General features: G+C 38.3%; 57 protein-coding genes and 1 riboswitch (1 of these 58 only partly in view). Of the genes, 32 read left to right on the top strand and 25 right to left on the bottom strand.

Annotated features, from left to right (window positions below):
• Nucleotides 1–1,535 carry the 5' end (the start) of a glycosyltransferase gene (locus L1283_RS10350; RefSeq protein WP_429626092.1) on the bottom strand. 1,888 nt of this gene lie to the left of the window's left edge, so only the first 1,535 of its 3,423 coding nucleotides appear in the window; the start codon lies at nucleotides 1,533–1,535; its stop codon lies off the left edge, out of view.
• A gap of 165 nt (nucleotides 1,536–1,700) precedes the next feature.
• Between L1283_RS10350 and L1283_RS10345 the strand changes: the two genes are divergently transcribed.
• From L1283_RS10345 to L1283_RS10335, 3 genes are all read left to right on the top strand, one after another.
• The gene (locus L1283_RS10345) at nucleotides 1,701–2,540 is read left to right on the top strand and encodes a DUF4846 domain-containing protein (RefSeq protein WP_429626091.1); all 840 of its coding nucleotides are present in this window, start codon (nucleotides 1,701–1,703) and stop codon (nucleotides 2,538–2,540) included.
• 254 nt (nucleotides 2,541–2,794) lie between these two features.
• Nucleotides 2,795–3,997 (top strand): NO-inducible flavohemoprotein, encoded by a 1,203-nt coding sequence (gene hmpA / locus L1283_RS10340; protein ID WP_429626090.1) that lies wholly within the window; start codon nucleotides 2,795–2,797, stop codon nucleotides 3,995–3,997.
• A gap of 97 nt (nucleotides 3,998–4,094) precedes the next feature.
• The gene (locus tag L1283_RS10335; protein ID WP_088162157.1) at nucleotides 4,095–4,574 is read left to right on the top strand and encodes an RrF2 family transcriptional regulator; all 480 of its coding nucleotides are present in this window, start codon (nucleotides 4,095–4,097) and stop codon (nucleotides 4,572–4,574) included.
• A 568-nt stretch (nucleotides 4,575–5,142) separates the two neighbouring features.
• Here L1283_RS10335 and L1283_RS10330 read toward each other — a convergent pair.
• On the bottom strand, nucleotides 5,143–5,274 hold the full coding sequence (locus L1283_RS10330) for a hypothetical protein (RefSeq protein ID WP_280176843.1): 132 nt from the start codon (nucleotides 5,272–5,274) through the stop codon (nucleotides 5,143–5,145).
• 736 nt (nucleotides 5,275–6,010) lie between these two features.
• On the opposite strand from L1283_RS10330, the gene L1283_RS10325 reads away from it, so the two are divergent.
• Entirely contained in the window at nucleotides 6,011–6,631 is a 621-nt protein-coding gene (locus L1283_RS10325) for a hypothetical protein (RefSeq protein WP_145327031.1), read from the top strand.
• Between the two features lie 160 nt (nucleotides 6,632–6,791).
• On the opposite strand, the gene L1283_RS10320 is transcribed toward L1283_RS10325, so the two are convergent.
• Nucleotides 6,792–7,271: an SRPBCC family protein gene (locus L1283_RS10320; protein ID WP_145327030.1), complete on the bottom strand. Its 480-nt coding sequence runs from the start codon at nucleotides 7,269–7,271 to the stop codon at nucleotides 6,792–6,794.
• A gap of 115 nt (nucleotides 7,272–7,386) precedes the next feature.
• Here L1283_RS10320 and L1283_RS10315 point away from each other — a divergent pair, with 115 nt between their 5' ends.
• Both L1283_RS10315 and L1283_RS10310 read left to right on the top strand, forming a co-directional pair.
• Entirely contained in the window at nucleotides 7,387–7,887 is a 501-nt protein-coding gene (locus L1283_RS10315) for a GNAT family N-acetyltransferase (protein ID WP_286851146.1), read from the top strand.
• Nucleotides 7,888–8,040: 153 nt separating this feature from the next.
• On the top strand, nucleotides 8,041–8,742 hold the full coding sequence (locus L1283_RS10310) for a metallophosphoesterase (RefSeq protein ID WP_158638781.1): 702 nt from the start codon (nucleotides 8,041–8,043) through the stop codon (nucleotides 8,740–8,742).
• A gap of 34 nt (nucleotides 8,743–8,776) precedes the next feature.
• On the opposite strand, the gene L1283_RS10305 is transcribed toward L1283_RS10310, so the two are convergent.
• On the bottom strand, nucleotides 8,777–9,358 hold the full coding sequence (locus tag L1283_RS10305) for a TetR/AcrR family transcriptional regulator (protein ID WP_286851143.1): 582 nt from the start codon (nucleotides 9,356–9,358) through the stop codon (nucleotides 8,777–8,779).
• A gap of 62 nt (nucleotides 9,359–9,420) precedes the next feature.
• Between L1283_RS10305 and L1283_RS10300 the strand changes: the two genes are divergently transcribed.
• Nucleotides 9,421–9,606, top strand: a complete 186-nt coding sequence (locus L1283_RS10300) for a hypothetical protein (RefSeq protein ID WP_429626089.1) — start codon at nucleotides 9,421–9,423, stop codon at nucleotides 9,604–9,606.
• 827 nt (nucleotides 9,607–10,433) lie between these two features.
• Here the strand turns inward: L1283_RS10300 and L1283_RS10295 are convergent.
• Nucleotides 10,434–10,859 carry a cold-shock protein gene (locus L1283_RS10295; protein ID WP_075993311.1) on the bottom strand — a complete coding sequence of 142 codons (426 nt, stop codon included), beginning with the start codon at nucleotides 10,857–10,859 and terminating at the stop codon, nucleotides 10,434–10,436.
• A 371-nt stretch (nucleotides 10,860–11,230) separates the two neighbouring features.
• On the opposite strand from L1283_RS10295, the gene L1283_RS10290 reads away from it, so the two are divergent.
• Nucleotides 11,231–11,512 carry a GNAT family N-acetyltransferase gene (locus tag L1283_RS10290; protein WP_070565582.1) on the top strand — a complete coding sequence of 94 codons (282 nt, stop codon included), beginning with the start codon at nucleotides 11,231–11,233 and terminating at the stop codon, nucleotides 11,510–11,512.
• Nucleotides 11,513–11,565: 53 nt separating this feature from the next.
• Here the strand turns inward: L1283_RS10290 and leuS are convergent, their stop codons facing one another.
• Entirely contained in the window at nucleotides 11,566–14,349 is a 2,784-nt protein-coding gene (leuS, locus tag L1283_RS10285) for a leucine--tRNA ligase (RefSeq protein WP_429626088.1), read from the bottom strand.
• Between the two features lie 218 nt (nucleotides 14,350–14,567).
• On the opposite strand from leuS, the gene L1283_RS10280 reads away from it, so the two are divergent.
• From L1283_RS10280 to L1283_RS10260, 5 genes are read left to right on the top strand one after another with little or no spacing between them, the layout of a single operon-like run.
• A complete protein-coding gene (locus L1283_RS10280; protein WP_046674489.1) occupies nucleotides 14,568–15,446 on the top strand; it encodes a cell division protein FtsX in 879 nt (292 codons plus the stop codon).
• A 2-nt stretch (nucleotides 15,447–15,448) separates the two neighbouring features.
• Nucleotides 15,449–15,688, top strand: a complete 240-nt coding sequence (locus tag L1283_RS10275) for a DUF3098 domain-containing protein (protein WP_075993313.1) — start codon at nucleotides 15,449–15,451, stop codon at nucleotides 15,686–15,688.
• Nucleotides 15,689–15,710: 22 nt separating this feature from the next.
• The gene (locus L1283_RS10270; protein ID WP_088162167.1) at nucleotides 15,711–16,505 is read left to right on the top strand and encodes an undecaprenyl-diphosphate phosphatase; all 795 of its coding nucleotides are present in this window, start codon (nucleotides 15,711–15,713) and stop codon (nucleotides 16,503–16,505) included.
• Between the two features lie 9 nt (nucleotides 16,506–16,514).
• Nucleotides 16,515–17,237, top strand: coding sequence for a tRNA pseudouridine(55) synthase TruB (gene truB / locus L1283_RS10265; protein WP_286851139.1), 723 nt, complete (start codon nucleotides 16,515–16,517; stop codon nucleotides 17,235–17,237).
• A gap of 55 nt (nucleotides 17,238–17,292) precedes the next feature.
• Nucleotides 17,293–18,267, top strand: coding sequence for a bifunctional riboflavin kinase/FAD synthetase (locus tag L1283_RS10260; protein WP_046674485.1), 975 nt, complete (start codon nucleotides 17,293–17,295; stop codon nucleotides 18,265–18,267).
• An 89-nt stretch (nucleotides 18,268–18,356) separates the two neighbouring features.
• Here the strand turns inward: L1283_RS10260 and aroQ are convergent, their stop codons facing one another.
• Together aroQ and L1283_RS10250 are read right to left on the bottom strand one after the other, a co-directional pair.
• Entirely contained in the window at nucleotides 18,357–18,776 is a 420-nt protein-coding gene (gene aroQ, locus L1283_RS10255) for a type II 3-dehydroquinate dehydratase (RefSeq protein ID WP_286736107.1), read from the bottom strand.
• A gap of 264 nt (nucleotides 18,777–19,040) precedes the next feature.
• Nucleotides 19,041–20,714 (bottom strand): gliding motility protein RemB, encoded by a 1,674-nt coding sequence (locus L1283_RS10250; RefSeq protein ID WP_244294309.1) that lies wholly within the window; start codon nucleotides 20,712–20,714, stop codon nucleotides 19,041–19,043.
• 195 nt (nucleotides 20,715–20,909) lie between these two features.
• Here L1283_RS10250 and L1283_RS10245 point away from each other — a divergent pair, with 195 nt between their 5' ends.
• The 4 genes from L1283_RS10245 to L1283_RS10230 all read left to right on the top strand — a co-directional run bounded on the left by L1283_RS10245 (nucleotide 20,910) and on the right by L1283_RS10230 (nucleotide 24,927).
• The gene (locus L1283_RS10245) at nucleotides 20,910–22,325 is read left to right on the top strand and encodes a glycoside hydrolase family 125 protein (protein ID WP_088162169.1); all 1,416 of its coding nucleotides are present in this window, start codon (nucleotides 20,910–20,912) and stop codon (nucleotides 22,323–22,325) included.
• 53 nt (nucleotides 22,326–22,378) lie between these two features.
• Nucleotides 22,379–23,203, top strand: a complete 825-nt coding sequence (gene murI / locus L1283_RS10240; RefSeq protein ID WP_145327026.1) for a glutamate racemase — start codon at nucleotides 22,379–22,381, stop codon at nucleotides 23,201–23,203.
• A gap of 70 nt (nucleotides 23,204–23,273) precedes the next feature.
• A complete protein-coding gene (locus tag L1283_RS10235) occupies nucleotides 23,274–23,519 on the top strand; it encodes a hypothetical protein (RefSeq protein ID WP_088162171.1) in 246 nt (81 codons plus the stop codon).
• 154 nt (nucleotides 23,520–23,673) lie between these two features.
• Nucleotides 23,674–24,927, top strand: coding sequence for a PQQ-dependent sugar dehydrogenase (locus tag L1283_RS10230; RefSeq protein ID WP_145327025.1), 1,254 nt, complete (start codon nucleotides 23,674–23,676; stop codon nucleotides 24,925–24,927).
• A 605-nt stretch (nucleotides 24,928–25,532) separates the two neighbouring features.
• On the opposite strand, the gene rlmH is transcribed toward L1283_RS10230, so the two are convergent.
• Complete coding sequence (gene rlmH, locus L1283_RS10225) at nucleotides 25,533–26,006, bottom strand: 23S rRNA (pseudouridine(1915)-N(3))-methyltransferase RlmH (RefSeq protein ID WP_145327024.1); 474 nt, start codon at nucleotides 26,004–26,006, stop codon at nucleotides 25,533–25,535.
• A 475-nt stretch (nucleotides 26,007–26,481) separates the two neighbouring features.
• Here rlmH and L1283_RS10220 point away from each other — a divergent pair, with 475 nt between their 5' ends.
• The gene (locus L1283_RS10220; protein ID WP_088162174.1) at nucleotides 26,482–27,375 is read left to right on the top strand and encodes a DUF3078 domain-containing protein; all 894 of its coding nucleotides are present in this window, start codon (nucleotides 26,482–26,484) and stop codon (nucleotides 27,373–27,375) included.
• Nucleotides 27,376–27,504: 129 nt separating this feature from the next.
• On the opposite strand, the gene dnaB is transcribed toward L1283_RS10220, so the two are convergent.
• Complete coding sequence (gene dnaB, locus L1283_RS10215) at nucleotides 27,505–29,115, bottom strand: replicative DNA helicase (protein WP_370445164.1); 1,611 nt, start codon at nucleotides 29,113–29,115, stop codon at nucleotides 27,505–27,507.
• A 385-nt stretch (nucleotides 29,116–29,500) separates the two neighbouring features.
• Between dnaB and ubiE the strand changes: the two genes are divergently transcribed.
• The 6 genes from ubiE (at nucleotide 29,501) to L1283_RS10185 (ending at nucleotide 33,798) form a co-directional block, all read left to right on the top strand.
• A complete protein-coding gene (gene ubiE / locus L1283_RS10210; protein ID WP_145327023.1) occupies nucleotides 29,501–30,241 on the top strand; it encodes a bifunctional demethylmenaquinone methyltransferase/2-methoxy-6-polyprenyl-1,4-benzoquinol methylase UbiE in 741 nt (246 codons plus the stop codon).
• Between the two features lie 64 nt (nucleotides 30,242–30,305).
• Complete coding sequence (locus L1283_RS10205; protein ID WP_088162176.1) at nucleotides 30,306–31,067, top strand: SDR family NAD(P)-dependent oxidoreductase; 762 nt, start codon at nucleotides 30,306–30,308, stop codon at nucleotides 31,065–31,067.
• A 10-nt stretch (nucleotides 31,068–31,077) separates the two neighbouring features.
• Nucleotides 31,078–31,527, top strand: coding sequence for a GatB/YqeY domain-containing protein (locus tag L1283_RS10200; protein WP_286849613.1), 450 nt, complete (start codon nucleotides 31,078–31,080; stop codon nucleotides 31,525–31,527).
• 88 nt (nucleotides 31,528–31,615) lie between these two features.
• On the top strand, nucleotides 31,616–32,068 hold the full coding sequence (locus L1283_RS10195; RefSeq protein WP_088162178.1) for a GNAT family N-acetyltransferase: 453 nt from the start codon (nucleotides 31,616–31,618) through the stop codon (nucleotides 32,066–32,068).
• A gap of 11 nt (nucleotides 32,069–32,079) precedes the next feature.
• On the top strand, nucleotides 32,080–32,454 hold the full coding sequence (locus L1283_RS10190; RefSeq protein WP_088162179.1) for a DUF423 domain-containing protein: 375 nt from the start codon (nucleotides 32,080–32,082) through the stop codon (nucleotides 32,452–32,454).
• A gap of 6 nt (nucleotides 32,455–32,460) precedes the next feature.
• Nucleotides 32,461–32,523, top strand: a riboswitch (Fluoride riboswitch).
• Between the two features lie 36 nt (nucleotides 32,524–32,559).
• On the top strand, nucleotides 32,560–33,798 hold the full coding sequence (locus tag L1283_RS10185; RefSeq protein WP_088162180.1) for a voltage-gated chloride channel family protein: 1,239 nt from the start codon (nucleotides 32,560–32,562) through the stop codon (nucleotides 33,796–33,798).
• A gap of 240 nt (nucleotides 33,799–34,038) precedes the next feature.
• Here L1283_RS10185 and mgtE read toward each other — a convergent pair whose 3' ends face one another.
• The 4 genes from mgtE to L1283_RS10165 all read right to left on the bottom strand — a co-directional run bounded on the left by mgtE (nucleotide 34,039) and on the right by L1283_RS10165 (nucleotide 37,377).
• Nucleotides 34,039–35,355, bottom strand: coding sequence for a magnesium transporter (mgtE, locus tag L1283_RS10180; RefSeq protein WP_088162181.1), 1,317 nt, complete (start codon nucleotides 35,353–35,355; stop codon nucleotides 34,039–34,041).
• A gap of 171 nt (nucleotides 35,356–35,526) precedes the next feature.
• On the bottom strand, nucleotides 35,527–36,237 hold the full coding sequence (gene pepE / locus L1283_RS10175) for a dipeptidase PepE (RefSeq protein WP_088162182.1): 711 nt from the start codon (nucleotides 36,235–36,237) through the stop codon (nucleotides 35,527–35,529).
• A gap of 89 nt (nucleotides 36,238–36,326) precedes the next feature.
• Entirely contained in the window at nucleotides 36,327–36,503 is a 177-nt protein-coding gene (locus L1283_RS10170; protein ID WP_088162183.1) for a ribbon-helix-helix domain-containing protein, read from the bottom strand.
• Nucleotides 36,504–36,513: 10 nt separating this feature from the next.
• The gene (locus L1283_RS10165; RefSeq protein ID WP_088162184.1) at nucleotides 36,514–37,377 is read right to left on the bottom strand and encodes an SPFH domain-containing protein; all 864 of its coding nucleotides are present in this window, start codon (nucleotides 37,375–37,377) and stop codon (nucleotides 36,514–36,516) included.
• 97 nt (nucleotides 37,378–37,474) lie between these two features.
• On the opposite strand from L1283_RS10165, the gene L1283_RS10160 reads away from it, so the two are divergent.
• From L1283_RS10160 to L1283_RS10140, 5 genes are all read left to right on the top strand, one after another.
• The gene (locus L1283_RS10160; protein WP_145327022.1) at nucleotides 37,475–37,957 is read left to right on the top strand and encodes a DNA-deoxyinosine glycosylase; all 483 of its coding nucleotides are present in this window, start codon (nucleotides 37,475–37,477) and stop codon (nucleotides 37,955–37,957) included.
• Nucleotides 37,958–38,010: 53 nt separating this feature from the next.
• Nucleotides 38,011–39,189 carry an AIR synthase related protein gene (locus L1283_RS10155; RefSeq protein ID WP_088162186.1) on the top strand — a complete coding sequence of 393 codons (1,179 nt, stop codon included), beginning with the start codon at nucleotides 38,011–38,013 and terminating at the stop codon, nucleotides 39,187–39,189.
• Between the two features lie 63 nt (nucleotides 39,190–39,252).
• The gene (locus tag L1283_RS10150) at nucleotides 39,253–39,690 is read left to right on the top strand and encodes an ATP-dependent zinc protease family protein (RefSeq protein ID WP_088163625.1); all 438 of its coding nucleotides are present in this window, start codon (nucleotides 39,253–39,255) and stop codon (nucleotides 39,688–39,690) included.
• Between the two features lie 58 nt (nucleotides 39,691–39,748).
• A complete protein-coding gene (gene rimK / locus L1283_RS10145; protein ID WP_046674465.1) occupies nucleotides 39,749–40,684 on the top strand; it encodes a 30S ribosomal protein S6--L-glutamate ligase in 936 nt (311 codons plus the stop codon).
• Between the two features lie 156 nt (nucleotides 40,685–40,840).
• On the top strand, nucleotides 40,841–43,582 hold the full coding sequence (locus L1283_RS10140; RefSeq protein ID WP_145327020.1) for a DUF3857 domain-containing protein: 2,742 nt from the start codon (nucleotides 40,841–40,843) through the stop codon (nucleotides 43,580–43,582).
• A 70-nt stretch (nucleotides 43,583–43,652) separates the two neighbouring features.
• Here L1283_RS10140 and L1283_RS10135 read toward each other — a convergent pair whose 3' ends face one another.
• The 5 genes from L1283_RS10135 to thrS form a co-directional block, all read right to left on the bottom strand.
• Nucleotides 43,653–44,102, bottom strand: coding sequence for a DUF3060 domain-containing protein (locus L1283_RS10135; RefSeq protein ID WP_088162191.1), 450 nt, complete (start codon nucleotides 44,100–44,102; stop codon nucleotides 43,653–43,655).
• A gap of 252 nt (nucleotides 44,103–44,354) precedes the next feature.
• Nucleotides 44,355–44,699: a 50S ribosomal protein L20 gene (gene rplT / locus L1283_RS10130; RefSeq protein WP_046674462.1), complete on the bottom strand. Its 345-nt coding sequence runs from the start codon at nucleotides 44,697–44,699 to the stop codon at nucleotides 44,355–44,357.
• Nucleotides 44,700–44,797: 98 nt separating this feature from the next.
• On the bottom strand, nucleotides 44,798–44,998 hold the full coding sequence (gene rpmI / locus L1283_RS10125; RefSeq protein WP_002993964.1) for a 50S ribosomal protein L35: 201 nt from the start codon (nucleotides 44,996–44,998) through the stop codon (nucleotides 44,798–44,800).
• 39 nt (nucleotides 44,999–45,037) lie between these two features.
• Nucleotides 45,038–45,598 carry a translation initiation factor IF-3 gene (gene infC, locus L1283_RS10120; protein ID WP_075993338.1) on the bottom strand — a complete coding sequence of 187 codons (561 nt, stop codon included), beginning with the start codon at nucleotides 45,596–45,598 and terminating at the stop codon, nucleotides 45,038–45,040.
• An 11-nt stretch (nucleotides 45,599–45,609) separates the two neighbouring features.
• Complete coding sequence (gene thrS / locus L1283_RS10115) at nucleotides 45,610–47,535, bottom strand: threonine--tRNA ligase (RefSeq protein ID WP_112376148.1); 1,926 nt, start codon at nucleotides 47,533–47,535, stop codon at nucleotides 45,610–45,612.
• 647 nt (nucleotides 47,536–48,182) lie between these two features.
• Here thrS and L1283_RS10110 point away from each other — a divergent pair.
• Nucleotides 48,183–48,806 carry a 7-carboxy-7-deazaguanine synthase QueE gene (locus tag L1283_RS10110; protein WP_075993340.1) on the top strand — a complete coding sequence of 208 codons (624 nt, stop codon included), beginning with the start codon at nucleotides 48,183–48,185 and terminating at the stop codon, nucleotides 48,804–48,806.
• 103 nt (nucleotides 48,807–48,909) lie between these two features.
• Here the strand turns inward: L1283_RS10110 and L1283_RS10105 are convergent, their stop codons facing one another.
• The 3 genes from L1283_RS10105 to L1283_RS10095 form a co-directional block, all read right to left on the bottom strand.
• Complete coding sequence (locus tag L1283_RS10105; RefSeq protein WP_088162193.1) at nucleotides 48,910–50,157, bottom strand: hypothetical protein; 1,248 nt, start codon at nucleotides 50,155–50,157, stop codon at nucleotides 48,910–48,912.
• A 135-nt stretch (nucleotides 50,158–50,292) separates the two neighbouring features.
• Nucleotides 50,293–51,369: a Gfo/Idh/MocA family protein gene (locus L1283_RS10100; protein WP_232475557.1), complete on the bottom strand. Its 1,077-nt coding sequence runs from the start codon at nucleotides 51,367–51,369 to the stop codon at nucleotides 50,293–50,295.
• 16 nt (nucleotides 51,370–51,385) lie between these two features.
• Nucleotides 51,386–51,976, bottom strand: a complete 591-nt coding sequence (locus L1283_RS10095; RefSeq protein ID WP_088162194.1) for a phosphatase PAP2 family protein — start codon at nucleotides 51,974–51,976, stop codon at nucleotides 51,386–51,388.
• 581 nt (nucleotides 51,977–52,557) lie between these two features.
• Between L1283_RS10095 and hisG the strand changes: the two genes are divergently transcribed.
• Nucleotides 52,558–53,409 (top strand): ATP phosphoribosyltransferase, encoded by an 852-nt coding sequence (gene hisG / locus L1283_RS10090; protein WP_075993344.1) that lies wholly within the window; start codon nucleotides 52,558–52,560, stop codon nucleotides 53,407–53,409.
• A gap of 21 nt (nucleotides 53,410–53,430) precedes the next feature.
• Nucleotides 53,431–54,717 (top strand): histidinol dehydrogenase, encoded by a 1,287-nt coding sequence (hisD, locus tag L1283_RS10085; protein ID WP_075993345.1) that lies wholly within the window; start codon nucleotides 53,431–53,433, stop codon nucleotides 54,715–54,717.
• A 98-nt stretch (nucleotides 54,718–54,815) separates the two neighbouring features.
• On the opposite strand, the gene L1283_RS10080 is transcribed toward hisD, so the two are convergent.
• From L1283_RS10080 to L1283_RS10070, 3 genes are read right to left on the bottom strand one after another with little or no spacing between them, the layout of a single operon-like run.
• Entirely contained in the window at nucleotides 54,816–55,730 is a 915-nt protein-coding gene (locus tag L1283_RS10080) for a YARHG domain-containing protein (protein ID WP_075993346.1), read from the bottom strand.
• Entirely contained in the window at nucleotides 55,727–56,368 is a 642-nt protein-coding gene (locus L1283_RS10075) for a DUF2306 domain-containing protein (protein WP_286849604.1), read from the bottom strand. The genes L1283_RS10080 and L1283_RS10075 overlap by 4 nt, the downstream gene beginning before the upstream one ends.
• An 8-nt stretch (nucleotides 56,369–56,376) precedes the next feature.
• Nucleotides 56,377–57,621 carry an ABC transporter permease gene (locus L1283_RS10070; RefSeq protein WP_172840710.1) on the bottom strand — a complete coding sequence of 415 codons (1,245 nt, stop codon included), beginning with the start codon at nucleotides 57,619–57,621 and terminating at the stop codon, nucleotides 56,377–56,379.
• Nucleotides 57,622–57,671: the final 50 nt, after the last annotated feature.

Here is a 57,671-nt window from a genome sequence, read left to right as displayed (position 1 = left end):
ACATGTTCCTTTTTTAATATATCCAATACTTGTGGTGTATACGTAGGATCGGGACCGTCGTCAAAGGTCAGGACCACAGTATTATCTCGTTCTCCAAAGCGTTTGATTACATAATTACTTGGCGTCTTTACATACTCCTGATTCTGAACCATAAGCGTTGATGGGTCGTAAGTGAATTTCACTTCCCCCGGAGCAGGACTATTGACCAAGTCCAAAATTTCCCCATCCCCGATATATTGAATACCCCCGACATTGATCTGGCTTATCTTTCCAAAGTCAAAAGGTTCTTTTTTCAGATTTTCTCGGTTCAATGATCTTGAAATAAATGACCATAAACGGGAGTCTTCACTTCCTAAACGCCAAAGTGCAATACCAGCTAGCCCCCAGTCATCTGCTTTGCGGATAAGATTAAAATAGGTTGCAGCGTCTGTAAAATAAACATCATGATGCATCCCTGTCCCATCTTTATAGCTAAAGTTGAGATTTGCAGATTCGGGATCAAAAGTAATCTTAGCATTGTAATTATGCGCCAAAATAACAGCATTATCATATGTCAATGTCTTGCCGACACTGCCTTTTGGCCAATCATATCCATAACAGGCCAAAGCCAGAATCACCTTGTCTGCATCGATCTTATTGCAAAGTTCATCGAGATTTTTTTCGACCCATGCCTGATGTGAAATGGCGCCGGCATTACTTTCAGTGGAATGCTGATCATAAGCCATAAGTATGATGTAATCGTTGTACTTTTGCAAGGCAATGGGATCGTAATCATCATTTTCAGGTGAAATATCCTGCGTGACAAGTAGGCCATCTGTATGAAATACCGTATAGATGTGGGCCATAAAATCATTCAGCGCCTTGTGGTCATCCAACTGTAAATTCTCAAAGTCAATATTTATGCCAGCAAAGCCATTGCGCTTCACTTTAAGAAGGATATCGTCTATAAAACGCTGTTGTTTATCCGGATTAAGTAAAATAGCTTTTACAGTCTGCCCGTCAAAATCGTTACCACTGAAATTGGAAATCTGTGCGATAGCTTTGCGCTTATATTGATGAATGACCTTAAGCGCAGCAGTATCTGCTTTATCCACTACTGTATCTTGATTAGGCACAGTAAAAAAGGATTCCATAGCAACCATATCCAAATGACCAATATTGCGGCGCAGATCCGATAAAGACTGCTCACGAACTTCATTAGACCAAGAACTAACATAAAACCCCATATTGATTCTATCTTTGGTACCAATATGTTTCAAATGCTTCAGCTCCCGGTCACGTTTAATCTTCTCCAATTCGGATTTTACAATGGTAAACTCCTTAAATTGTTTGGATTTTTTTAATCTGGCGGTGGACTTTTCAGTCAATGCTGTGTTGGTATTAATTGTTGGAAAAGGAGGAATCTGAATCTTTCCCAATGTATAAACCACACAGATAACACCAATGATCAAACCTATCACCAATGCTCTGCTCATCCATGAAAAAGCGTACCAGCGCTTTTTGCTTGACGTCTGAAAAATCTGTTTTCCTGACATAATCGTATTCTTATTAACTTCGGCTAAGCTACATCAGAAAATGATCCAAAAAGTAGATGAATAGCTTAAAAATTTCTTAATTTTTTCAAATGATTCACACTTCGAATTATATCTAAATTTAAGTATATTCGATGAAACGCAATACACTAGCTCAGAAACTTTTATATGAGATCAATATATGTACTCATTCCACTCCTCTCGTGTCAGGTTTTCAGTGGATGTGGGCAGCCAAATGTTGCTGCACCTAATAACAAAACTTTGAATCCTGCGACTACTGAGTCAATAGCACCTGACAGGAACCAGTTTATCAACCCCGATGGGATGACGATCAAATCGCGCATTTTGTTACCAGAAGGCTTTAAAAGGCCTACCTACCGGGTCGAAGAATTTGGAAATTTTCTCGAAAATCTTCCATTATACCCCATCGACCAGGAGGTACATTATTATAACGGAAAAATTAAACCTAGAAATAACATCTACAATAGTGTTGTGAAGCTAGACATAGGAAAGCGCGATTTACACCAATGCGCCGATGCTGTAATGCGACTCAGGGCAGATTACTTATACCAACAAAAGCGGTATAAGGATATCAAATTCAACTTCCTTTCCGATAGCAAGCCCCGCGCATATACAAACTATGCAAAAGGAGACTACTCCTACCCAACCTATTGGAAATACCTGGAATATGTGTTTGCCTATGCCAATACGGCTTCGCTACACGATGAGCTGCCCAGCGCAAAAACGACTCAGGAAGTTAAGATTGGAGATACTTTTATCCAGAAAGGATCACCCATTGGCCACGCAATCATTGTAGTTGATCTAGCCAAGGACAATACTGGAAAAACAATCGTGCTGCTCGCGCAAAGTTACATGCCAGCCCAAGAAATACAAATTTTAAACAATTGGAACAACAGCACGCTTAGTCCTTGGTACGATATAGACCAGGATATTATAAAAACCCCTGAATGGACATTTTACCCTAAAAACCTCAAAACATGGGAATAGCCAGGGTTAAAAACTTGTGAATAGCCAGAGCTGATCATAATAATACTTTTTCAATCGATCAGGTGATGACCAAACAACAGGTAAAAAATAATAAAAGATATTTTTGTCTTTTATTATAAATTTCTATTTTTGTACCCGATAGTCACTTGCAAATGAACCCTATCAAGGTTTACCAAATTCCTCGTAGCGAGGTGGATTTTTTTGTTTTTTATTCCGATCAAATAAAAGATAAAAAGGTATTTAAATATTTTATTATGATTACTGAAGCACAAAAAGAGTTAATCAAAGGCACTGTACCGATTTTAAAAGAATATGGTGTAGCGCTGACTAGTTATTTTTATAAACGTATGTTTGCCCACAATCCTGAGCTTAAACATATCTTCAATATGGGAAACCAACAAAATGCGCGACAACAAACGGCGTTGGCTACAGCTGTGTTAGCCTATGCGGAGCATATCGAGAATCCCGCAGTCCTCCTTTCTGCAGTGAAACATATTGGACAAAAACACAGTAGTCTCAATATTCGTCCGGAGCATTATCAGATTGTTGGCAAGCATCTATTGGCCTCCATTCAAGAAGTATTGGGGGATGCAGCAACAGAAGAACTGATTGAAGCCTGGAAAGTTGCCTATTTTCAATTAGCAGATCTGATGATCGGAGTCGAAAAGGATATGTATGATCAAATGATCCAGAACGAGGGCGGATGGACGGGTTGGAAGCCATTCACCATTGTAAAAGTGGTATCTGAGACCGCCGAGATTCAGTCTATTTATCTTAAGCCAACAGATCAAGGAAAACTTCCAAAACATGAGGCAGGCCAGTATGTAAGTGTACGTGTATTTCTTCCCGAATTACACCTGTATCAACCAAGACAATATAGTCTTTCCGATGCGAGCAATGGAGAGTACCTTCGGATTTCGGTAAAAAGAGAAGCTACGGAAGGAAAACCTGAGGGTATGGTGAGTAATTATATACATCAATACTTTGAAGTTGGAAAACAACTGGAACTCACAGCACCTACAGGTTCCTTTCAACTTATCGAAAGTGAAAAACCACATGTATTTATTAGTGGTGGAGTTGGTCAGACCCCATTAATTGCCATGTTAGAGCATTTAGCTGACAAGAAAGAAGACAAACCAATCACTTGGATCCACGGTTGCCGTAACCCTGATTTACATGCGTTTAAAGAAAGATTAATAACATTGGAAAATCAACATCAAAACATAACTAGTTTTTCTTTCTATGACGAAGCTCAAGATGCGGATGCCGACGTACTTGTGGGTTGGGTTGATCTCGCTAAAATAGATGCTTCGCATCTTCCACAGGAGGCAAACTATTACCTCTGTGGCCCATCAGGATTTATCAAAAAGCACTTCCAATATTTAACGAATCAGGGTGTCAACGCTGAGAACATTCATTTCGAAGAATTTGGTCCAGCATCTTTGCAACTAAATTAATTGCACTACCCCACTTCATCAAATAGTCATCCCTAATTTTTAATCATTGGCGGATGGCTATTTTTGATTTTGTACATTTGCAAAAAGCAAAAAGATTATGGGTATTTTTTCTAAAACATGTGAATATGGACTACGGGCAGTTTTTTTTATCGCACAAAGCTCCCAAGAAAATAAACGCGTGAGCATAAAAGAAATAGCAGAGAGCATCCATTCTCCGGAAGCTTTTCTAGGCAAGATACTACAGAATCTAAGCCGTGCAGGTATCATTCGATCCATGAAGGGACCTGGTGGTGGATTTTACCTCGATAGGGAAGACATGTCCACTCCACTATCCGAAGTCGTCAAAGCGATCGATGGTGAAAGTCTATTTGTCGGCTGCGGCATGGGGCTTGAATTCTGCTCCGAACAATATCCCTGTCCCTTGCATCACGAGTTCAAAAGCATACGCAACAACCTCTCGGAAATGCTTCAAAAAACAACGGTCGGCCAATTCAATGATGACCTGATTAAAGGGAAAATCCTGTTAACGAAAAGCCATATCGACCCGAATAAAACCACGGGTAATTCCTTGGATTAACAGGCTAAATCTTCAGCTTTTTCCTTCATTTTTTCTATTGAGTACCGTTTTGAAAATAATTCGGAAGACGTAAAATTCGCTTTTTTTCGTATAAAACTACACGTTCACATAATCCACATAACACAGCTGATTAAAAGCAATATAAAAATTACAAAACATTAGAATGTATCGCATTTAAGCGTCCCGGCATCCAATTATTCAAATCATTGAAATTACGCGAAATAGGATACCCCAAGACCATTTCTAAACTTGTTATCAGGTCGCCACCAAACTCGATATAACTCCCTGAAAGTAACCCTCACTTTTTATTTAATCCGCTCCATGAAACAAGGAAATAGGCTTTTTGTCAGCCTATACCAAGGCAACAATGCTCCTTTTTTGACGTATTTCTTTTGGGTTAAACCCAAAAAACATGAATTATTTTCTGACTATCACACCATTTTCATACAATTTTGCAGCTTTTAATATAAAACCAAAAAAAATACAAATTAACATCTAAACAACAACATATTACATATTTTATATAAATAAATAAAACACATATAAAACGGTTTAAAAAGCTTGATTTTTATAACAGAAAGGGTGTGGATAAAATTTTATCCACACCCTTTCTGTTATTCATGGATAGCGCTAAAGCGGGCATTCCCTCCAGTGCCGGATACAAAAAAATACAGGAGACCACAATCTTTAAATTCTTCATGTGTATTGTACAGTTCGAGGTCACAGTTCCCGCCATTAACGATGATTACCTACGAAAAGAGCATCCATGTAGTAGAGCGCGCACTTGTACTTAACTATAATTTCTCTAGCGCTTCTACCAACATCATGCGAAACGTTTCGACACCCAAAGCAAGTTCATTTGTAAAGACCACTTCATTAAATATAAGCAAACACCGGATTTTACACCATTTTAATTCGATCTAAGACAACATCTCTACACAATTAGTCCTTTACTTACAATTTGAATAAAATTACTTAGAACGAGTAATAACAACCTTTCAGCAAAACTATAGGATGATACAGGACACTTGTCCGCTACATAGACACGCAACTCCCGCCTGAATCGATCTGCGGCGACCGAGACCAACCATCCAAATCACCAGACTTAATTCTAGCCCTCTTTTAATCGATTTAAGACATCTTCTCCGAGTAAAGCACCTTACGGTCACTCAAGAAAAAAAGAAGCAAAAACGAGCTTAAAACAACCTTCACAGCATCGGACCAGCACTGGAATGTGATGAGTTAGACACCCCTTTCGGTATAGCCAATAGCTTCAAAAAACAACAAAATAAATCAATAAGAAGATTTAATACAGCTAAATAAACAGAATAGCCTTAAGTAAAACATTACAACTAAAACTACCCAAATCCATTAAAATCAAATTCACACAGAACAAAACAAACGCTTTTATTATATTTAAGTTTTCCCAACAAACCATGAGTAACACCCCCTCTTTATCGAGATCATTTTTAAAAGCAGAACTTGTAAAAATCAGGAAAACCCGCAATGTAATCATTGGTATATTCCTCGCGATGTTCGTTTTTTGTTACGGATTTTTTCTGCTGTCTTTTTTTCAGAAATGGTCGGACAGTGAAGACAGGCTATCGTTTTTTTACAAATCACTCCCTACCCTATCCTTTCTTTTCGCTTACCTAGGCTTTGCGTTCGGCCTGTTGAGTTGGATAGCTTACATTAAAAACCAAAAATTCATCCATGCACTACAACAACTGAACGACGATGATCTTGATATCTACCAACAATATAGCAGACGGCTGGTCCGCATCTTTTCAGCTATCTCCCCATATCTTTTTTGTGAAAATGAAATTTTATTTTTCCCATTCATTGGAAACAAACAGATCCCAATTAGTCAAATCCATCGCATTGAAACAAAAATCATAAGAAACTACCGGGGGCCCAACAGCTATCGCATCTATTTCTATAATGAATTCAACAAAATCTATCAGGTCACCATGAATCAGAAAGGAGCTTTTGATTTCTTACAGGAGCAACTTCGGAAGGAAAATCCAACGATAGTTGTTGTCGCTAGAAACCATTAAACACATACGAGTTTTCAGATAATTCAGCGAAAAAGCGGAGCATCCCCATATCATCGCTCATTGAACTGCTAAATGTGATCCAGTTAAAAAATTCAGTCCTATGCTTCTCGCGAAAACCAACAGTCGACACCTACAACCTATCGCTTATTCCCAAAGAAAACTAGACTGGAAGATACAGCCGATATTTACCCGACTCAGCAACTTCTTTGATCACCTGGTTTCTTTCTTCCAGAAAGCGCAACATGTATCGGGTTAAAAATAGCCATTCTGCAAGCCTTCCCAGAACCCCGAGAGGAGCCTTAAAATTGAACACATCGCGCATTAATACTTTACCATGTTCCAGTTCCTTGAAAATATGCTGGTGATCCATCGAATGAAACACTCCTTGAGTCATTCGATCTTCGAAAAAATGAGATTTTTCCATCGCTGTTATCTGTACAGTTAATGTTTGCTTTACGCCAAGATGCCTTGCACGCCAACGCACATGCTGACCTACCTCGATTAATCCTGTCGTCACCCCATCAATTGCCTTCTCCCCAGTTTTCTTTGTCGAATACATATGCAGATCAATACTACGTGCCAAGTCAAAAACAACCGATAAAGGAGCTTCTATAATTGTATCTAAAATAAGCTGCGGCATAATACTCTTTTAATATATTTCACACGAATTTCGTAAAATTCAGTAATTTCTTTAGGATCGGGCTCGAGAATTTTCTAAATTGATTTACCTTCAGAACGGCAACTAGACAATAATCATGATAACACTACTTCAATTCGAAAAATCAGATTTTCCGCTTTTTAAGTCATGGATTCGATCAGCAGAGGAACTATTACAGTTCGCAGGACCGTATTTTTCGTTTCCGCTTACCGATTACCAACTTGAAAAATACATTCAAGACCCAAAGCGAAACGCCTTTAAAATAATCGACACAGCAACCAAAGAAATTATCGGCCACTGCGAATTAAGCTTCGAACGGGACATTCCAAGACTTTGCCGCATCCTAATTGCAAAAAGTTCCGAACGAAATAAAGGTTACGGCAAGAGCACTGTGAACACACTCCTCAGGCGGCTTTTTATTGAAGGCAATTATGAAACAGCCGATTTAAACGTTTATGACTGGAATCACAATGCAATCCGATGTTATGAAGCCGTAGGTTTTCGAATTAACGAAAATATGATTTCGGAAGTAACAATTGGCAACGAAACCTGGAAAAGCCTCAATATGAAGATTAGCAAATCTGACTGGAAAAGTTAATTTAGCGCTATGAAAAATAAGCGAAAATTAAAGCATATAGCAATATGTTTATTCGTAATGGGTGCATTGCTCGGTTTTTACAGCTAGAAAATCGAGCCACATTGGGTAAAATACGAGCAGATCAATCTAACTGTAAAACATTTACCAGAAGCATTGGAAGGAAAATCATTGATCCAGATCTCGGACATCCATATCGGCAACTATGTGGATAAAGATTTTATAAAAAGAACCTTTCGGGAAATCGGAGCATTAAAGCCCGATATCGTGGTATACACCGGCGATTTTGTACGTCTTGTTAACAATAAAATCCCCTTAGAACAACTCAATGAAGTCATGCAAGATGCCCCAAAAGGCAAACTTCAAACATTGGCAATTCTAGGCAATCATGACTATGGAAAAAATTTTCAGGACAGTGCGGCAGCAGATTCAATCGTTAGCCTACTCCATGGATATTCGATAAAAGTATTGAGAAATGAAAGCGTAATAACCCAAGGGTTAAGAATATTTGGTATAGATGACTTTTGGGGAACAAACTTTGACCTTGTAAAGGCCATGAAAGACTACGATCAATCTCAAGCCAGTTTAGTATTATGTCATAATCCGGATGCCGCAGACCTCGACGGCTGGAATAGATACAATGGCTGGATCCTGGCAGGACACACACATGCTGGCCAAGTAAGAATTCCTTTTTGGGGCTCCCCGATTATTCCCGTAAAAAATAAAAACTACGATCAAGGAATCAAGAAAATAAGCGGAGACAGAACATTATATATCAACCGCGGACTGGGACACAGCATTCCCATCAGATTCAACGCCCGACCCGAGGTTACCATTTTCACATTAAGGAAAGAATAACAATCCAAGGAGCGATTCAATTTGCCCCGTTCCTTTAAAGAAGATATGGATAAAAGGCCGTATGAATCGTCTGTCTATAATCTTCCAGTGGATTTCCATTTTGGTGTGCAGCCAAAACAGCATAGCTTGAGCTCCAAAAATCTGAAATGATAAAAAGTTGGCGCACGAACCCCTGTAAATTTACCAAGGGTATATCAGAACGAAACATGCCTAACTCAGCGTAATACAAAAATAGAGAGACAAGTTGCTCTTCACGCTGTGTCACCAAATTTCTGTAAGCTTCTGCAATACTGGGGATCCAGTTGCAAATTTCAACAAAATTCTCAAAAATAAACCTGTATTTCGATATCAGCGCATAAGAGCCATCAATAAAACTATCCAGCACCTGGCGAAATGTGCTTGCATCATCTTCAGGCTTCAAAATCATCTTTTCATACTCATTTTGCAATAATTGGAAAAGTTGAAAAATAATATCCTCGGTATGTTTAAAATGATAATGAAGATTACCGGCACTTATATTCAGTTCCTGAGCAATTTGACGCGTTGTTACCGTACGTATACCATCACGATTATAAAGCTTCAACGCGCCCACAATAATTTTTTCTTTCGTATTCATGATGCAAAATTAGAACAGTTGTTCTAATTTTGCATCATAAACTAAAAATAAGATCATAATACATGGAAAAATCAACGGGAAATTGGCTAAAAAGGCAATACATCGAATTAAAACAAACTTTAATCCCAGCTCATCCAAACGACAGTTCTTGGAAGAAATTCGGTAAACAGACTGCTTTCTTTATGTTTTTAACTTTAATGGTATGTGGTGCTATAGCAATGTTAATCGCCGTTTCCTTCGCTCATTAAGTAGGGAGCTGTTTGACGGCTTATTTATCTTCTACTGGTTTTGTTGGTTCTTTATTCGATTTACTCGGGCTAATCATTTCCCTATCCCCTTCCTAAACGACTGGCTGACTGATTTCGTTTTTGTACCGATTATTATCCATTGTTCATCTATAGTAGGTAGTTATGTATTCAACAATGGCAGAGCCCATGGTTATCCGCTTTACCAAATCTGGATAATTTCATTCTTCACCTCCTTACTTTTTGAATGGATCATGCCTCAATGTACCACTTATAATACCGGAGATATTGCTGACGCCGCAGCTTACTTTGCTGGAGGGTTATTTTATTTCTGTTTCCATCAATCCTTCTATATCAAAAAAAATCATCAACTTATCCGAGAGAGGAACAATAAGCAGAAATTTACCTTATAAATTCTTAGAAGACAACGTAGAATCAACAGCATTTAAGGCAAAATATCACAAAACGACAAGGGTAACCTCAGAAGGACAGCATAAAAAGTATACAAATCACGTAAAAAGTAGACAGATCACATCAAAATTAGATCAACGACATATTCACAATAAAGGGGAATTCTAAAAATTGAACTTTTTCTGTAAAGGTAATCGTGAAATTATACCGGTAGGGAAAAACTCTTTTCGCTCTCAAGAGCGATTAATGAAAGCGATTTAAATGCTGAAACTGCAGGAAGCCTCTCTTTATTAAGAATACCATTAGCGGGAAAGCAGGCATTCGAATAAATGTAAAAAACCTTTGTTTGACTCCAAATACCCTGACATCAAACAAAAGGCCTTATAATCATCAATACTCGTTTAAGAGTACTTTTTCAGCTAATACTCGATCAAGACTTCAGTGACTTGAGCACCTTGTTTAGCACTTTTAAATTTAAACTTCACTTTCTGATTCAGGTTCAATTTCTGTCCAGCAAGACGGTCATTGAAATAAATAGATTGCTGAGTTTCGTTGTCTCTAATAAACCCATAGTTGGAGTCGTTATTGTAATGGACAACTTTTCCGAAGGAATACTCGTCATGATGATTTGAGGCCATGCTTGGACTCTCCCCTTCTTTCAATTTTATCGCAGGTCTATCTGAAATATTCCCATGTTCATCAACATAAGCAAACAATTCTTCCAAAGATTTCCCCTTGTCGTTGTTTGTTTTGTTGAATTCTTTTTTCTCAATTTTTTGTTGTTTTTTGAGTAGTTTCTTTTTTTCTCGTTCTTTTTTGTTAAATGTAATTTGGCTTTTGCTCATTCAATATGGATTAAAATAAATGTTCCCGAGGAGGTTACGGACCTTTAGAGCTTCGTTGAAAAGATAAAAATGCGATGTGTTCTAAGGAGATAATTGCAAAGGTACAAAAAATTCTTTAAAAAAGGGATATTGAGCGATCCTGTACAAAGTGATCTTAACCTGGAACCGATTCGTTTCTTCGACTTTAAACACGAATATCCAGTTCATAATTTTTTGTCTAAACCTAGTCGCGTACAATGGACCCTGATAACAGTCAGTTATCTGAAGCCCATCGATCTTTCGATCTTTTTAAACAAGATTTATTTCGATCACAAAATTGAAAAATTCCATAAAACAAAAAGATCATTTGGACGTTATTTTTAAAAAAAACTATGGAAATAAGAAACATCGAAAGGGACGAAAGAGGCAATTTTATTGCAGAAGTTGAAAATAATGAAGCCGGAATTTTAGAGTATACCTGGCAAAACGATCATGAGTTTTCCATTGATCATACAGAAGTCTACGATGAGTATCAGGGAATGAGTGTGGGAAAAAAATTGGTACTGGAGGCTGTTGACTATGCCAGAAAGAATGACGCCAAAATTATCCCAAATTGTCCCTATGCGAAAGCTATCTTCGATAAAACAATAGCTTTTCAAGATGTATTGGCATAAAAAAGCCGTTTTATCCTATCGATAAAACGGCTTTTTATACTGTATTGAGTGGGTTAAATCACGATATTGATTATTTTTCCTTTGACAAAAATAATCTTTTTGATTGCCTTCCCATCTAAATGCCGTTGTACATCAGTATGTGCTCTAATCGTATCTTCTACTGCTTTTTGATCTAAATCAAGCGGTAATGATAAATTGAATTTCATCTTACCATTGAAAGATACCGGATAAGCAAATTCAGATTCAACCAAATATTCTGCCTTGAACACAGGATATGAAGCGTAAGAAAGTGTACCGGCGTCGTTACCCAACAGCGCCCACAACTCTTCCGTAATATGTGGTGCATAAGGCTGAAGAACAATGACGAGCTGTTCCAATATCTGTCTTTTATTGCATTTCAACTCAGTCAATTCATTGACACAGATCATAAATGCTGAAACAGAAGTATTGAATGAGAAACGTTCAATATCATCTTCCACCTTTTTGATAATTTTATGTAAGGCTTTAAACTCTGCTTTGGATGGATCTTCATTGGAAACACTAAAATTACCCTCAGCATCGTGGAACAGTCGCCATACTTTACGTAAGAACTTATAAACCCCTTCAATACCATTTGTATTCCAAGGCTTAGCCTGCTCCAAAGGCCCTAAAAACATTTCGTATAGACGCAATGTATCTGCTCCATAGGATTCGATAATATCATCAGGATTGACCACATTGAATTTGGATTTAGACATTTTCTCCACCTCACTACCGCAGATATACTTCCCATTTTCCAATACAAATTCAGCATTTGCAAAATCCGGCCTGAAGTTTTTGAATTTTTCCAAATCCAGCACATCATTATGAACAATATTCACGTCTACATGTAAAGGAATAGTTTTGTATTCATTTTTTAATCCATAAGACACAAATTGATTTGTACCTCTCCCTTCGTCATCAAGTACACGATACACAAAATTAGAGCGCCCTTGAATCATGCCTTGATTAATCAATTTGCGGAATGGCTCTTCCTCATTTTGGTAACCCAAATCTTTCAAGAACTTGTTCCAAAAACGCGAATACAACAAGTGTCCAGTAGCATGCTCAGAACCACCGATATATAAATCTACGGCTTTCCAATAATCCACAGCCTCTTTGGATGCAAAATTACCTTCATTTTTTGGATCCATATATCTAAACCAATACCATGAGGAGCCTGCCCATCCCGGCATCGTACTCAATTCATACTCATATTGATCTTCATATTTCCAATCTTTGGCCCTTCCCAATGGAGGTTCACCCGATTCCGTTGGTAAATATTTATCAACTTCGGGCAATAAGAGCGGTAATTCTTCTTCTTTAATTAAATAAGGTAATCCATTTTTAAAGTAGACAGGCACGGGTTCTCCCCAATAACGCTGACGCCCAAAAATAGCATCACGCATGCGGAAGTTTATTTTCGCTTTACCTAATTTTAATTCTTCCAATTTAGCAATCAAAGCAGGAACCGCCTCTTGGTAAGTCATACCATTGATAAAATCGGAATTGATGTATTTTCCATCTTTATTTGGATCAGCTACTTCTTCAATATTTTGAGTATCCGAAATAGGAATAATAGGAAGAGTGAAATGTTTAGCAAACACATAGTCACGTTGATCGCCACTAGGAACAGCCATTACAGCACCTGTGCCATAACCAGCAAGTACATAATCCGCGATCCAAATCTGTACATCCTGTCCAAAAATTGGATGTTTAGCGTAAGAACCAGTAAAAGCACCAGAGACTGTTTTTGTATCAGCCATACGATCCAATTCAGATTTTTTCGAAGTTTTCTCGATATAGGCGTCTACTTCTGTTTGCTGCTCAGGGGTAGTCAATGCTGCAACCAATTCATGTTCTGGAGCCAAAACGACAAATGAAACACCATATATAGTATCTACACGCGTCGTAAACACTTCAATTGCTGTATTTAATTGTGGTACGGGAAATTTCACCGAGGCACCTACCGATTTTCCGATCCAGTTACGTTGCATTTCAACCAAAGGTTCTGGCCAATCAATGGTATCCAAACCTTTCAATAAACGATCCGCATAAGCAGTAATACGCATAGACCACTGCATCATCTTCTTTTGCTCCACAGGATAACCACCACGCTCAGAGACACCGTTGATTACCTCGTCATTCGCTAATACCGTACCTAAAGCAGCACACCAGTTTACTGTACTTTCACGCAAATAAGCAATCCGATATTTCAACAATTCCCGCTGCTGTTTTTCTTCATCCAAAGATTTCCATTCGTCAGCGCTGAATTCCAAGACATCTTCATCCGAAACTGCTGAAATGCCAGTTGAACCACTTGCAACAAACCTCGCGATTAACGTTTCGATCGGTTCAGCTTTATCGGATTCCTTATTATACCAAGAATCAAACAATCTCATAAAAATCCATTGTGTCCATTTATAATATGACGGATCAGAAGTACGTACTTCTCTACTCCAATCATAAGAGAACCCAATGTTATCCATTTGCTCACGGTACCGATTGATATTTACCTCAGTCGTCACTGCAGGATGCTGACCAGTTTGAATGGCATATTGCTCTGCAGGAAGTCCAAAAGAATCATATCCCATCGGATGCAATACATTGAAACCTTTCAAACGTTTATATCTTGAAAAGATGTCCGAAGCAATATATCCCAGCGGGTGACCAACGTGCAGCCCCGCTCCGGAAGGATAAGGAAACATATCCAATACATAGTATTTTGGCTTTTGATGCGTATCGGACGTTTTATACGTTTGATGATCCGCCCAAAACTTTTGCCACTTTTTCTCTAATGATTTGTGATTATACTCCATTTTTATTCGTAAGGAATTTTTATGACTTGCGAAATTACGATTTTAATACTGAAATGTGATAAAAGTTTTGTAGTTTGAACAATAAATTATAGTATTGAAAAGTTAATTAAACATAGGAAGAAAACAGCCTTCGAATTGATTTTTATCAAAGTAATTACAAGATTAATTCGAAATCTTCCACTCAAATAGTTACTTTCGCAAATAAATTTTTGCTTATTATGTCAGAATACGAATTAAGCACACAAAAAAGAAAAACAAAATCTGTATATGTATCTACGGTTATCAGTATCGCTCTCGTGTTGTTGGTAACAGGTATGTTGGGATTACTCTTGGTGCACGCTAAAAATCTTTCGAAATACGTTAAGGAAAATATCGTCTTAAATGTCATCGTAAATGATGGCACAAGTGAAGGTGATGTCCTTTCTCTACAAAAAGACCTGGAAAAAGATCCCTACGTGCTTCGCACCGAATATATTAGTAAGGAATTGGCTGCAAAAAACTTGAAAGAAGATCTTGGTGAGGATTTCGTACAATATTTGGGACATAACCCACTTCTACCTTCTTTGGATGTTTACATGAAAGAGAATTATGCCAATACAGATAGCATTAAAACTTTTATTGAAAAGATCTCCAAAAACAATAAAATTAAAGAAGTTGTATACCAAGAGTCATTAATTGACATGGTCAACAAAAACGTACGCATCATCGGAATGATTGTTCTTGCTTTTGCGGTTATCCTATTGATTATCGCCGTAGCTTTAATCAACAATACGATACGTCTTGCGATCTATTCACAACGTTTCTTAATCAAAAGTATGCAATTGATTGGGGCTACTAAAAACTTTATTCGTAAACCATTTATAACGTATGGCATCATTCATGGTTTACTGGGATCTTTGATCGCGATTTTACTCCTCATTTTAACGCTGAAATTTGCACAACAGCAAATACCAGAACTGGTCTTTTTACGCAACTGGTTCGAATTTGCGGTGATCTTTTTAGGAGTAATCTTGATTGGAATTCTCATTTCGGGACTTAGCACCTATTTCGCAGTAACAAAATATTTAAAGGCACAATCTAACGATTTATACAGATAAAAATGGCTCAAATAAAGAAATCTACTGAATCAGTCAACAAAGGTTCATTTGTATTCTCCAAAGTAAATTACCAACTGTTCATAGCGAGTTTAGCTATTGTAATCATAGGCTTTACATTGATGTCTGGTGAAACTGATATCTATAGTTTTACCAAGATTACCTTGGCCCCTATTGTTGTTGTTCTCGGGTTTGCGATAGGATTTGCGGCAATTCTATACCGCCCCAAAAACAAATCCAACTAAAGCATAATCTTATTTCAAACAGATGTCTATTATTGAAGCTATCATCCTTGCTATCATTGAAGGATTAACGGAGTTTTTGCCTGTATCTTCGACAGGTCATATGATCATTGCTACTGCCTTAATGGGTATTCAACCATCGGCATTTGTCAAATTGTTTACAATTGTGATCCAGTTAGGCACCATATTATCCGTTCTGGTATTATACTACAAACGTTTTTTTAAAACGCTTTCATTTTATTACAAATTGGTTATTGCGGCGATTCCGGCCTCTGTGTTGGGTTTGCTATTCAACGATTATATTGATGCATTATTAGAGAGTCCTTTAATGGTCGCTGTGATGTTGGTAGTCGGCGGCGTAGTTCTACTTTTCGTTGACAAGTGGTTCAACAAACCAACTGTTGAAGACTCGGACAAGGTTTCCTACAAACAAGCTTTTATGATCGGGGTATACCAATGTCTTGCATTAATCCCGGGTACCTCAAGATCTGCTAGTACAATTATTGGCGGTATGGCTGAGAAACTAACCCGTAAAGCTGCTGCGGAATTTTCCTTTTTCCTTGCTTTGCCTATGATGTTTGGTGCTTCTGCAGTAAAGCTTTTAAAGTTTTTTAAAGAAGGTAACACCTTCACAGGAGAAGAACTTAATTTGCTTATTATTGGAAATCTAATTGGTTTCGTTGTTGCAATTGTAGCCATTAAGTCTTTTATTGGCTTTTTGACCAAATATGGTTTTAAAGCATTTGGTTGGTACCGAATCATCGTTGGTGTTATTATTCTTGCCCTCCTACTTTCGGGCCATAGTTTACAAATTATCTAAAATCTTCGGATGGAAAATATAGAGGTTAGTGAAAATTCAGCAAAGTTCAACTTCGCTGAAGGAGAAATGTTGTTGATCGATAAACCTTTAACATGGACAAGTTTTGATGTTGTTGGTAAAGTTAGAAACTCAATCAAACCGTTAAAATTAAAAGTCGGTCATGCAGGAACTCTAGATCCACTTGCGACCGGCCTGCTCATTGTCTGCACTGGCAAACTAACAAAAAAAATAGACAGCTACCAAGCTGAAGACAAAGAATATACAGGTTCGATCACATTAGGAGCGACAACGCCTTCTTACGATCTGGAAACAGAGATTGACGAAACATTTCCAATCGATCACATCACAGAGGAAATGATCTTCGAAGCAGCAAAATCCTTTGAAGGCGAAATTCAGCAGTTTCCTCCAGCCCATTCAGCCATAAAAATTAATGGTGAACGCGTCTATGAAAAGGCCCGTCGTGGCGAAGAGGTTGAAATAAAATCCCGCCAGGTACGCATCAATAGCTTTCTCATTGAAAAGATCGAGCTTCCCAACGTGTATTTTCGTATATCCTGTTCAAAAGGAACCTACATTAGATCATTGGCCTATGACTTTGGAAAATTCTTACAGAGTGGATCACATCTGAGTTCTTTGAGACGCACCAAAAGTGGAGATTATTCGGTAGAAAATGCCTGGAATCTAGAACAACTTATCGCTGAAATAAAACGTCATAAAGAAATCATTAAATAACTTTACCCTCCCATTTTATTGATTCTTTATCTTATTTTTGCAAAAACTCCTATAAATGAAAATCTACAGAAGTTTAGATGATTTCTCACCAGTTGAAAATGCAGTTGTAACCATCGGTACTTTCGATGGTGTTCATATTGGCCATCAAAAAATATTGGCTCACCTAAAGGAAGCAGCTCATAAAATTAATGGTGAGACAATTTTGCTTACTTTTTTCCCACATCCACGATTGATTATCAATCCAGATGATGATAGTTTACGCCTAATCAACGATATCGAAGAAAAGGTCAGTCAATTGAGTAAAGTGGGAATTGACCACTTAATTATCATTCCTTTTTCCCGTGATTTTTCAAATCAGACTCCGGAAGAATATATTAGTAATGTTCTTGTAGGCAAATTGGGTACAAAAAAGATTGTGATAGGCTATGATCACCATTTTGGAAAAGATCGAAAGGGTACTATGGGCGATTTAGAGCAGTTTGCATCTATATTTGACTACAGTGTTGACGAAATTCCAGAGCAGGATATCAACGATATTGCAGTATCCTCCACACGAGTACGTGAAGCGCTTATAAAGGGCGATATAAGAACGGCTAACCTCTATTTAGGCTATCCGTTCGAATTAACGGGAACTGTTATTAGAGGCGACCAAATTGGGCGTACAATCGGATTTCCAACAGCAAACCTGCAGGTTCACGAACCTCATAAACTCATACCGGCCTATGGTATTTATGCTGTTGAGGTATATATCTATAATCATATCCAAAACATCACTACAGGGGAGTATAAAGAGGAAAGTCCGGTTTCAATTGCGAAAGGTATGGGCTATATAGGGACCAGGCCCACTGTTGATGGGATGAATCGTGCTATTGAAATCAGCCTATTCGATTTCGATCAGGATATTTACGGCAAGACACTACGTGTCAAGTTCCTTCATTTTATCCGACATGATGAACGGTTTGACTCGCTTGAAGAAATGAAAGCTCAGATAAAAGCAGACGAAGTCGAAATCAGAAGTCTTATTGGTTAGAACAAGTCTGTTAGCTATAAAATAAAAAAGCGGGAATTCCCGCTTTTTTATTTTATAGCTATTTTTTCTCTTCCTTGCAAAAGAAGATATTATTTAATAAACGCCTCGATACCCAATCTGTAGCTATCCAGGCCAAAACCACAGATCACCCCTTTACAATTCTTTGCCAGGAACGAATGATGGCGAAACTCCTCTCTTTGATGGACATTGCTTATGTGAACTTCAATTACAGGTGTTGTAACAGCCGCAATTGCATCTCCAATAGCAACAGATGTATGCGTATACGCTCCAGCATTCAACACAATTCCATCAAATTCAAAACCAACTTCGTGGATCTTATCGATTAACCCTCCTTCTGAATTGCTTTGAAAATAGTGCAATTGTACCTTTTCAAACTGTTGTTTAAGTTCTTCAAAGTAGCTAAGGAAGTCCTGGCTACCATAAATCGATTTCTCCCTTACACCCAACAAATTCAAATTTGGGCCATTCAGTATGAGGATTTTTTTCATTGAAATATAATTATTTTTGCACTGGTCCATTGGCTAACGGAGCGAACCCATGCCATTTTCTGTTTAAATAGATCGTTTTTAAGCCGTAATAAATCATAAGAAAGGATCGTCAACCATCGGATATTTTATGCTGGCTGTATCAAGCTTTCTCTCCTATGTTGTCCATTTTTCCTGAGACATGGTTTTAAAAACAAACTATATTGATCCTATAGTCGAATCAATATAGTTTGTCCTATTTCAAATATAGTTCGATTTATATAATTTCTATAAATCGTTATAAATTGCCCGGAAACTTGAGCGAAGTCCAAATGACACAACACCAGACTTATTGACTACCGGTGTTTCATATTGTGCTTTTGCGTAACGTTGGGTATAACCAAGTTCTAAGCGAAGGTTATACTTGGGGTTAAGCACATAGGCAGCCTTAGCATCCGCATAATAGATATTGTTCTTTATTCCTTGCGCTATATGGTTTCCATATAGATTTGGTATCGTTCGATAGGATTGAAAAATATCTCCTCCCATATTACTTCCATCAGGTAGATCCAGCCCATTTTGGGTAAACATGCCCTGTAACGAAAAGTCCCATCTATCCCAGGCATAATTCACAAGACCAACAAGCTCTCTAAAGTTTGCCCCTTTCGGATGGGCCAATGGTTCGGCATTGTTACTGTAGTTTGAATACGATTTAAAGTGTGCGTAAGTATATGGTCTTGCTGTATTATACTCGGCAAGAAAATTTAAATTCTTCACACCAAACATATCATATCCCCTTACGCCAAGTTGTGCTCCCCATTTGTTGTGCGCATATCCGTTACCGGCGAAGAACTCTTTAGCAGTAAATTCACCCAGTAAAAACTGTCCATATGCAGTCAATCTATAAGGTAATTTATATTTGGAGGTCAATCCCAAAAACATTTTGTCAGGCGACGTTGAGTTATTACTTTCAACAGGTCGAATAAAGATAATTGGACTAATATAACTAAAATCAAAACCTCTTTTACCGGCTTCATCTTGAGCAGCCCAAACGACAGACTGAAAAAAGCCTATCGATAACTTATTTGTCACATTCCAATCCAAGTATTGGAAAGCACCCCATTTTTTTCCGTCTCCTAAACGTGTATTATTCTGCCCTTCCATCGGAGTTGTACCCGTCAAATCTTGCCTAGGATGCGTCGGATCATTCATATACGCCCAGATCGAAGTATATTGAACATTCCCTATGGTCCCGGTCAATTTCAGATGCGCATAGTTTGAAGAAAAATCCGATAAAAGCATCGATCGATAGCCATCCCCGATAAAGTTTTTGTCGTAAGCCAAAGTTGCCTGGATATACTTATGGGCGTCATAAGTCATACTAGCTGTCGCATACATCCAGTCCATTTTATTCTTGGACTGAAATTTTGTATTTCCTTGACCCGGAATAACTTTATGTGCAACAATATAATCATCTAAATATTTAGGAAAGACAGCTTGGTTTTCAAATGCAGAGGTATTCAATGTAAATTTGTTTCCTACATTCAATCCCACCTGAAATCCTCTACCATTCATCCAAGTACGACGTTTGTCACCTTGCATATCTTTTCCAATATACATATCAGGCAAATAGTCTGCGTAAAATGTGTAATCGTCTTTTTCAACCTGAATAAGATGTTCGTTAAAGATTTTGCGCATGAACCAATTAGACGAAGAAACGGGTTTATTAGATTGGATTGAATCAAACTTAGCTAACAATAAAGAGTCTTTTATGACGAATGGTTTAGCAGACGTATGCATTCTCGTCTCCGTAGAATAAACCGCATCGTTCATTTTTTGATAAAAATGATACGAATAGGGCTGACTCTTAATCTGGGCAAAACCTCCGCAGGAAATACCTACTCCCACGCCTGCCAGCACAATTCGGAGTAAATTATTATTTTTTGTTATATTAAGCCTCATAAAATTATTTCAAAGATTATTTTTTCTAGCAAAATGCATTCCTAAACGCAAATTAACCGAATAAAATTGACTTTATTCATATGTTCAGTCAATTTTATCATGCTAAATCGTATTTGCTATTCCTTTTATTCAAAAATATTTATATCTTGCATTTCAGTAAATAACCTTAAATCATAAAAAATAGCCCTAATAAGCATGAAACGCAGAACATTTATCCAAAACGCAACCCTGTTAACCGCAGGTGCACTTACAAGCAAATTTTCATTCGCTCAGGAACATTCTTTTCCCACTGTTCGGACAGGTAAAGAGAAAAGACTTTTCTCGAGCAAGGTAATCGAAGATGCAATTGTAGAATTTCAGAAAAATGTTAAAAATAAGGAACTGGCTTGGTTATTTAACAACTGCTTTCCTAATACCCTAGATACTACCGTATTTCCCTATGTCCAAAACGGAAGAAATTATACCTATGTGATTACAGGGGATATTGACGCGATGTGGTTGCGTGACAGCAGTGCGCAGGTATGGCCGTACCTCCCTTTTATGAAAAAAGACAAAAAACTGCAGGATCTTATTGTTGGCTTAATTCAAAAACAGAGCAAATGCATCAATATTGATCCTTATGCCAATGCATTTTATAACGATCCAACAAAGAAAGGCGAATGGTTCAGTGATCACACAAACATGAAACCTGGAATTCATGAACGAAAATGGGAAATCGATTCATTGTGTTATCCAATTCGATTAGCTTATCATTATTGGAAAGAAACAAATGACAGCAGTCCATTTAATGAAGAATGGTTAGAAGCACAACATAAAATATATCAGACTTTCGTTGAGCAACAACGTAAAGATAGTCTAGGCCCATATAAATTTGAGCGAACAACATCCAGAGGATCCGACACATTACAGGTAGATGGCTACGGATATCCTGTAAATCCAGTTGGCTTGATTTGCTCTAGTTTTCGACCGTCAGACGATTCTACAATTTTCTCATTTCTTATTCCATCCAATTTATTTGCGATTGTTAGCCTTAGACAGTCTGCCGAGATCTTGAAAAAGGTTAAAAATGAACACGAGCTCGCTGCAAAAATGGAAGCGCTTGCCAATGAGGTCGAAGCAGCAGTCAATAAATATGGTATCATCGACCATCCGACACTGGGCCGGATTTACGCATTTGAAGTAGACGGTTTTTCGAGCCATCTTATGATGGATGATGCAAATATCCCTAGTTTGTTGGCCCTACCTTATTTAGGAGCTGTAGATCTAAATAACGAAGTTTATCAACGTACGCGTAACTTTGTTTTGTCTGATAAAAATCCATTCTTTTTTAAGGGAACAGCAGCAGAAGGCATTGGTGGACCTCACATAGGAAGAGATATGATCTGGCCGATGTCCATTATTATGCGGGCGCAGACCTCAACAAATGATGAGGAGATTCGTAATTGTATTAAAACACTGGTCAATACACATGGTGGAACTGGATTTATGCATGAGTCTTTTCATAAAAACGATCCTAAAAAATTCACAAGACATTGGTTTGCTTGGACAAATACATTATTTGGCGAATTAATTTGGAAAATATACAAAGAGAAACCATCTTTGCTTCAATAAATCTGAAACTTATGACACAATGTTATAAGTGAAAGAACTTATAACATTGTGTTATGGATAATTTAACAACCCCCTGTCCTATTGGTATTTTTGATTCCGGTTATGGAGGACTCTCCGTATTCAAGGAAATTCAACAACTTTTACCTCAATACGATTATATCTATTTAGGCGATAACGCCCGTGTTCCCTACGGTACAAGATCCTTTGAGACCGTTTATAATTACACCAAACAATGTGTTTTTAAATTATTTGACCTGGGCTGTAATCTCGTTATTCTGGCATGTAATACGGCTTCTGCAAAAGCATTAAGGACTATTCAACAACATGATCTTCCCCCTGGAAAGAAAGTCCTTGGCGTCATCAGACCCACTACAGAAATCGTACACAATTTTACGAAAACTAACAAGATCGGTATTTTAGCCACTACAGGAACGGTAAAATCTGAATCCTATAAAATAGAAATACACAAATTCAATCCAGAAATTGAGGTTTTTCAGCACGACTGCCCTTTTTGGGTTCCTTTAGTAGAAAACAATGAAATCAATACAGAAGGTGCACATTACTTTGTAGAAAAAGATTTACGGGAACTTTTACAGCAATCCGATCAAATCGATACCATTGTACTTGCCTGCACCCATTATCCTTTATTGCTACCCGTAATCCAAAAATATACACCAAGTAATATAAAGATCATCTCCCAGGGACCTATTGTTGCCAATAGCTTAAAAGAATATCTTGATAGACACCGGGAAATTGAAACAATTTGTTCTCAAAATGGCCAACTGGCCTTTTATACAACAGACGATCCAAGGGACTTTGAATACAAAGCAAAAATATTTTTTGGACAGCCGATAGCCGCAAGCCATATCAGTGTTTAGAAAATAAAAGGCAATAATTTTTAAAACTTTTACTTCCCAATTTTCGTTATTCTGATAAAAGGCGAGTAAAATGAAAAAGAACTTTATAACCATTGCTTATAATCAGGATACACAGCATTGCGAATCCAAAGAGTTTTCAAACATACAGGAAAGTGCAGATTATTTTAAGACTTTCGAGACCTCTGCACAGCCCAACTACGTTCCCGTGTGTATTTACAATTTAAATACAAACACCATTCTAGATATAAGTGATTATTATATAAACAACGATATTGAACTCCACCGAATTGTAAAAAACTGCCTGGCCGGAAAATAACTCCTTTAATACTTAAAAACAAATTAGCGGACTAGCATTCCCCTTTCTTATTAGCATGAGTTATATATTTATATTATTACATTCTGAAAAATAATATTTCATTAATTTTTAATATCTTCAAGCAGATAATCAGACCAAAAACAAGTCACAGATAATGAAAACCAAACTGACAATAAGCCTCTTAACAGTATCTTTAGGATTAACTGCATGTAATTCAAACCATGCGAATTCAAATTCAAGTTCGGATAGCAGTGCAAATTCTGCAACTGATACAACAAGTTATCCTCCCGTAGAAACACAAAATGCAAACACGAATTATAAACCTGCATTTGCTGGACAAACCAGAATTAAAGGTGCAAAGACGAGCACACCGTTCGAAGGTAAAGTAATTGCCGAGGGATTAAAATCTCCTTGGGGTATCACTGCGCTACCAGATGGCCGATTATTAATCTCAGAAAAAGAAGGTGATTTTCGCATTGCAACTGTAGACGGTAAATTAAGTGAACCAATTAAAGGTTTACCTCAAGTCAATAGCAGTGGACAAGGTGGACTTTTGGGATTACGTCTTGATCCAAAATTCGAGTCAAACCGTATGATATATTGGGTTTTCTCTGATAATACCGCTGCCGGAACTTTGACGGCTGTTGCGAAAGGAAAACTGTCCGCAGACGAGAAATCGATAGAAGGTGCTAAAGTTATCTACCAAGCTACTCCTGCTCATAAAGGGAACTTGCATTATGGTGGCCGTATTATCTTTGATAAAGAAGGCAATATTATTTTGAGCACGGGTGAAAGATCTGATTTGGTCACAAGACCATTGGCACAAGATCTGAATGCAGCATTGGGCAAGATCCTACGCATAACCACTGATGGACAGCCTGCCCCTGGGAATCCATTTATAGGCAAGGCAAATGCACGTCCGGAAATTTACAGTTATGGACATCGTAATCCACAGGGACTTGTCTTACATCCTGAAACTGGCGATCTTTGGGAAACTGAATTTGGTCCACGGGGCGGCGACGAGTTGAACAGAATTGAAGCCGGCAAGAATTATGGATGGCCAACGATTACGTATGGTATAGAATATAAAGGAGATAAGGTTGGTGAGGGCATACAACAAAAAGACGGTCTGGAACAACCCGTCTATTATTGGGATCCTGTTCTCTCGCCTAGTGGAATTACATTCTATACCGGACAGAATATTCCAGAATGGAAGAATAATCTCTTTATTTGCGGTTTGAGCAGCATGCACATTGCCAGAATTATACTAAAGGATAACAAGGTGGTTGGAGAAGAACGCCTACTAGGTAGTGAAGGTCAACGATTTAGAGATATCACGCAGGGAAAAGATGGCGCGCTGTACGCTATCACAGATATCGGAAAATTATATAAAATTGATAAAAAATAAATACTTCGATTCGACGCAGCCCCTCTCAAATGGGCTGCGTTTTATGTTGACCTAGCCCTAAAAACACCCTTTCAATTATTTTTTATCGACCTTATTTCCTATATTTCTTTTCGAACATGACAACCACTTTAGTTTGGCTCGATTATTGATCATCTATTAGCGAATCAATAAATTATTATATGGTAAAAAAAGAAAAAATGAAAAAACTATTAGAAATTAATCCCTTGTCATTCTATATGACCAACTGGGGATTTGTAAACAACACCGCCCCAAAAAGAACGCGCAAAACCTGCCAACCTTCTCCCAAAAATTAAGCGTTCTTGCTTAAACAATTCAATTAAAATTTATTAAAATTATCTGCTGATATCCTCCATACGGATATTAAGTAAGAGATTTATTTCTTTTACTAGATCCGTATGGAAGGGCATTAAGCTATGCGAAAAAATAGGCCAATGCGATTACGATTATAATACAAGCAATCATAATGTATTTATTCAATTGGCTATTTTTTTCTCCTTCGTCACTTTTATAGTGATAATCTCGTTTGTTGGGCAAATTCATAAGCTTGTTTTTATTCATGATGAAGTTACGGACTTTTTTCCATATTATTCGTGATGATAAGGCTCTCCCTTCATGATAGAAAATGCACGATAAAGCTGCTCTGTAAAAAACAAACGAATCATTTGATGCGAAAATGTCATCTTGGACAACGAAATTTTTGAATTTGCTCGATCATAAATTTTTTGGTCAAATCCATAGGGGCCACCAATAATAAATACCATATGCTGAACACTTTGCACCATCATTTTTTCCAGATAAGCAGAAAACTCCAGGGAGCGAAACTCTTTTCCATGTTCATCCAGCAGAACGACTAAATCTTGAGGCTGTAATTGTTTTAGAATCAAAAGAGCCTCCTTATCTTTCTGCTGCTCAGCAGAAAGATTTTTGACATTTTTGATGTCTGGTATCACCAGGATATTAAAGTTCACATAAAACTTTAACCGTTTAATATACTTATCAATACCCTCTATCAGGTATTTGTCATCTGTCTTACCTATACAAAGTAGCGTTATCTTCATCTAAACATTTTATAAGTTTTTGTTATGAATAGCACAATAGAAGCCGGCTTTCTCGATCCAAAATAATGGCTTTGTTCTTGTTCCCGGGTATTGTCAAAAGCTGCTCATAAACTTTTATCCAAGAGCTGCTACGCTAATAAATAGCGCATACATACAATTGAGCAAAGTTCTGATTTTATTTAAAATAAACACAATCAAAAGGACAAAAAAACATTAACCTCATTTATTCGTTTAGTTATAAAACATTTATTTTCTCGTACACGCTTAAAACATCACGCTGAAAATGGATAATGACCTCGTTTTAAGCGCATCGATCAGATCAGATTGTTGTATATAACAATAGGAACGAAATATATTTCAACAATTCCAATACGCAGAAATAAAGCTGCTGCGTTAGTTGTCTAAAAAGATGTGAAACTGTACGTGCTCATCTGGATTACAATAATATGGAAATGCAAACAAATTAAGTATACACATGAAAATAATAAAATCAATTATTCTTATTGCTTTTGGCTTATTAGCACATGAAACCTACGCTCAGACAACCGCGGTAGACAGTACGAAAACCTGGATTATCAAAGGAGAAAACACCTTTCTGATCAACCAAAGTTCATTTTCTAATTGGGCTGCAGGTGGTGTAAATTCATTCTCCGGCAACCTAACTCTTAATTACGACTTCAATTACAAAAAAGGCAAATGGTCATGGGACAACAAGGTCCTAGCGGCTTATGGGCTAACCTTTCAAAAAGAGTCGGACTGGCGCAAAAATGATGACCGATTAGTTTTAAATAGCTTGTTGGGACATCAGGCGTCTCAGTATTGGCTTTATACCTTTTTTCTAAACTTTAACACACAATTTGCCGATGGTTATGATTACACAGCTTCACCCCAAAAAAGGATATCCAGGTTTTTAGCTCCGGCATACCTGAGCTTCGGTCCGGGTTTTGCTTACAAACGATCGGACAACCTCAGATTTAATCTTTCACCTGCGGCTGTGCGCTTTGTATTCGTAAGTGATACACTCCTTTCTACACGATATGGACTAAATCCGAACAGCAAGTCCCGCACTGAATTCGGTGCATCATTTGATGCTTATTATAAAGTAAATTTAATGGAGAACATTTCATTTGAAAATATACTAAAACTCTATTCAAACTATTTAGATAAACCTCAAAATGTAGATATCGACTATACGGCCAATCTTTTTATGAAGGTAAATAAGTTTATTACAGTAAACGCAGGTGTACAGATGATCTACGATGACAATACGGCTATTCCGATTATTAAAGATAATGTTGAAGTTGGAAAGAGAAATTCTGCCCTACAAATTAGGCAAATTGTTGGTGCTGGCGTGACATACAAGTTTTAAAGGCAAAAAAAATAGCAGGCACAAGCCCACATAAGCAAGATAAATTACGAAGTCGCTGTAAACGAAAAAACCGAATTTAAATCATTCGGTTTTTTCTATTATTTAGGAATACTTATGTAAAATTAATCACTAAAATGGCGCATCATCAGGCATGTCGTTCATTCGGGATGGCATAGTAATCCCCCCACTGAAGCCCCCAGCACTAAAATCATCAGCAAAGTTTGGCGACGGATTCAATGCAGAAGCAGAAAATGTAGCCGGTGCATCACCGAATCCATCTCCACCACCCATACCCGAAAACTCATCTTCTAAATCCACAAACTTCACAAATTTACCCACAAAGCGAAGTGGAACAATTCCGGTCTCACCATTACGGTGTTTTGCAATAATAACTTCACCGACACCGGCAGTAGGACGTCCCTCTTCATCTTCTGTCAAACCATAATATTCGGGCCTATATAAGAAAAGAACCATATCCGCATCCTGCTCAATAGAACCAGACTCCCGTAAATCGGACAACATAGGGCGCTTACTATTTCCTGGCCTTGACTCTACTGCACGACTCAACTGCGACAATGCGAGCACAGGAATATTTAACTCTTTGGCAACAGATTTCAAAGCACGGGAAATACTACCAATCTCTTGTTCACGGTTCCCCCCTCCTTTACCGTCTGCTTTTCCATGCATTAACTGCAAGTAATCGACGATCACCATCTGGATATCGTATTGTGCCTTTAAGCGCCTACATTTAGCTCTAAATTCGAACACGTTCAACGCCGGCGTATCATCAATAATAATAGGCGCATCAGTTAAACGACCAATTCTCGAATGTAATTGTTGCCATTCATGATCAGCAAGATTTCCTTTTTTCAATTTCTCTTGCTCAATTTCGGTTTCACCAGCGATTAGACGATTGACAAGCTGAACAGATGACATCTCCAGCGAGAATACGGCAACTGCTTTTCCGTGTTCCACTGCAGCATTACGTGCAACGGAAAGTACGAATGCCGTCTTTCCCATCGCTGGACGTGCTGCAATAATAACCAGATCAGAAGGCTGCCAACCTGAAGTCATACGATCCAAGGCAGTCAAACCCGAAGGTACACCTGTCAGACCATCTGTGCGGTCACGCAGCATCTCAAGATTAGAGATCGCCTCACGCATAATATCGTCCATCTTTCTTGAATCTCTCCGCAAGTTATTCTGCGCGATATCAAACAAACTTTTTTCGGCATGATCCAACAGATCGAAGATATCTGACGTTTCATCGTATGAGCTATTAATAATTTCAGTAGAAACTTTAATCAGCTCACGCTGGATATATTTCTGTGAAATAATACGTGCATGATACTCAATATTAGCTGCCGAAACCACGCGATCTGTCAATTGCGTAATATAATAGGCACCGCCGACCATTTCAAGAGCCCCCATCCGTCTAAGTTCCGAGGTAACGGTTAATATATCAATTGGAGAAGTCTTTTGAAAAAGGCCAAAAATCGCTTCAAAGATTTTTTGGTGTGATTCCTTATAGAACGATTCCGGTTTTAAAATATCAATAATTTCACTCAGCGCATTCTTTTCAAGCATCAAAGCTCCCAAAACAGCCTCCTCAAGATCCACTGCCTGCGGCGGAAGTTTACCCAAACCACTCACCAAATTATTTAATTTGGTACGACGTTCGCCATAATTACCCCGTTTGTTATTATCCGTGTTATTCGCTTCAAAATTACTGTCGTTCATCATGATATTATATCAGAAATATAGCTTTGCTATCCTTATAAATTTTAGATAGGATAACAAATGTATAAAAAATAAAATTCACCACCATACGGAGTTACACACAGAGAAATTCAACGATCACACCCGAAACCTCAAAAAGCTTTGAAGGACACAGATTTACACAGTGAGTTTTCAACACTTACTGTTGAAAAGATGTTGAAAATAAAAAATTACCACTTAAAATCAACACATTAAAAAATGTTAATAACTTAAGCCATTGTGAATAAGCAAAATGGTAAAAAGCAAATCAATCCCCTCGACTATCATCAAAACAAACTGACTTTAAGATGAAAACAAATCCCTTTTTTAGCACTAAAAAATATTCATATATTGTATCTTTGTAACTATGACGCACGACTCCTCAACATTAAAACCCTATAAAGATACCAACGATGGGAAGAAGAAACAGGTAGCAGATATGTTTGACAACATCTCTCATTCCTATGATTTTTTAAACCATTTCATGTCTTTGGGTATTGACATTATATGGCGCAAAAAAGCCATCAATGCCTTGAAGTCCATAAAACCGCAACTGATGTTGGATGTAGCGACGGGAACTGGTGATTTTGCATTGGAATCAATTAAAATCTTGAATCCGAAAAAGATTATTGGTGTCGATATTTCCCAAGGAATGCTTGAAGTCGCTAAGAAAAAAATTGCAAGCAAGGGATTAGATAATCAATTTGAGGTAGCGTTAGGAGACTCAGAGAGGCTTCAATTTGAAGATAATACTTTCGACGCTGTTACCGTAGCATTTGGTGTCCGTAATTTTGAAAACTTGGAGAAAGGCCTATCAGACATATACCGCGTATTAAAACCTGGTGGGAAAGCTGTTATTTTAGAATTTTCGAATCCAAAGAAATTCCCCATTAAACAGCTTTATAATTTTTATTTCAAGTTTATTACACCAACCATTGGAAAATTCTTTTCAAAAGATTCCAGTGCATATGAATACCTACCAGAATCTGTTGCTCAATTTCCAGATGGCCAAAAGTTCGTTGCCATAAACAAAAAGGCAGGTTTTAATGAAACTATTGTTAGACCGCAAACATTTGGTATCTGTACCATCTATATTGCTACAAAATAGTACCAGCTAAGATCTGGTTTTGAGTGAAATCGGATTAATTTTTAATATCAACGAGTTACTTTATATGACTAAAACAGTTTTTATTACAGGAGCAAGTTCAGGAATTGGTCAGGCTTGTGCCGAAGTTTTAGCGAAAGAAGGTTACAATCTTTTACTTTGCGCGCGCAGGTTAAACCGTTTAGAGGCATTAAAAGATGCATTGTTAGCGGCCTACCCTACTATTCAGATCCATATTTTTGAGCTTGATGTTCGCGATGCTGAACAAGTTGCGAATCAAATTGAGGGCCTGCCTCCAGCATGGAAGAAAATAAATGTTCTCATCAACAATGCTGGTTTGAGCCAAGGATTGGATCCTATTCAAAATGGTGATATCGGAGATTGGGACAGAATGATTGATACCAATATTAAAGGTTTACTGTATGTGAGTAAATCTGTGATACCACTTATGGATACTGAAAACGGCGCCCATATTGTTAATTTAGGATCTATTGCAGGGAAAGAGGTTTATCCGAATGGAAATGTGTACTGTGCTACCAAACATGCTGTTGATGCTTTAACTAAAGCTATGCGCATTGATTTGTTAACTCAGGGCATTAAAGTAACATCTATCGACCCCGGGATGGTGGAGACGGAGTTTTCGGAAGTTCGTTTCCATGGAGATCGGGAAAGAGCTAAAAATGTCTATAATGGTGTGCAGGCCCTGACAGGGAAAGATATTGCCGAAACGATCCTTTTCGTCATTACCAGACCTGCACATGTTAATATAAACGATCTATTAATAATGCCTACAGCGCAAGCGACAGGCACAATTGTCAATCGAAAATAATTTAAATATCATGTCATTAGAAATACAAATAAATCAAGACATTAAGGCCGCAATGATCGCAAAAGACACGGCAAAATTACGTGGCTTACGTGCAATTAAGGCAGCTATCCTCTTAGCAAAGACAGAAAAAGGTCATGCCGAAGACCTTAATCAGGAGGCGGAGATTAAAGTTTTACAAAAACTTGTAAAACAACGTCGCGAATCTGCTGAAATTTACAAGACTCAGAACCGTGAAGATCTTTATGAAATTGAAGTTGAGGAAGAAAAAGTAATTGAGGCTTATTTGCCAAAACAACTAAGCAGAGAAGAAGTCGAAACGATTGTCAAAGCAATTATCGCCGAAACAGGAGCTTCCTCCATTAAAGATATGGGTAAAGTAATGGGAGCCACAAATCAAAAGCTTGCTGGACAAGCAGATGGAAAAACCATCTCTGAAGTTGTTAAAAGTCTTCTTGCATAAAATGCTTAAATCAATAGAGTCAAATTAAATTGGATATGTCTTTCCAGCCATATCGATTACATAATTTGACTCTATTTTTATTTCAATTATGGCTTTTCAGTGGAATCTAAAGAGTTTTGACGAACTCAACACGACAGAATTATATCGTATTTTAAAGCTTCGAATGGAAGTGTTTGTTTTGGAGCAGGAGTGTTTATATCCTGAATTGGACGATAAAGATTTTGCCTGTCTACATCTGTGGACAGAACAAGATGATCGTATTATAGCATACACGAGATTGGTTCCTCCGGGCCTTTCCTACCCACAAGCTTCGATTGGTCGGGTTATCGTCGCCGAGGAAGCGCGCGGAACCGGTCTGAGCAAACAATTAATGATTCATTCTATCGAATCGCTCTATAAAGAATTTGGTGAAGGTGAGATACAGATAGGTGCGCAATTTCATTTAAAATCCTTTTATGAAAAATTAGGGTTTAAACAAATTTCCGAGCCCTACCCTGATTATGGAATCCTTCATATTGATATGATTAAACCCGCAATTTAGTAAATTTAGGCATGCAAAACGTTGTCATCATCACAGCCGCCCTATTTGGCGGACTCGCTATTATCCTAGGTGCATTTGGAGCCCATGCATTCAAAAAATTCCTATCAGCTGAAAAACTGGAATCCTTTGAGGTCGGCGTTCGATATCAAATGTATGCTGCGCTAACCCTATTGATTCTGGGATTCAATTTCCACTTTGAGCTTCAGTCTGAACGAGTCGCATTTTATCTGATCACACTAGGAACTCTTTTATTCTCGGTAAGTATATATTTTCTATCGTTTGCTGAATACTGGAAAAAGAATCTAAAGTTTCTTGGCCCAATTACCCCGCTCGGCGGATTACTTATGATCGCAGGCTGGGTTGCTATTATCATTCGTTTTTTGTAGATTTGAACTATATATGGCAATGATGTCTGCCCTGAACCGCCTTAATAAGCTGATGACGTCTACTATTTTAGTATAAAACAACAATTTTATATAAAGTGTAGACTTATGGCTATAACACATTCAAATCAAAGCAATCTTCATTTTTTTCTTAAATGGCTTATCTCCTGTAGTGCGATAGGTTTCATCGTAGGCTCTATTTGTGCGTTTTTTCTCTTTTCCCTCAATTGGGTAACGCAGTACCGAGAAGCTCATCCTTGGATAATTTATGGACTTCCCCTAGCGGGATTTGCCATAGCATTGTCCTATAAGTATTGGGGAAATCCAGCAAGCAAAGGAAATAACCTGCTGATTGAAGAATACCTTCATCCCCAACGCCGCATTCCGCTTATCATGGCGCCTCTTGTCCTATTCGGAACTTTACTTACACATCTGTTTGGGGGTTCTGCAGGTCGTGAAGGAACTGCTGTACAGATAGGTGGAGCAGTTTCCGATCAGCTTAATCGCTGGTTTGACTTCGATAAAACTGAACGTCGCATCTTAATTTCGATCGGCATCACTGCAGGCTTTGCCGCTGTGTTTGGCACCCCGCTCGCCGGAACGATATTCGGACTGGAAGTACTACTGATTGGCAAAAAAAGATATTTCGGTATTCTGCCCTGTTTATTTACCGCCTATTTTGCGAACTTCAGCTGTCAATTATGGAATATTCCACACACCCATTATCCAATTCATGATGTTATTCCAATGCTGTCCTTGACCAATATTGGATTTAGCCTCGCCGCAGGCATTCTATTCGGTATTACAGCATGGCTTTTTACATTTGCCAGCGATTTCTTTAGCCTTCAATTCAAACGAATTAAATATCCTCTGCTTAGACCAGTGATCGGCGGTATTATTTTAGTACTTATCATTACTTTATTCCATAGCAGTAACTATATTGGACTTGGTATCCCCATGATTCAGAACGCATTTGTCGATCAGTCGAATTATTATGACTTTATCATCAAATTGCTTTTAACGACTTTCACCCTTTCTGCCGGATTTAAAGGCGGAGAAGTCACCCCGCTGTTTTTTATCGGGGCAACCTTGGGGAGTGCATTAAGCACCGTTATTCCACTTCCCATCAGCCTGCTGGCTGCCATGGGCTTTGTAGCTGTATTTTCAGGCGCTACAAACACCCCGCTCGCCTGTATTGTAATGGGTTATGAATTATTTGGGATTCAGCCTATTTTATTTATAGCAATAGCGTGTATAGTCGCTTTTTTATTTTCCGGAAAAAAAGGAATTTATATTGCGCAAAAAGGCGGTTTAAAGGAAAAATTATACCGCAGACTCAATTTATAAGCAGACTCACTTTATAAACAAGACAATGCGCTTTCAGCTTCTCAGTCTATCTCCTTGCATCCCATTATGAACTACTTCAAATAAAAACAAGATAGGGCAAAAAAACATGTCAAGAATAAGAGTGCAGACCACAATGAATGGATAGATGACTTTAATAAAGACACGAGAAAAATTTTTTGATAAAAAAAAGCCTAAATCATAAGTATGCTTTAGGCTTTTTTTAAAATCTTATCATCCGAACTATAGTAGTTTTCCATGCAAAAAGAATGCTGCAACAGTAAAATAGATAATCAATCCTGAAACATCCACCAACGTAGCTACAAATGGTGCTGATGCCGTCGCCGGATCCAATCCAAACCGACGTAGAATAAATGGAATAAACGATCCTGACAAAGTCCCCCATAAAACAATAAACAATAAGGAAACAGCAACCGTAAAACCAATTGAAATCCAATAAGGACCATAGTCATACAGACCAAGAAAATGCCAAGCCAATATCCGTAGGAATCCGATCGAACCCAATATTCCACCTAAGATTAAACCAGAAGAAATTTCGCGCTTCATCACGTACCACCAATCTTTCAGCTTTAACTCTCCGAGCGCCATGGCACGAATAATTAAAGATGCCGCCTGCGACCCGGAATTACCCCCACTGGATATAATTAAAGGAACAAATAAAGCAAGTACAACCGCCTTTTCCAATTCCCCTTCAAAAAATCCCATTGCCGAAGCTGTAAGCATTTCGCTAAAAAACAAGATGATCAGCCAGCCGGCTCTTTTTTGAATCAATTGCAACAAAGGAGTTTTAGTATAAGCCAGATCCAATTCTTCCATCCCCCCAAATCGCTGAATATCTTCTGTATCCCGATCTTCAATTCGATCCAACACGTCATCAAATGTCACAATTCCGACCAATACCCCTGCTTCTGTAATAATAGGCAAAGCACTTCGGTCATATTTTTGAAAAATCTCGAATGCCTCTTCCATGGGTGTGGAAGCCTTAATCGCGGCAAAATTGTAATCTATTAAGTCGGAAATCTTGGTAGAAGAATCCGATAGCAGTAATTGACCAATTTTCAAGTCATCGATCAACACATTTTTCTCATCAACTACATAAATAAAATTAAGCGTTTCGGCCTTCCTTCCAAACACCTTGATATGCCGAAAAACATCATCCACAGTATAATAAGGACGAACTTGCACATACATTGGCGTCATAAGCCGGGCAATACTATCCTCTTTATATCCGATCAGCTCCAAAGCCATCTGCTTCTCGCGCTCATTCAATAGATTGATCAGATACTTGATCAGATCATCAGGCAATTCAGACAGTAATTCATTACGCGTATCCGGCTTCAAATTATTCAGCAATTCGGACAGTTCATGTTCCGTCATGGATTTGATCAACGTATATTGAACATCCATTTCAAAAAAAGAAAAGATCTCCAATCTATCCTCCAAAGGATAGTCCATAAACTGTTGATGTTGTTCTCCCTTACTTAAACGCGATATTTCTTCCGCGATATCGGCTGGGTGTAATGCTGAATTTTGTTCCATTGGAAGAATATTTTAATGGATTTAGCGCAAAAGTAGCTTATTTTGTATGATTTTCAACAATCTGAAAAACTATTTTTTCCAATGGGAATTGCTGCTAGTCTTTCGTAAAATCGTCTACTACTAGATTGAAGAGTACATTTGACTTGATATGCCCATGAACTTTACAATATCTTAAAAATTAATTAATCCAGGCGCTAGCTCCTCGGGCTCAAAACCAGCTTTAAATAGCCGGGCTGTTAAATTACCTTTCAGTTCTATATTTCCTTCATCTACATGCAACCAGCTCCCTTCACGCAAGCCTATGACTGGCTGAGGATTAAGCTGATGAAATTCCTGGATTCGCGTTTCCCTTGTCTCTCCTTTATGTGTAGAATTTGGATCCGGATCCAAATAATGTGGATTAATATTAAAAGGTAAGAAACCAAGTGCGTCAAAGCTAGGCGGATAAACAATAGGCATATCATTTGTAGTTCCTATTGTTAGTCCGGTCAAATTGGACCCCGCAGATGTACCGACATATGGAATCCCCTTTGCTACTTGTACACGCAATTGCTGTACCAAATCCAGCTCATACAAGGTTTTTAAGAGTAGAAATGTATTTCCTCCACCAATAAAAATAGCCTTAGCATCCTGAATAGCCTTCTTCATGTTATGAAACTCATGCAGCCCCCGAACCGTTATACCGCTATCTCTCAGTGCGTCCTGCACCTTAGCCGTATAACCATCAAACGAAATTCCTGATGGTCTCGCAAAAGGGACAAATAGCAATTCGTCTGACTGAATAAATTCTACAAAATCTTGCTTAATATAAGCTAAAAACTCACTACCATAGATCGTACTTGTACTTACGACCAATAACTTGTACGCTGGATTAACATTCATCTTTTTTTCGCTAAAACATTAAAATAAAAAGTACCCTTGGCTTTGTCGATTGCGAAGCCAAAGGTACAGTTTTCGTTCCTTACTCTATGCTATTTCTTATCGGTAGTCTTTTTTTCAGCACCCAATCTTTTATTTTCCTGCAGCGCTTTATGTAAAAGATATTCGATCTGCCCATTAACACTCCTAAACTCATCTGCAGCCCATTTTTCCAATGCTTTGTACATCTGGTCGTCTAAGCGTAGCATAAAGTTTTTCTTATCCGCCATTTCATTTCGTTTATTGGTACAAAGTACCTGTATTTACAATTGGTGTCGCCGCCTTCTCTCCACAGAGCACCACCATTAAATTGCTGACCATTGCTGCCTTTTTCTCGTTGTCCAACTCTACAATATCTTTCTCAGACAATTTATGCAAGGCCATTTCCACCATCCCAACAGCACCGTCTACGATCTTTGCCCTTGCTGCCACAATTGCTGCCGCCTGTTGTCTTTGAAGCATAGCACCTGCAATTTCGGAAGCATAAGCCAAATGACTGATTCTGGCCTCTTTAATAATAACCCCGGCTGGAGCCAAACGATCTGACAATTCTTGTTCAAGAATATGATTTACGGTATCCCCACCTTCGCGCAAAGTGATCTCCGCGCCTTCATCTTCCAGGTTATCATAAGGAAAGCTTCCGGCCAAATGTCTTACTGCTGCTTCACTCTGCGTGCGTACATAAGATGTATAATTACTTACATCGTAAGCAGCTTTATACGTATCACCTACCTGCCATACGATAACCGCTCCAATCTCGATTGGATTTCCCATCTTGTCATTTACTTTCAGTGTCTGTCCCTGTAAGTTATCGGAACGAAGACTCACTTTAATCGTTGAATACAACGGATTGACAAAAAATAATCCATTTTCCTTAACAGTACCTACATATTTTCCGAAGAAATTCAGCACACGAGAATGATTTGGATTAATAATCATCAATCCCTTTAAAATAAAAAAAGTAGCAATCATCAATATCACCCCCAGTACAACATACAGGGAACTTGCTTCGACATTCGCGAAGGAGAATATAGCTGCCACAAAGGAGACAACAGCTATCAATAAGGCTAAATAGCCAGACATTGGTTTAATTAGTTTTTCCATAATTTGTTAATATATATTTGATATCATTTTAATATCATAAATATACTATAATATTTTTCATATTTCAAATGAAAATTTAAAATTACTATTTTTGATTATGCGCAAAAGATCCTTTCTACCTTTAGTAAACTCCACGACAGAAATACTCATCCTTGGCTCTTTGCCTGGAGACAAGTCTTTGGCAGAAAATGAATATTATGCGCACCCACAAAATCGATTCTGGAAAGTAATCACCTCTTTGTTTAATGCGCCGGAACAAACAAATTATACGGAGAAGATAGATCTATTATTCAAAAACAACATCGGTCTTTGGGATGTTTGCGCAGAAGCCTCTCGTCCCGGCAGTATGGATCTAGCCATACAAAATGAAGTTCCGAATCAGCTTGTTGAACTGCTAGAAGCCCACCCTAAAATCACACAAATTATTTTTAACGGGCAAAAAGCGCACAGTTTATACTTAAAGCATTTCAACAAAAGAGAGGACATTATTTACAGATGCTTACCTAGCACAAGTCCAGCCAATGCGAAAAGTAATCTCGAAAATCTAATTAAACAATGGTGCGTAATAATAAGTGATTAAATTACACGAATTAGATTCGTTAATTCAGTCCTATTGCTTATTTTTGCCCTAAGATGTCAGATTTAAAATACAATCAACGAGGCGTATCCGCAGGGAAAGAGGATGTGCACAATGCGATAAAAAATATAGATAAGGGTCTGTTTCCCAAAGCATTTTGCAAAATAATTCCAGATATTTTGGGTGGAGACCCAGACTGGTGTAATATTATGCATGCTGATGGTGCTGGCACCAAATCTTCATTGGCGTATGTCTATTGGAAAGAAACTGGTGATATTTCAGTTTGGAAAGGTATCGCACAAGACGCAATTATCATGAATATTGATGACTTGCTTTGTGTAGGCGCCATCGATAACATTCTCTTATCCTCAACGATTGGCAGAAATAAGAATCTTATTCCTGGTGAAGTGATTGCTGAAATCATCAATGGTACAGAAGAGATTCTGGCGGAACTTCGGGAGTTGGGAATTGGCATCTATTCTACAGGAGGTGAAACTGCCGACGTTGGCGACCTTGTTCGTACCATCATTGTTGATAGTACAGTAACCTGTCGGATGAAACGTGAAGATGTTATTTCAAATCATCGCATCAAAGGCGGTAACGTCATTGTTGGCTTAGCATCGAATGGAAAAGCAACGTATGAACAGTCGTACAATGGCGGAATGGGTTCCAATGGACTAACTTCTGCACGTCATGATGTATTTAACAAAAAAGTAGCTGAAAAATATCCTGAAGCGTATGATCCAGCTGTTCCTTACGAACTAGTTTTCGCGGGGAGCCAAGATCTTACAAATGAAATCGAAGTTGAAACCGGAGAAAAAATAACTGCGGGTAAGCTTGTTCTTTCAGCGACACGTACTTATGCGCCTGTTATCAAACAAATACTAGACAAGTATCGTTCTCAAATTGACGGGATGGTGCATTGCTCTGGTGGAGCGCAAACAAAGGTCTTACACTTTGTGGATAATGTGCACGTCATCAAAGATAATCTTTTTCCGATCCCACCTCTTTTTGAATTAATACAGAAAGAATCCAATACAGACTGGAAAGAAATGTACAAAGTATTCAATATGGGACATCGTATGGAATTATATGTACCTGAATCGATTGCATCGGATATCATTGCTATTTCAGAATCATTCGGCATTCCGGCTCAAATCATAGGTCGCGTGGAAGAATCTACGGCTAAAAAAGTTACTATAACCTCTCCTTACGGAGAATTTATCTACGAATAAAAGATTTTCATCCCTGTCCCCTGCTTATACATGGGACAGGGCTATTTTTTCAATTTGGTATACATGAAAGAAAAACTTCTTGTGGGCTGGAAAGAGACCCTTGATTTACCTGAATTGGGAATATATGGTATAGAAGCAAAAGTCGATACCGGCGCTGCTTCATCGGTACTACACTGCAACTCGTACAAGGTAGTTAAGGAAGATGGTCAGGACTGGATTATCTGCGAACTTATCATTAATTTTGAAACCGAAGAGACAAAAACTTTAAAATTAAAGCTCTATAAAACAAAATTGGTTAAAAGCTCTTTTGGTCAAGAAGAGAAGCGATTTTATATCCGTACCACAGCAACATTGTACGACCAAGTGTTTGGCATTAAGATATCCTTTAGAAATCGATCCCAAATGACCTACCCTATGCTTTTGGGGAAAAATTTTTTATATAAAAGGTTTTTGGTTGATGTTTCCAAGGAAAATCTCTCCGTGAAGGCCTTGGCAAAATAAAAACAAATAGCCAAGCTATTTTGTTATCTTAGCACAAAATATACTCAATATACAAATCGTGAAAATTGCCGTATTATCGACAGTAAAGAGTTTATACTCAACTCGTCGTCTCGTAGAAGCCGCACAACAAAGAGGACACGAATGCGTTGTCATCGACCACAGTAAATGTTATGTAGGTATTCAACAAGGTAAACCCAGTATTCATTACAAAGGACAGGATCTGAGTGATATCGATGCCATTATTCCGCGGATAGGAGCATCGGTAACATTTTACGGATCAGCTATTGTTAGACAATTTGAGGTGATGGATGTTATTTCCGCTAATCCCAGCCAGGCAATTACGCGATCTCGGGACAAATTGAGGTGCCTGCAGATTTTATCCGGTGCAGGAATCGGACTCCCAATTACGGGATTTGCACGTACAGCCTCTGACGTAGACGACCTTATTAGCATGGTTGGTGGAGCTCCATTAGTTATCAAATTGTTAGAAGGAACCCAGGGTATTGGGGTAGTCCTTGCAGAGACAAAGAAAGCCGCTTCATCCGTTATCGAAGCATTCTACGGCCTTGGCAATAACATTTTGATTCAAGAGTTCATCAAAGAATCTAAAGGCTCTGATATTCGCGCATTCGTGGTGGACGGCAAAGTTGTAGGTGCAATGAAACGTACGGCAAAGGAAGGCGAATTTAGATCAAACATCCATCGTGGCGGTACCGCACAAATTATCCGTTTAAGTAAGGCTGAGAAAGACACAGCGATTGCCGCTGCAGCACAGTTAGGGCTTACGGTATGTGGCGTTGATATGATCCCTTCTGATCGCGGACCTTTAGTACTCGAGGTTAATTCATCTCCTGGTTTGGAAGGCATCGAGAAAGCGACCAAAAAAGATATTGCCTCAGAAATTATACAATATATTGAGAGACAATATGAAGCGAAACAGGCTCAAATGCCTAAAGTTGTCAAGAAAAAGAAAAAAAGAGAAAGTAAATTATAAGATTACCGAATCAGCAACTAAAAGGGTTGTCAATTTGGACAACCCTTTTTATTTCTAAAGACCCTAAACTCAACTAAATCCAGATTTCCAATACTCTTTAAATTCGGTTACCATTACGTCCAATTTTTACTTATCTTAGGCTAAATTAATGAATTAATGAAAAGATTTAGCCATCTTCTATTTGCCTTTGTACTCGTACTAGCTGCATTTTCCTGGTCTTTTAGCCAAACAACTATCCAAAAAACAGCATCACCAAATTGGCTCCGCCCTACTACAAAAAAGCCCATAAAGCCAAATTTGGATGATATTAGTGATGGATATTACTATGAGTTAATCGAACATCAAATAAACTTAGCTACCCAAACAAAATATTATAAGGACATAAAAGTTCTATTTGATCAGACTGGAATCGAAAATCTGGGACAAGTCCAGGTAACCTTTGATCCGCATTTTCAAAACCTTCAACTACATGAGTTAAAGGTTATTCGGAACGGCAAAGATATCAACCTATTACCGCAGGCAAAATTTAAGCTCCTTGCCTCCGAAACAGAGCTTTCGAGATCCATTTACAACGGAAGTCAAATGGCCCATTATGTTTTGGAAGATTTACGCAAAGACGACAAGATTGTATTTGCTTATTCAATAATAGGTGTAAATCCGGTATTTGAACAGAAATTTTTCGACAGCTATTACTTACAGGGATATGAACCTACAGGTCTGGTTCATCTCAACTATATTGTACCCAATGGTCGCAAACTTCAGTTTAAAAGTTTCAATGGCGCACCTGAGGCACAGCAACAGTCAACAGGAAATACAACAAATTTTTTCTGGGAGCTGACGGCGGACAAAACGGTTCAGTACGAGGATTATAGTCCGTCGTGGTACAGCCCTTTAAAATATATCCAATGCTCGGAATTCAATACCTGGCAGGAAGTTGATCAATGGAACCGTAAAATTAATCCTATTCCACAAATAGCAACGACAAGTACACTTCAAGCCTTCGTCAATCAACTTTGGAAAGAGTCCAACGGGCAACCCTATGCGTACCTGAAAAAGGCCTGCGACTTTGTACAAAATGAGATACGCTATATGGGTATTGAGATGGGAGAATATTCGCACCGGGCAAATGTTCCAGAAAAAGTATTTTCCCAGCGCTACGGCGATTGTAAAGATAAATCAATGCTGCTGGCCACAATGCTCAAAAACAAGAATATTGATGCAGGACTCGTATTAGCCAATACCTATAAGAATAGAGGCCTGCAGGAAGAACTTCCCTCGCCTTATGCTTTCAACCATATGGTTATTGAAGTTAATATTAGTGGACGGTCCCAATATATTGACCCAACCATAACTAATCAGGGTGGAGATATCAAAAACAGGTATTTCCCAGCTTATGGAAAAGTACTCTCGACTATGGGTAGTGGAAAGCTTACAGACGTACCGCAGCATATTGTCGGCAATATTAAAGTCAAGGAAACCTTGACGATGGAAGGCAAATTTGAGGCTACCCTTGATGTCCACACAACTTATGTTGGAAATGAAGCGGACGATATGCGTACTTATATTCAAAGTAGTGCAAAAAATGACATACAGAAGCAATACTTGGAGTATTATGCCAAGATCTATCCGAAGATCAATAAAATTAGTCATATACAATACAAAGATGATGTGGAGAACAATATTGTGGAGATCATCGAAAAGTATAAAATAAAAAACATTGGAAAGACAGAAAGCGGATCTACTAAAAAATATATTCCTTTGTTGGGAACAAATATAAATGACAAGCTTCCAGAGATTATGGAGGATCGTATTGCTCCCCTAAGCCTTTCTTTTCCAACAGATCTAACCTACGAAATGTATATTGTCAACAAAGGGAAAAAAGAATTCGGTAATTATAGAGACAATAGTTATTTCGACCGCACTGCGTATGTTTTCGGCAAAACACTGGAAGTAGAACAGGATAGTATTAAGGTTGCATACACGTTAAGTTTCCACGAACCCTTTGTCGAACAAAAAGACCTGAAACAGTATTATGCAGATTTTGCAGATCGTGATCATATCTTTTATAATGGCTTCTATCTTGACAATGACGGATATGTAACAGATGGGATAACTGATCTGAGTACGCCGGCATCGGCGGAAGACTTTAATTGGTTTGTCCTGATCCTATTCGTTCTTCTGGTGCCAGCTGTCATCTGGTATATTGTTAAAAAGTATAATAAGACCAAAGCTTTTATCATCAAACCTTATGACGAGATTTATCACGATCAGATCGGCGGATGGATGATCATACTGCTTATTGTACTATTTATAAATATATTGACCTTATCCGGTATATTTATCTTCCAACAGTCTTTCTTTAGTTTAAATACTTGGCAAGCGGTAGATCAACTGGAAGGTGTTTCCCCCGTTCTATACAGAACTTTACTATTATTGGAAATAATCGGTAATATATTGATACTGTCTGGATTGATTTATAGCTGTATCCTTCTAATTAAGAGAAGGGATATTTTCGCTCAGACCTTCTTTATGGTTGCACTATTTATGGCCATATTTTGTACACTAGATGCAATTGCAGGCTATTTTATGTTCAAACAATACTTGAATAAAACCGATGACATATTTACCAAATATGAAGATACGATAAGAACTATTATCTTTTTCTGTATTTGGGGAACTTATGTCTATAAATCGGAACGTGTAAAGGGTACCTGTGTTCGCCCATATCAGAACGATCAGATTATTCCCAAGGCTGCGACAGAGCATCCTTTTGATCAAGACTTTCTAAAGCCTTATTCAACGATGAAACAAGGAGAAAACGAAGCTGGGGCGGAATTTCAATCCCAGGGGGATACAGTTGCTCGCAGTCATCCCGAGGACGATCAAGACAAACCGTAGCTACCATTTTCATAAAAAAGGGTTCTGTAAATAATATACACAACCCTTTTTTATGGAAATCTGATTTACATTATTTCATTTTCATCACCATATTATCCGCGCCTTCAGTAGACACTTTTACCTGACCAGACTTGTTCTTCGTAGACTTATAATGGACATGGTTTTTGACTCCCTCAATTTGAACAGTCTCTACTGAACCAATATTAACCATATTGTCTGCCCCCTCTATCGTCACCGTTGTAATGTCATTCCCTGTTACAGTATTCCCCTTCCCCTCAATAATCAATTTACTTACATTGCCACGGATTACAACTTTATTGTCAGCACCTTCTATTTGTACAATCTCCCCCCCTTTGGCCTCTATCGTACGATTATTGTTCACCCCTTCAATTGAGATAACTTTTCCCTGCTGATTAACCACATCGTTCGTTAGAGCCTTCGAAACTGGCTCTTTGGCCGCCATCACCAAACTTCCGATCAAAAGAAGTGAAAATCCAAATGTAATTGTTCTTAGTTTCATAATGTTATGTTTTCTACAGATCAACAAAAATCAAACCTAATTTCAAATCTAAAAGAGCTATAAGTTGTAATATACAGCGTCACTTGCATCAAGAGTATAATTGGGGAGTAAGAACTAAAATGAAACATAGCATTGAATTGGGTTTACCTGGCACATAACGTCCCAAAAAAGATACAGTAACCGTCATAACAAAAAAAGGAGCCTTTTAGGCTCCTTTAATATCTCTAACAAATTGACAGCGGATTAAAAACTCTATTTTACTGCGTCTACAACTGCTTTGAAAGCTTCTGGGTTATTTAAAGCTAAGTCAGCTAAAACCTTACGGTTCAAACCAATGTTTTTAGCGTTTAATTTACCGATCAATTGGGAATAAGAAATTCCGTGTTGACGAGCTCCAGCGTTGATACGTTGAATCCATAAAGCTCTAAACTCGCGTTTTTTGGTTTTACGATCGCGGTAAGCGTATTGTAAACCTTTTTCTACTGTATTTTTAGCAATAGTATAAACTTTGCTACGTGATCCAAAGTAACCTTTTGCAAGGCCTAGGATTTTTTTGCGTCTTCTTCTAGAAGCTACTGCGTTAACCGAACGTGGCATATTTTTAAAATTAGTTTGGTAGAAGGTGTCATGTATTTCAATGAACTTACAACCTTATACCCGGTTAAAAAATTATTATTAATAAAATCGAATAAAACTTATTTACCGATAGCAAGCATACGTTTTACGTTGCCCATATCGCCATCAGATACATAACTTGTTTGTGTTAAGTTACGTTTACGTTTTGTGCTCTTTTTTGTCAAGATGTGGCTTTTGAAAGCGTTTTTTCTTGCAATTTTACCTGTTCCAGTCAATTTGAAACGTTTCTTTGCGCTGGAATTGGTTTTAACTTTTGGCATAATACTTATAAATTTTATATCAATCTGTTAGAATTCTTATTATTTTTTAGGAGCCTTTGGAGCTACTGTTAAAAACATGCGTTTACCTTCTAATTTCGGTAAAAGCTCTACTTTACCGTAATCCTCTAAAGCCTGAGCAAAGCGTAACAACAAGATTTCACCTTGATCCTTGTGTACAATAGCACGACCTTTGAAGTGTACATAAGCACGAACTTTCTCTCCACTTTCAAGAAACTTAATCGCATGCTTCAATTTGAACTCAAAATCATGCTCACCAGAGTTAGGTCCGAAACGAATTTCTTTAATAACAGTCTGTTTTGCATTAGCTTTGATTTCCTTTTGTTTCTTCTTCTGTTCGTAAACAAACTTACTGTAGTCGATAATCTTACAAACCGGCGGTACAGCATTTGGCGAAATCTCCACTAAATCAAGTTCCAACTCATCAGCCAACTCTAACGCTTTGCGCGTAGGGAAAACTCCTTGCTCCACATTATCTCCTACCAAACGTACCTCAGGTACTTTGATTAACTCATTAATGCGGTGATCTGGTTCTTTCTTTCTCATTGGTGGTCTTGGACCACCGGGTCTTTTTAATGCCAAATGTTTAAAAATTAAACGGTTATTTCCTTAATTAATATATCTCTAAATGCCTCAGCAGTCATAGTTCCTAATTCCACTGAGCCATGTTTACGTACAGAAACTGTGCCATTTTCCACCTCTTTTTCCCCTACAATCAACATATAAGGAAGCTTTTTCACTTCGGCGTCTCTGATTTTTCTGCCCACTTTCTCGTCACGTAAGTCTATCAGTCCGCGAATATCGGAATTATTTAGCGAATTCAAAACATTTTGAGCATATTCTTCATATTTTTCTGACACTGGCAAGACGATAAATTGCTCAGGAGCAAGCCATAATGGGAATTGTCCAGCACAATGTTCGATCAATACAGCCACAAAACGTTCTAAAGATCCGAAGGGCGCACGGTGAATCATCACAGGGCGATGTTTCATGTTATCACTTCCTGTATATTCCAACTCAAAGCGCTCAGGCAAATTGTAATCCACCTGTATAGTACCCAACTGCCATTTACGACCTAAAGCATCCTTCACCATAAAATCCAATTTTGGACCATAGAAAGCCGCTTCACCATATTCTACGACTGTCGGCAAGCCTTTTTCCTCTGCAGCTTCAATAATTGCAGATTCAGCCAAAGCCCAGTTTTCGTCAGTACCAATATACTTCGTACGATTCTCAGGATCACGTAACGACACTTGTGCTGTATAATCATTAAAGCCTAAGGCTCCAAAAACATAAAGTACTAAATCGATTACCTTTTTGAATTCATCTTTAACCTGATCGGGACGACAAAATAAATGGGCATCATCCTGAGTAAATCCACGCACCCTTGTCAATCCGTGAAGCTCACCAGACTGTTCGTAACGATATACAGTACCAAACTCTGCAAATCGAACCGGTAAGTCCTTATACGAACGTGGTTTTACTTTATAAATTTCACAGTGATGCGGACAGTTCATTGGTTTTAACAAAAACTCTTCTCCTTCGATCGGAGTCTTTATCGGCTGAAATGAATCCGCGCCATATTTCTCATAGTGTCCAGAAGTCACATATAACTGCTTATGTCCGATATGCGGAGTAACAACAGGCTCATACCCTGAGTTTAACTGTGCTTTCTGTAAGAAGTCTATCAGCTTTTGACGTAATGCAGCACCTTTAGGCAACCAAAGAGGCAAACCTGCACCAACTTTTTCAGAAAAAGCAAAAAGTTCCAACTCTTTCCCCAGTTTACGGTGATCGCGTTTTTTCGCCTCTTCTATAAATTTCAAATATTCTGTAAGCTCCGATGCTTTAGGGAAAGTAACACCATAAATACGTGTCAACTGTTTGCGAGACTCATCACCTCTCCAGTAAGCACCGGCAACATTAGTCAATTTAATCGCTTTGATAAACCCAGTATTTGGAATATGAGGCCCACGACATAAATCTGTAAATTCCCCTTGAGTATAGAAAGTAATCTTTCCATCTTCCAAGTCTTTGATTAAATCTAGCTTATACTCATCTCCTTTTTCAGTAAAGTAAGCCAATGCATCCGATTTCGAAACAGCTTTACGTTCAAATGTTTCTTTCCGTTTAGCCAGCTCCAGCATCTTGTCTTCGATCGCTTTAAAGTCATCAGACGAGAATTCACGATCACCAAAATCAACATCGTAGTAAAATCCGGTTTCAATCGCGGGACCAATACCAAATTTAATCCCAGGATACAATGCCTCCAATGCCTCAGCCAATAAGTGGGCTGAAGAATGCCAAAAAGTGGATTTGCCTTTGGTATCATTCCAGGTCAATAACTTGACAGTAGCGTCATTTTCAATAGCACGGGCAGAATCCCACACTTCACCATTAACTTCGGCAGCAAGGACGTTTCTTGCAAGCCCCTCCGAGATTGATAACGCAATCTCTGCAGCAGTGATCCCTTGTTGATACTCTCTTACGGAACCATCCGGTAGTGTAATTTTAATCATTTACAACTATGATCTTTAAATTGTTAAAAAATAGAAAACATAAAACAACATGTACAATTATGTTATTACACTTACGTTTTCAATAAATAAATTGTGACACAAATTTAGTAAAAATTCTGATAAAATAACAGGAGTTTAGCGCTATTCAACGCATTATACGGGTATAACTACTAGCCCCGCTCCTGACCTCTGTTCAAACACACCGATTTCATCAGCTTTTACATTCTCATCATTGCAGTTTAAAACGAATTGATAATCTGATCTTATTGATCAACAGCTCCTCTCTATTGTCCCGATGTACATCCCAACAATGAATGAAAATCAGGTTATATACTAACAGGGGTATAGCAGGGGGTTAACAGGGGTATAACAGGGGATTAGCAGGGGTAAATCCCTATTAACCCCTTGTTACCCCCCTGTAAAAAGAGTATTGTTTCGCTGTTAATAGAAAACATCGTATAAACCTGATACCATAGTGTCGGTAAACAATGTGCTTTGCTTAAACATCAACCTAAAAATAAAAGGGATAAAACAGATTATTACCAGCAACTATATATAAAAAAATGACAGGACAGCTACTTAAAAGCCACAGGACAAATTGAGCATCTCATTAATATTTGCTACCTTTGCAGACTGAAATTTAAACTATGTCAAATCAAGTACCAGAAGACGGAACACTATTGCCCTTAATGGAAGAATTTTACACTATTCAGGGAGAAGGCTACCACACCGGGACTGCTGCTTATTTCATACGATTGGGTGGTTGCGATGTGGGCTGCCACTGGTGCGATGTAAAGGAAAGTTGGGATGCATCTATCCACCCCCTTACAACCGCAGATTCGATTATCGAAAATGCAAAGAAATATCCGGCAAAAACAGTTGTCATTACGGGTGGCGAACCACTTATTTATAATTTGGATTACCTAACAAAAGGACTTCATGAGGCGGGCATTAAAACGTTTATTGAAACCTCAGGTGCATATCCTTTGAGTGGCGAATGGGACTGGATATGTTTATCTCCAAAAAAATTCAAAGCTCCACGTAAAGATGTGTTAGAAGCTGCTGGTGAACTTAAAGTTATCGTTTTCAATAAAAGCGATTTTGCATGGGGAGAAGAATACGCACAACTTGTAGGACAAAACTGTAGATTATACCTTCAACCTGAATGGTCGAAATCTAAAGAGATGACACCTTCTATTATTGACTACGTAAAAGAAAACCCTAAATGGGATATTTCACTACAAACACATAAGTTCTTGAACATTCCTTAATCGTGCAAATGCACGATTAAATAGACACATAAAAAAGGCCTTCGATAGTTTCGAAGGCCTTTTTTATAAATAATAAATCTATATTAATGCATGTACTTTAAAATCACTTCACATAGGTCTTTAAAAAAGCTTCCAGGTCTAACGTTTTCGTTTCTTCACCCTCCTTCTCCCGGACCAGAACATTTCCAGCATTATCAGCATCTAAAAATAATAAGTTCGCCTTTAATAAAATCTTCCCATTTTCATCCAACAATCCAACTTTTCCATTTTCAGAGAACATCAAATAATTGTCTAAAAATTTACTGATATTTTCCTTTTTGTCAAGCAGAACTTTCCCTTCCTGTGTGATCAATCCAAAATTACCATCTTTCTGAAAAATAGCCAGTTTTTGATTTGCAGGCGTAAGCCAGTCAAACCCTTCTTTATTCACCTTTCCTCCTTTCTTATCCAACAACCAGAAATAATTATCTTTATCTGAAACAATAGCAGTCTGCTCATTAAAATAGGCTAAAGAGAAAAGAGAGCAAGGCAACACGTCTTCTCCCGCTATGCTTTTTATACCATAATATTCATCATTGGTATCTTTATCCTTGACCATCGTCCATTTAAGTGATTTTTCCAATGGAAAAGTATCTTCAAACAAACTCACATCTTCCCCTTCACTCATATTCCCTCCCCCTGAGATATCAATCACCTTTGCGTTTTTAGGGAGTGCAAAATCTGTCACAGACGATACATTGATCACTTTTGTTGTTTCAAAACCAAGGTCATTATTTTCACCCAAAGACAATTTGAGCACACCTCCAGGCAAATCATTGATAAATGAAAATGCTGTCAGATAATAAGTGGGCACTGCTTCCGAATACCATACCGTTGCTACCGCGGAATCGGCATGGTTTTTTATAAATAACTTTGCTTTCTTACAGGTAATTCCCGCTATCGATTCGATCTCGCCCATATCTTGCAGCTGCACATAAGGCCCTTCCGACTCCCCTAACTTCGTACTGACAATCTTATAGGATGGACTGTATGCTTCGGCAGTAACAACATCATCTCCAACCGAATACGAATATGTTTTTGCTAATTTTCGATTTAAAATAGCATGTGCTTTTTGATTCACTACAGTGGAAGAATAATCGGCATCAGCCAAAATCTCCACATTCCGATAAGCCATTTTTCCTTTCAAAAATGGCTCATAAAACTCTTTTGCAAATTCCGGAACTTCATTTTCAAATTTTTCAGGGGAAACTTCACCTTTAAACACCAACTCCATCTGCCATTGCTTATCTTGTGCATAGGTTGTCGAAATTGATAATCCAAATAATAGTGCAACGTTGAGTAAATTATTCATAAGAATGATAAATATGTAGCTAAATAACAAAAGACAGACCAAAAAGCCTATCTTTTACGCTATTTTTTTATTTATTTACTTTTTTCGCTTCATATTTCCATAAAAAGCAAAAAAAAGACCACTAAGCAAAATATACTACAATTTAATCATCTGCCTAGTTTTCACCGCTTCGTCACATGCCAAAGCAATTCGTAGACTATTAACAGCATCTTCCATCGAATCTGAAAGGTCCAAATTATCTACAATCGCCTGCTGAAAGAATAACTGCTCCCGGTTACATAATTCCTGATGGTCGGGCTCATCAGATAAATTGACCCACTCATCGACCTTCGTAAATTCATTTGCCGCATTTAAATCGGCATAATGTACGCGAAGGCTTTCTGTTTGTGTATGGGATGCTACCGAATCCGATTTACCTTCATCGCTTGCTTTATTTGCGACAATGGAAACTGCCCCCTTAGGTCCAAAAACATCCTTTACAAAAAAAGCGTTCTGACTAACCATTGGTCCCCATCCAGCTTCATACCATCCTACGGACCCATCTTCAAAATGCAGCTGCAATTGTCCGTAGTTGTAGTTCCAAGCAGGAATCTCATCGGTTAACCGCGCTCCGATTGCAGATACATACAATGGTTTCGCACCCACCATTTGACACATGACATCAATATAATGAACTCCACAGTCAACAATGGGACTTAAACTAGCCATTAGATTTTTATGCACATCCCACATATACCCATGGCTCTGTTGATTGAGATTCATACGCATAACAAGTGGTTTTCCCATCGTTTTAGCTATTTCAATAAATTTGACCCATGAGGGATGATATCTCAAAATATATCCAACAACCAATTTTTTATCATATTTCACTGCTGCATCGACGACCTCCTGCGCGGAAATCACATCTTCAGCTAAAGGCTTTTCAATAAAAACATGAGCACCAGCCTGAAAGGCTTTTATAGCATACGCTTTGTGTGTATCCGGATAGGTCGCTATACAAACGGCATCCGGCCTCGTTTCCTGAAGTGCATCCTCATAAGATTCAAACAATTTATAGTTGCCGCCCAATTGTTCATTCAGTTTACTTTTGCTCTCCCCACGAGCTACTAGCCCCACAATTTGAAAGCCATCTAAATCGTGATATGCCTTCGCATGAGATGCGCCCATATTTCCACATCCAACAACCAATATTTTAATAACCTGTTGCATCATTTTTTCTATTTCTATATTATTTCTTTAATCCATCTAAAGCAAAGGCTGCTCCTGTTCCCAGTACAGCACCTGCTAACACATCGGAGGGAAAATGTACGCCCAGATACATCCTTGAATACCCCACGCTACTCGCCCATAAAAGCGATGGTGCGACGACGTACCACTTTGAGTAAGCCCGAGACAAAGCAGAAGCAGTAGCAAAAGCAGATGAGGTATGACCAGACGGAAAGGAATACCCACCGGCCGTACGAACCGATATGAAATTAGGATATTTTTTAAATGGCCTGCTTCGCTTAAAAATATGTTTTAACCCAACATTCACGAGCGCTGTTACAGCTGTACTACTAGCAACATACAAGGCATTCTGACGCATTGCCTTATCATCGTTGACCGCACCTGCAACCAGTAAACCTACAGGAACGGCTATCTGAACATAGTTATTGATATCAGAAAGCACTTTAAATGTTTGTGTTTGTGGCGCTGTCCGAGTCTCGGCTATGGACTCCAATATACGGATATCTAACGTAGACGCTGGCTTTTCCTGTCCAAGGACAGGACCACATAGACAGTTAATCCAACAAATAAAAATAAAAGCTAATCTTTTCATCAAACAAATAATCTATCTAATTTATAATCCCTTTGAAACATGTACCACTAAACACATTCCTCCTATTTATTAAACAACAACTTATACTCCCTACTACTGCAACTCTTATTCGCTACTAACTTAGTATGTCACCCCCAATTCCTAAAAATAAGAAAATTTATGTGAGTTGTCAGCCTATAAAAAGCGTTTCGATTGAACAAGATTTCACAACTTGCTATTTAAAGTAATTCAAACAGCCTACTATAAGGATAGGAAATCAGCATTACCTTTTGTCTAAATTATGGTATATTCCCCCAATCAACAGCATTGTTTTCACATTTTTTTCAAGAAAATTGAATTCATTTCAACAACAAGTCCATTGGGATAAGAATTTTAAAATGATAGTCTTGCATTTCCCATTAATTTACTATACATTTGCTTGCAGTTATTAATACAAACATGGTTTATACTTACGTACATCATTTTCATTTGCATCATCGCCATTGTGGCGATATGTTAATTTAATGTGTTCTTACGTAGAATACCTTCCCTCTTGTTTGATTTCTTATTATTAATAATTTACTGCTAACATTTATAAAGCGTTGAAAAATCTTAAAATTGCTATCCAAAAATCGGGTAGGTTAAACGAAAAATCTGTTCAATTACTGAAAAATTGTGGTTTAGACTTCGAGAACTACAAAAGTTCTTTAATCACAACTGTTGGGAATTTCCCACTGGAAATATTATTTCTGAGAGATGATGATATTCCGGGATATGTGGAACAAGGCATAGCCGACCTGGGCATCGTCGGTGAAAACATCATCGATGAGACCGAATCCAAAGTAGAATACATCAAACGGCTTGGTTTTGGAAAATGTACATTGAAACTGGCTATTCCCAAAGATAGCACCATCCAAGATATTAAAGACCTTAACGGCAAAGCAATCGCAACCTCTTATCCAAATATCCTAAAGAATTTTCTAGACGATTATAAGATTAATGCAGACATCCGTTTGATATCCGGCTCAGTTGAGATTTCACCGGGCTTGGGTCTTAGTGACGCGATCTGCGATATCGTATCTACCGGAGGAACACTAAAAAGCAACGGTTTGAAACCTTTTGCTGATGTCAAAAATTCAGAAGCCATTTTGGTTGGAAGAAAGGGATTAGAAGGCAATGAAGTTTTGACCGAATTAGTACAACGTATCGAATCTGTTCTTTTAGCAAAAGAAACTAAATATGTGGTATTGAATGTCGAAAAGAAAAATTTGCCAGCCATCACTTCTTTATTGCATGGTGTTAAGAGCCCTACGGTTGTTCCACTGGCAGAAGAAGGTTGGGTAGCCGTACACACCGTTATCACTGAAGATGACTTTTGGGATAAGATCAATAAGTTAAAAGCTGAAGGTGCCCAAGGTATCGTTGTGATGCCCATTGAAAAAATCATTCTTTAAACTTGATGCACTTATACAACCATGTTAAAAAAATATGATTACAAAACGTTAGGAAAAACCGAAATCCAGCAACTGGTCGCTAGGAATACGGATCCAAACAATGCAATACAAGAGGTTGTCCAGGAAATTATTCAACAAGTACGCCACCAAGGTGATATCGTATTACGCGAATATGCGGCCAAATTTGATAAAGTTGAACTTGACAGATTATATTTAGACGAGGAAGATATCGACGCACTGGCATCTACCATTGACCGCGATCAACAAAGAGCATTGGAAATCGCGTTTCAAAATATACATAAATTCCATAGTACACAATTAAAAAGGGAGCGCACTGTTGAAACGATGCCCGGCGTAAAATGCTGGCGCGAGGTTCGTCCCATTGAAAAAGTTGGCCTTTATATCCCAGGGGGATCAGCAGTTTTACCTAGCACACTTTTAATGCTCGGTATTCCTGCGAGAATAGCTGGATGTAAAGAGATTGTCGTTTGTTCTCCTCCACAATCCAATGGAAAAATAAATGGCTTTGTTGCTTTTTGTTTAAAATTACTTAAGATAAATAGAATATACCTCGTTGGAGGCGCTCAAGCTGTTGCTGCTATGGGGTTTGGAACAGAGACTATACCAAAAGTCGATAAGATATTTGGCCCAGGAAATCAGTTTGTCACAAAAGCAAAATCCATCATACAGGGCCTTGCAAATGTTAGCATTGACATGCCTGCGGGGCCATCCGAAGTACTGGTCATCGCTGACGAGTCGGCTAATCCAGCATTTGTCGCCGCAGATCTTTTGGCACAGGCCGAACACGGAGCCGACAGTCAAGCTGTGCTGGTTGCAACTTCCGCGACTATAGTTGATGCCGTCAACACAGCATTAGTAGCCCAATTAGCGGTTTTGCCTCGCAAGGAACTTGCTGCAAAAGCGATTGAAAATTCCTATGCAATAACTGTCGAGAATCTTCAGGAGGCCATACAGTTTTCAAATGACTATGCGCCAGAACACCTTATTTTGGAGACGGACCAATGGGAGTCCTTAACACGCTATATCAGTAACGCTGGTTCGGTTTTCTTAGGTCACTTAACCCCTGAAAGCGCAGGAGATTATGCCTCAGGTACAAATCACACGCTGCCTACATCAGGCTATGCACGCTCCTACTCCGGCGTATCAGTAGATTCTTTTGTGAAAAAAGTTACTTTTCAGCATATAAGCGAAACTGGACTTCAACAAATCGGGTCGGTAGTTGAAATACTCGCTGAACTCGAAGGCCTGCAAGCGCATAAAAATGCGATTTCTATTCGGAAGAAATAATAAAACATAAACTCTTGATATCACACAAAAGGCTTTACGATGTAAAGCCTTTTGTGTGATACTGATCTTTCGAATATTCATGACTAATGTTGACTGCATTACCTTCCGAAGGTGTCATAATTATCCGTTGCATATTTTTCAAATCTAGTCAGCAAAGCTATATTATCTTTTTCTAAGGGGCTTAAGTCTGCAGACACATCTTTTGAAATAGGCACATACCAATCTACAGGTTCAAAAAACTGGCGAATGCTAGGTTTGGTAAACGCATAGCCATGTCGGGCAAAAATCGTATTCCGAATAATCTCCAGATCTAATTTCTTGAGGTTTTTAAGGTCTTTCTCCGTCAACTTTTGTTTAGATGCATTTACAGTAAAGACCGCAGGGGATGCCGATCGATAGTATTGAATAATGTAAGTATAAGTTGAATCTCCATCCACATCAGTTTCCTCCTTTCTTTTTTCGTTAATCCAGTCGACCAAAGTTCCGTCTTCTCCATCCTGATTTTTTAGCATCAGATTTGGATTATAGGCGAACTGCTTTTTCAACAATTTAAAGCTTCGCTTTTTAATCTTTACCCCTTGGTCATATGCGGTCCAATTGCCTATTAAGGTATCGTGATTAAGCTTAATTTCAAATCGCCCGTCGGACTTTTTGTCGCCGGGTTCATCCAATAATAACCGAATATCGGCACCATTTTCCTCCAATTTCCCCACAAAAGAGCGCAGATTTCCTTTGACAACATTCTGTCCGAAGATATTACCCTTATCCGTAATTTTTTTTATGGTCAAATTTATCTTCGGAGAATAATCTGTTGTGGGCAGCCCTTCTCCTTCCTCAAGAGTACTTTCATCCACAACAAATTCGCCCACCCAATTGCCATAAAGTTCCTGATGTGCCTCAGCTTCGGCCACAACAGTATCTTTTGTTTCGGTGGCTTCATTCTTTTTGCTTTTCCCGTCCTTACAACCAAGGATTGCTCCAAGCATTAACATTAAACAAAGGTTCTTCCTCATAATTTATGATTTTTTTGATAAATAATAAATTCCGCCAACAACAAATTAGGGCCCCACCCCAACCAGGCAATAATTTGATAGAGATCCATCGGATTAGGCTGAAACAGGTATACTAAAGCAAGCTTCCAAAAACGTAGGGTAAGTGCAGAACAGGTTAAGGCAAAACTACGGATCATAAAATCACGGTGTTTATCAAATTTTCGCTGACTCGCCAAACGAACTGCCCGCCAGGTGAAATAAAACCATCCAAGCCCCAATAATTCAAATGCAATAATAGAGGTTAACCCGCCATTTGCCACGGATCCAATAAGCAAACCTGAAGGAGCGGCAAAAACCAAAATGGCGAATACATACAAATACCCGATACTTCGATGGACTCGCGGATATTTATTCAATAGATAAGTATTAAACTGCGTAAAGCCGGCAGGCAAGGCAAAGATAGCTGTGCAGACATGGACATAAAATACGTAGCGATACCACCAAAGTTCTTCAATTTCCGTTTGTTTAATCATCAGGAAATTCGCATCGAGTGAGAACCCACGATAGCGAAGTGTGATTTCAGCCATCAGCATACAGCTATAGGCAAAAATTAAAAGCCAAAATCCTTGCAATATCGAAAATTGAGCTTTTTTAAACATATCGCTTTCTATTTACTCCGGATCGCTTCTACCGGATCCAATCGAGAAGCCATTAGGGCCGGAACAATACCTGATATGAGACCAATAAACGTCGAAAGCGAAACGGTAAGCATAACCATTTTTAAACTTACGACAATAGCAACGCCAGTTGCAGCTTGCACTAGAAACGCCAAAAAATAAACAACAACGAGGCCTATCCCTCCCCCCAACAAACATAGTACGATAGACTCAACTAAAAATTGTGAAAGAATAAAGAAATTTTTAGCCCCCAGCGCTTTCTGGATTCCGATGATATGTGTACGCTCTTTGACACTGACAAACATGATATTGGCAATACCGAAGCCACCAACCAAAATCGAAAAAATACCGATTGAAAAACCCGCAAGATTAATTATCCCAAAAAGCTGATCCAGCGCACCTGTAATCATTGTTGTCTGGTTAATGGAAAAGTTTTCCTCCCGTTGTGGCGATATACGACGAATCGAACGCATGAGTGTCTTCGCTTCGCTCTCCGCCTCGCCAAGCGTATAGTTCGATTTAATAACCATCGCTATGCTCGGTGAGAAATTATCATAGTTGACCAAATTTCTCGCAAGCTCAAATGGAATAAAGGCGGTATCATCGGGGGAGGTATTGATCAATACACCATTTCCTTCTTTCTTTAATACACCGATAACCTGAATTTTTCGGCCTAACATATTAATATATTTGCCAACAGGTTCCTCATTAGGAAAAAGCCCTTCCGCAATATTTGCTCCCAACACAGTTACAAGAGCTCCACCCCTCGACTCGCTTTCAGCAAAGTAACGACCATCCACAATATTCAAATTTTGAATGTACAGGTTCTCATAGGTCGCTGCATTGACCGATGAGCCTTGGGCCGAATTATTCTTATATTTTATAGTCGTATTACCAATATTGATCATATACGCCATATACTCGGCTGTCGTCATCCGACTCTTCAAATCCAGGTAATTATTGTATGTAGGTTCAGGTCTATTCAAGTATTTCCACCAAGGGAAATTTGGACCTCCATCCCAGGGCCATTTCTCAATATAAAGTGTTTTGCTACCGATCTTCTTTACTGATTCCTCTATATTATTCCGTAGGGTATCTACCGCAGAAAATACACCAATAATCGTAAAAATACCGATGGTCACACCCAACAGCGATAGTAAGGTGCGAGTACGATTGTCTTTTAATGCCGAAAAAGCAAACTGACAACTCTCCAATATCAATCTAAAAAATAGCATAATTGTATTCTAAAATACAATATAGTTTTGATTTAATGTCAAAATCGTTA

This window comes from Sphingobacterium sp. HSC-15S19 (assembly GCF_050433745.1).
Taxonomy (GTDB): Bacteria; Bacteroidota; Bacteroidia; order Sphingobacteriales; family Sphingobacteriaceae; genus Sphingobacterium; species Sphingobacterium siyangense.
Note: the sequence above shows the minus strand (reverse complement) of the source record. Positions and strands in the feature narration are given on the sequence as shown.

Coding starts and splice junctions, on each gene's coding strand:
- L1283_RS10205 (WP_088162176.1), top strand. CDS start 30,306: ATGACTAAAACAGTTTTTATTACAGGAGCAAGTTCAGGAATTGGTCAG.
- L1283_RS10325 (WP_145327031.1), top strand. CDS start 6,011: ATGAGTAACACCCCCTCTTTATCGAGATCATTTTTAAAAGCAGAACTT.
- L1283_RS10230 (WP_145327025.1), top strand. CDS start 23,674: ATGAAAACCAAACTGACAATAAGCCTCTTAACAGTATCTTTAGGATTA.
- L1283_RS10070 (WP_172840710.1), bottom strand. CDS start 57,621: ATGCTATTTTTTAGATTGATATTGGAGAGTTGTCAGTTTGCTTTTTCG.
- L1283_RS10300 (WP_429626089.1), top strand. CDS start 9,421: ATGGAAAAATCAACGGGAAATTGGCTAAAAAGGCAATACATCGAATTA.
- L1283_RS10075 (WP_286849604.1), bottom strand. CDS start 56,368: ATGTTTAAAAAAGCTCAATTTTCGATATTGCAAGGATTTTGGCTTTTA.
- L1283_RS10245 (WP_088162169.1), top strand. CDS start 20,910: ATGAAACGCAGAACATTTATCCAAAACGCAACCCTGTTAACCGCAGGT.
- ubiE (WP_145327023.1), top strand. CDS start 29,501: ATGACGCACGACTCCTCAACATTAAAACCCTATAAAGATACCAACGAT.
- L1283_RS10140 (WP_145327020.1), top strand. CDS start 40,841: ATGAAAAGATTTAGCCATCTTCTATTTGCCTTTGTACTCGTACTAGCT.
- L1283_RS10275 (WP_075993313.1), top strand. CDS start 15,449: ATGGCTCAAATAAAGAAATCTACTGAATCAGTCAACAAAGGTTCATTT.
- L1283_RS10295 (WP_075993311.1), bottom strand. CDS start 10,859: ATGAGCAAAAGCCAAATTACATTTAACAAAAAAGAACGAGAAAAAAAG.
- aroQ (WP_286736107.1), bottom strand. CDS start 18,776: ATGAAAAAAATCCTCATACTGAATGGCCCAAATTTGAATTTGTTGGGT.
- L1283_RS10335 (WP_088162157.1), top strand. CDS start 4,095: ATGGGTATTTTTTCTAAAACATGTGAATATGGACTACGGGCAGTTTTT.
- pepE (WP_088162182.1), bottom strand. CDS start 36,237: ATGAATGTTAATCCAGCGTACAAGTTATTGGTCGTAAGTACAAGTACG.
- truB (WP_286851139.1), top strand. CDS start 16,515: ATGGAAAATATAGAGGTTAGTGAAAATTCAGCAAAGTTCAACTTCGCT.
- L1283_RS10195 (WP_088162178.1), top strand. CDS start 31,616: ATGGCTTTTCAGTGGAATCTAAAGAGTTTTGACGAACTCAACACGACA.
- mgtE (WP_088162181.1), bottom strand. CDS start 35,355: ATGGAACAAAATTCAGCATTACACCCAGCCGATATCGCGGAAGAAATA.
- L1283_RS10110 (WP_075993340.1), top strand. CDS start 48,183: ATGTCAAATCAAGTACCAGAAGACGGAACACTATTGCCCTTAATGGAA.
- dnaB (WP_370445164.1), bottom strand. CDS start 29,115: ATGAACGACAGTAATTTTGAAGCGAATAACACGGATAATAACAAACGG.
- L1283_RS10220 (WP_088162174.1), top strand. CDS start 26,482: ATGAAAATAATAAAATCAATTATTCTTATTGCTTTTGGCTTATTAGCA.
- L1283_RS10100 (WP_232475557.1), bottom strand. CDS start 51,369: ATGATGCAACAGGTTATTAAAATATTGGTTGTTGGATGTGGAAATATG.
- L1283_RS10095 (WP_088162194.1), bottom strand. CDS start 51,976: ATGAAAAGATTAGCTTTTATTTTTATTTGTTGGATTAACTGTCTATGT.
- L1283_RS10080 (WP_075993346.1), bottom strand. CDS start 55,730: ATGAGGAAGAACCTTTGTTTAATGTTAATGCTTGGAGCAATCCTTGGT.
- L1283_RS10280 (WP_046674489.1), top strand. CDS start 14,568: ATGTCAGAATACGAATTAAGCACACAAAAAAGAAAAACAAAATCTGTA.
- L1283_RS10315 (WP_286851146.1), top strand. CDS start 7,387: ATGATAACACTACTTCAATTCGAAAAATCAGATTTTCCGCTTTTTAAG.
- L1283_RS10320 (WP_145327030.1), bottom strand. CDS start 7,271: ATGCCGCAGCTTATTTTAGATACAATTATAGAAGCTCCTTTATCGGTT.
- rpmI (WP_002993964.1), bottom strand. CDS start 44,998: ATGCCAAAAGTTAAAACCAATTCCAGCGCAAAGAAACGTTTCAAATTG.
- murI (WP_145327026.1), top strand. CDS start 22,379: ATGGATAATTTAACAACCCCCTGTCCTATTGGTATTTTTGATTCCGGT.
- L1283_RS10200 (WP_286849613.1), top strand. CDS start 31,078: ATGTCATTAGAAATACAAATAAATCAAGACATTAAGGCCGCAATGATC.
- hmpA (WP_429626090.1), top strand. CDS start 2,795: ATGATTACTGAAGCACAAAAAGAGTTAATCAAAGGCACTGTACCGATT.
- L1283_RS10165 (WP_088162184.1), bottom strand. CDS start 37,377: ATGGAAAAACTAATTAAACCAATGTCTGGCTATTTAGCCTTATTGATA.
- L1283_RS10260 (WP_046674485.1), top strand. CDS start 17,293: ATGAAAATCTACAGAAGTTTAGATGATTTCTCACCAGTTGAAAATGCA.
- L1283_RS10185 (WP_088162180.1), top strand. CDS start 32,560: ATGGCTATAACACATTCAAATCAAAGCAATCTTCATTTTTTTCTTAAA.
- L1283_RS10150 (WP_088163625.1), top strand. CDS start 39,253: ATGAAAGAAAAACTTCTTGTGGGCTGGAAAGAGACCCTTGATTTACCT.
- L1283_RS10160 (WP_145327022.1), top strand. CDS start 37,475: ATGCGCAAAAGATCCTTTCTACCTTTAGTAAACTCCACGACAGAAATA.
- L1283_RS10105 (WP_088162193.1), bottom strand. CDS start 50,157: ATGAATAATTTACTCAACGTTGCACTATTATTTGGATTATCAATTTCG.
- leuS (WP_429626088.1), bottom strand. CDS start 14,349: ATGGAGTATAATCACAAATCATTAGAGAAAAAGTGGCAAAAGTTTTGG.
- L1283_RS10170 (WP_088162183.1), bottom strand. CDS start 36,503: ATGGCGGATAAGAAAAACTTTATGCTACGCTTAGACGACCAGATGTAC.
- thrS (WP_112376148.1), bottom strand. CDS start 47,535: ATGATTAAAATTACACTACCGGATGGTTCCGTAAGAGAGTATCAACAA.
- L1283_RS10235 (WP_088162171.1), top strand. CDS start 23,274: ATGAAAAAGAACTTTATAACCATTGCTTATAATCAGGATACACAGCAT.
- L1283_RS10190 (WP_088162179.1), top strand. CDS start 32,080: ATGCAAAACGTTGTCATCATCACAGCCGCCCTATTTGGCGGACTCGCT.
- L1283_RS10290 (WP_070565582.1), top strand. CDS start 11,231: ATGGAAATAAGAAACATCGAAAGGGACGAAAGAGGCAATTTTATTGCA.
- L1283_RS10135 (WP_088162191.1), bottom strand. CDS start 44,102: ATGAAACTAAGAACAATTACATTTGGATTTTCACTTCTTTTGATCGGA.
- L1283_RS10345 (WP_429626091.1), top strand. CDS start 1,701: ATGAGATCAATATATGTACTCATTCCACTCCTCTCGTGTCAGGTTTTC.
- rplT (WP_046674462.1), bottom strand. CDS start 44,699: ATGCCACGTTCGGTTAACGCAGTAGCTTCTAGAAGAAGACGCAAAAAA.
- L1283_RS10250 (WP_244294309.1), bottom strand. CDS start 20,714: ATGAGGCTTAATATAACAAAAAATAATAATTTACTCCGAATTGTGCTG.
- rlmH (WP_145327024.1), bottom strand. CDS start 26,006: ATGAAGATAACGCTACTTTGTATAGGTAAGACAGATGACAAATACCTG.
- hisD (WP_075993345.1), top strand. CDS start 53,431: ATGTTAAAAAAATATGATTACAAAACGTTAGGAAAAACCGAAATCCAG.
- L1283_RS10270 (WP_088162167.1), top strand. CDS start 15,711: ATGTCTATTATTGAAGCTATCATCCTTGCTATCATTGAAGGATTAACG.
- L1283_RS10305 (WP_286851143.1), bottom strand. CDS start 9,358: ATGAATACGAAAGAAAAAATTATTGTGGGCGCGTTGAAGCTTTATAAT.
- L1283_RS10155 (WP_088162186.1), top strand. CDS start 38,011: ATGTCAGATTTAAAATACAATCAACGAGGCGTATCCGCAGGGAAAGAG.
- L1283_RS10330 (WP_280176843.1), bottom strand. CDS start 5,274: ATGAAGAATTTAAAGATTGTGGTCTCCTGTATTTTTTTGTATCCGGCA.